The organism is Amycolatopsis sp. NPDC045836 (genome assembly GCF_056431745.1).
In genome coordinates this window covers 111890-169285 of record NZ_JBWKKF010000007.1, presented here as the reverse complement: position 1 = coordinate 169285, position 57396 = coordinate 111890, and the positions used below count along the sequence as shown (strand labels likewise).

General features: G+C 72.7%; 49 protein-coding genes (2 of these 49 only partly in view). 23 read left to right on the top strand and 26 right to left on the bottom strand.

What is annotated here, in order from left to right; genetic code table 11:
- The 4 genes in view from AC07EG_RS15105 to AC07EG_RS15090 are tightly spaced (at most 37 nt apart) and all read left to right on the top strand, a layout consistent with a single transcriptional unit that may run on beyond the window.
- A protein-coding gene (locus tag AC07EG_RS15105; protein ID WP_478253679.1) for a 3-oxoacyl-[acyl-carrier-protein] synthase III C-terminal domain-containing protein crosses the window boundary here: on the top strand, positions 1–368 show its 3' portion. The gene continues 559 nt to the left of window position 1, outside the view; 368 of the gene's 927 nt are visible here — the last part of the coding sequence; its start codon lies beyond the left edge, outside the window; the stop codon is at positions 366–368.
- Positions 369–385: 17 nt separating this feature from the next.
- Positions 386–1681, top strand: a complete 1296-nt coding sequence (locus AC07EG_RS15100; RefSeq protein ID WP_478253678.1) for a type III PLP-dependent enzyme — start codon at positions 386–388, stop codon at positions 1679–1681.
- Between the two features lie 2 nt (positions 1682–1683).
- Positions 1684–2505, top strand: coding sequence for a hypothetical protein (locus AC07EG_RS15095; RefSeq protein ID WP_478253677.1), 822 nt, complete (start codon positions 1684–1686; stop codon positions 2503–2505).
- A gap of 37 nt (positions 2506–2542) precedes the next feature.
- Entirely contained in the window at positions 2543–3187 is a 645-nt protein-coding gene (locus AC07EG_RS15090; protein ID WP_478253676.1) for a response regulator transcription factor, read from the top strand.
- 10 nt (positions 3188–3197) lie between these two features.
- On the opposite strand, the gene AC07EG_RS15085 is transcribed toward AC07EG_RS15090, so the two are convergent.
- Positions 3198–4460, bottom strand: coding sequence for a sensor histidine kinase (locus AC07EG_RS15085; RefSeq protein ID WP_478253675.1), 1263 nt, complete (start codon positions 4458–4460; stop codon positions 3198–3200).
- A gap of 143 nt (positions 4461–4603) precedes the next feature.
- On the opposite strand from AC07EG_RS15085, the gene AC07EG_RS15080 reads away from it, so the two are divergent.
- The 11 genes from AC07EG_RS15080 (at position 4604) to AC07EG_RS15030 (ending at position 24806) form a co-directional block, all read left to right on the top strand.
- Positions 4604–5395, top strand: a complete 792-nt coding sequence (locus AC07EG_RS15080) for an ABC transporter ATP-binding protein (RefSeq protein WP_478253674.1) — start codon at positions 4604–4606, stop codon at positions 5393–5395.
- A 1-nt stretch (position 5396) separates the two neighbouring features.
- Complete coding sequence (locus AC07EG_RS15075; protein WP_478253673.1) at positions 5397–7970, top strand: FtsX-like permease family protein; 2574 nt, start codon at positions 5397–5399, stop codon at positions 7968–7970.
- Positions 7971–8034: 64 nt separating this feature from the next.
- On the top strand, positions 8035–9726 hold the full coding sequence (locus AC07EG_RS15070) for a phytoene desaturase family protein (protein ID WP_478253672.1): 1692 nt from the start codon (positions 8035–8037) through the stop codon (positions 9724–9726).
- 28 nt (positions 9727–9754) lie between these two features.
- Positions 9755–10021 (top strand): acyl carrier protein, encoded by a 267-nt coding sequence (locus tag AC07EG_RS15065; RefSeq protein WP_478253671.1) that lies wholly within the window; start codon positions 9755–9757, stop codon positions 10019–10021.
- Positions 10022–10025: 4 nt separating this feature from the next.
- Positions 10026–10694, top strand: coding sequence for a DUF2786 domain-containing protein (locus AC07EG_RS15060; protein ID WP_478253670.1), 669 nt, complete (start codon positions 10026–10028; stop codon positions 10692–10694).
- Positions 10691–11914 (top strand): acyl-CoA dehydrogenase family protein, encoded by a 1224-nt coding sequence (locus AC07EG_RS15055; RefSeq protein WP_478253669.1) that lies wholly within the window; start codon positions 10691–10693, stop codon positions 11912–11914. Before AC07EG_RS15060 ends, AC07EG_RS15055 begins: the two co-directional genes overlap by 4 nt.
- Positions 11905–12867: a pyridoxal-phosphate dependent enzyme gene (locus tag AC07EG_RS15050; protein ID WP_478253668.1), complete on the top strand. Its 963-nt coding sequence runs from the start codon at positions 11905–11907 to the stop codon at positions 12865–12867. The genes AC07EG_RS15055 and AC07EG_RS15050 overlap by 10 nt, the downstream gene beginning before the upstream one ends.
- Positions 12864–22802, top strand: coding sequence for an amino acid adenylation domain-containing protein (locus tag AC07EG_RS15045; RefSeq protein ID WP_478253667.1), 9939 nt, complete (start codon positions 12864–12866; stop codon positions 22800–22802). Before AC07EG_RS15050 ends, AC07EG_RS15045 begins: the two co-directional genes overlap by 4 nt.
- Positions 22799–23620: an ABC transporter permease gene (locus tag AC07EG_RS15040; protein WP_478253666.1), complete on the top strand. Its 822-nt coding sequence runs from the start codon at positions 22799–22801 to the stop codon at positions 23618–23620. The genes AC07EG_RS15045 and AC07EG_RS15040 overlap by 4 nt, the downstream gene beginning before the upstream one ends.
- A gap of 32 nt (positions 23621–23652) precedes the next feature.
- Positions 23653–23856: an MbtH family protein gene (locus AC07EG_RS15035; protein WP_478253665.1), complete on the top strand. Its 204-nt coding sequence runs from the start codon at positions 23653–23655 to the stop codon at positions 23854–23856.
- The gene (locus tag AC07EG_RS15030; RefSeq protein WP_478253664.1) at positions 23856–24806 is read left to right on the top strand and encodes an ATP-binding cassette domain-containing protein; all 951 of its coding nucleotides are present in this window, start codon (positions 23856–23858) and stop codon (positions 24804–24806) included. Before AC07EG_RS15035 ends, AC07EG_RS15030 begins: the two co-directional genes overlap by 1 nt.
- Here the strand turns inward: AC07EG_RS15030 and AC07EG_RS15025 are convergent.
- From AC07EG_RS15025 to AC07EG_RS14985, 9 genes are all read right to left on the bottom strand, one after another.
- A complete protein-coding gene (locus AC07EG_RS15025; protein ID WP_478253663.1) occupies positions 24730–26118 on the bottom strand; it encodes an MMPL family transporter in 1389 nt (462 codons plus the stop codon). The two genes, AC07EG_RS15030 and AC07EG_RS15025, sit on opposite strands and share 77 nt — an antisense overlap.
- 116 nt (positions 26119–26234) lie before the next feature.
- Positions 26235–27236, bottom strand: coding sequence for a 2,3-diaminopropionate biosynthesis protein SbnA (gene sbnA, locus AC07EG_RS15020; RefSeq protein WP_478253662.1), 1002 nt, complete (start codon positions 27234–27236; stop codon positions 26235–26237).
- A complete protein-coding gene (sbnB, locus tag AC07EG_RS15015; protein WP_478253661.1) occupies positions 27233–28270 on the bottom strand; it encodes a 2,3-diaminopropionate biosynthesis protein SbnB in 1038 nt (345 codons plus the stop codon). The genes sbnA and sbnB overlap by 4 nt, the downstream gene beginning before the upstream one ends.
- Before the next feature lie 104 nt (positions 28271–28374).
- Positions 28375–29739 (bottom strand): preATP grasp domain-containing protein, encoded by a 1365-nt coding sequence (locus AC07EG_RS15010; RefSeq protein WP_478253660.1) that lies wholly within the window; start codon positions 29737–29739, stop codon positions 28375–28377.
- Positions 29740–29769: 30 nt separating this feature from the next.
- Entirely contained in the window at positions 29770–30501 is a 732-nt protein-coding gene (fabG, locus tag AC07EG_RS15005; protein WP_478253659.1) for a 3-oxoacyl-ACP reductase FabG, read from the bottom strand.
- Positions 30498–31598, bottom strand: a complete 1101-nt coding sequence (locus AC07EG_RS15000; protein ID WP_478253658.1) for a beta-ketoacyl synthase N-terminal-like domain-containing protein — start codon at positions 31596–31598, stop codon at positions 30498–30500. Before AC07EG_RS15000 ends, fabG begins: the two co-directional genes overlap by 4 nt.
- Positions 31595–32842: a beta-ketoacyl-[acyl-carrier-protein] synthase family protein gene (locus tag AC07EG_RS14995; RefSeq protein WP_478253657.1), complete on the bottom strand. Its 1248-nt coding sequence runs from the start codon at positions 32840–32842 to the stop codon at positions 31595–31597. The genes AC07EG_RS15000 and AC07EG_RS14995 overlap by 4 nt, the downstream gene beginning before the upstream one ends.
- Positions 32843–32848: 6 nt before the next feature.
- A complete protein-coding gene (locus AC07EG_RS14990; RefSeq protein WP_478253656.1) occupies positions 32849–33100 on the bottom strand; it encodes an acyl carrier protein in 252 nt (83 codons plus the stop codon).
- Between the two features lie 280 nt (positions 33101–33380).
- Positions 33381–34139: an AfsR/SARP family transcriptional regulator gene (locus AC07EG_RS14985; protein WP_478253655.1), complete on the bottom strand. Its 759-nt coding sequence runs from the start codon at positions 34137–34139 to the stop codon at positions 33381–33383.
- Positions 34140–34849: 710 nt separating this feature from the next.
- Between AC07EG_RS14985 and AC07EG_RS14980 the strand changes: the two genes are divergently transcribed.
- On the top strand, positions 34850–35737 hold the full coding sequence (locus AC07EG_RS14980) for a TIGR03086 family metal-binding protein (RefSeq protein WP_478253654.1): 888 nt from the start codon (positions 34850–34852) through the stop codon (positions 35735–35737).
- A 159-nt stretch (positions 35738–35896) separates the two neighbouring features.
- Here the strand turns inward: AC07EG_RS14980 and AC07EG_RS14975 are convergent, their stop codons facing one another.
- On the bottom strand, positions 35897–36685 hold the full coding sequence (locus AC07EG_RS14975) for a hypothetical protein (RefSeq protein WP_478253653.1): 789 nt from the start codon (positions 36683–36685) through the stop codon (positions 35897–35899).
- Positions 36686–37674: 989 nt separating this feature from the next.
- On the opposite strand from AC07EG_RS14975, the gene AC07EG_RS14970 reads away from it, so the two are divergent.
- Positions 37675–38082, top strand: a complete 408-nt coding sequence (locus AC07EG_RS14970; protein ID WP_478253652.1) for a DUF6292 family protein — start codon at positions 37675–37677, stop codon at positions 38080–38082.
- 46 nt (positions 38083–38128) lie between these two features.
- Here AC07EG_RS14970 and AC07EG_RS14965 read toward each other — a convergent pair whose 3' ends face one another.
- From AC07EG_RS14965 to AC07EG_RS14950, 4 genes are read right to left on the bottom strand one after another with little or no spacing between them, the layout of a single operon-like run.
- Positions 38129–39232, bottom strand: a complete 1104-nt coding sequence (locus AC07EG_RS14965; protein WP_478253651.1) for an amidohydrolase family protein — start codon at positions 39230–39232, stop codon at positions 38129–38131.
- Between the two features lie 24 nt (positions 39233–39256).
- Positions 39257–39499, bottom strand: a complete 243-nt coding sequence (locus tag AC07EG_RS14960) for a DUF2630 family protein (RefSeq protein WP_478253650.1) — start codon at positions 39497–39499, stop codon at positions 39257–39259.
- 8 nt (positions 39500–39507) lie between these two features.
- Complete coding sequence (locus AC07EG_RS14955; RefSeq protein ID WP_478253649.1) at positions 39508–40344, bottom strand: manganese catalase; 837 nt, start codon at positions 40342–40344, stop codon at positions 39508–39510.
- 27 nt (positions 40345–40371) lie between these two features.
- Positions 40372–40773, bottom strand: coding sequence for an OsmC family protein (locus AC07EG_RS14950; protein WP_478253648.1), 402 nt, complete (start codon positions 40771–40773; stop codon positions 40372–40374).
- 104 nt (positions 40774–40877) lie between these two features.
- Between AC07EG_RS14950 and AC07EG_RS14945 the strand changes: the two genes are divergently transcribed.
- Complete coding sequence (locus AC07EG_RS14945; protein WP_478253647.1) at positions 40878–41090, top strand: hypothetical protein; 213 nt, start codon at positions 40878–40880, stop codon at positions 41088–41090.
- Between the two features lie 123 nt (positions 41091–41213).
- Complete coding sequence (locus AC07EG_RS14940; protein WP_478253646.1) at positions 41214–42125, top strand: phosphotransferase; 912 nt, start codon at positions 41214–41216, stop codon at positions 42123–42125.
- Here the strand turns inward: AC07EG_RS14940 and AC07EG_RS14935 are convergent, their stop codons facing one another.
- Complete coding sequence (locus AC07EG_RS14935; protein WP_478253645.1) at positions 42126–42272, bottom strand: hypothetical protein; 147 nt, start codon at positions 42270–42272, stop codon at positions 42126–42128.
- 173 nt (positions 42273–42445) lie between these two features.
- On the opposite strand from AC07EG_RS14935, the gene AC07EG_RS14930 reads away from it, so the two are divergent.
- Complete coding sequence (locus AC07EG_RS14930) at positions 42446–42661, top strand: hypothetical protein (protein ID WP_478253644.1); 216 nt, start codon at positions 42446–42448, stop codon at positions 42659–42661.
- Here AC07EG_RS14930 and AC07EG_RS14925 read toward each other — a convergent pair.
- The 7 genes from AC07EG_RS14925 to AC07EG_RS14895 all read right to left on the bottom strand — a co-directional run bounded on the left by AC07EG_RS14925 (position 42594) and on the right by AC07EG_RS14895 (position 52455).
- The gene (locus AC07EG_RS14925; protein WP_478253643.1) at positions 42594–44030 is read right to left on the bottom strand and encodes a polysaccharide lyase 6 family protein; all 1437 of its coding nucleotides are present in this window, start codon (positions 44028–44030) and stop codon (positions 42594–42596) included. The two genes, AC07EG_RS14930 and AC07EG_RS14925, sit on opposite strands and share 68 nt — an antisense overlap.
- 60 nt (positions 44031–44090) lie before the next feature.
- On the bottom strand, positions 44091–45848 hold the full coding sequence (locus AC07EG_RS14920; protein ID WP_478253642.1) for a serine/threonine-protein kinase: 1758 nt from the start codon (positions 45846–45848) through the stop codon (positions 44091–44093).
- A gap of 49 nt (positions 45849–45897) precedes the next feature.
- A complete protein-coding gene (locus AC07EG_RS14915; RefSeq protein WP_478253641.1) occupies positions 45898–46659 on the bottom strand; it encodes an FHA domain-containing protein in 762 nt (253 codons plus the stop codon).
- Positions 46660–47192: 533 nt separating this feature from the next.
- Positions 47193–48482 carry a lanthionine synthetase C family protein gene (locus AC07EG_RS14910; RefSeq protein WP_478253640.1) on the bottom strand — a complete coding sequence of 430 codons (1290 nt, stop codon included), beginning with the start codon at positions 48480–48482 and terminating at the stop codon, positions 47193–47195.
- Positions 48479–51463, bottom strand: coding sequence for a lantibiotic dehydratase (locus AC07EG_RS14905; protein ID WP_478253639.1), 2985 nt, complete (start codon positions 51461–51463; stop codon positions 48479–48481). Before AC07EG_RS14905 ends, AC07EG_RS14910 begins: the two co-directional genes overlap by 4 nt.
- Entirely contained in the window at positions 51457–51633 is a 177-nt protein-coding gene (locus AC07EG_RS14900) for a hypothetical protein (RefSeq protein ID WP_478253638.1), read from the bottom strand. The genes AC07EG_RS14905 and AC07EG_RS14900 overlap by 7 nt, the downstream gene beginning before the upstream one ends.
- A gap of 105 nt (positions 51634–51738) precedes the next feature.
- Positions 51739–52455, bottom strand: a complete 717-nt coding sequence (locus tag AC07EG_RS14895; protein ID WP_478253637.1) for a DUF2306 domain-containing protein — start codon at positions 52453–52455, stop codon at positions 51739–51741.
- Between the two features lie 146 nt (positions 52456–52601).
- Between AC07EG_RS14895 and AC07EG_RS14890 the strand changes: the two genes are divergently transcribed.
- Entirely contained in the window at positions 52602–53537 is a 936-nt protein-coding gene (locus AC07EG_RS14890; RefSeq protein WP_478253636.1) for a GntR family transcriptional regulator, read from the top strand.
- Here AC07EG_RS14890 and AC07EG_RS14885 read toward each other — a convergent pair whose 3' ends face one another.
- Complete coding sequence (locus tag AC07EG_RS14885; RefSeq protein WP_478253635.1) at positions 53538–54467, bottom strand: SMP-30/gluconolactonase/LRE family protein; 930 nt, start codon at positions 54465–54467, stop codon at positions 53538–53540.
- A 128-nt stretch (positions 54468–54595) separates the two neighbouring features.
- A complete protein-coding gene (locus tag AC07EG_RS14880) occupies positions 54596–55318 on the bottom strand; it encodes an Asp23/Gls24 family envelope stress response protein (protein ID WP_478253634.1) in 723 nt (240 codons plus the stop codon).
- A 326-nt stretch (positions 55319–55644) separates the two neighbouring features.
- Here AC07EG_RS14880 and AC07EG_RS14875 point away from each other — a divergent pair, with 326 nt between their 5' ends.
- Positions 55645–56457 (top strand): S1 family peptidase, encoded by an 813-nt coding sequence (locus AC07EG_RS14875; RefSeq protein ID WP_478253633.1) that lies wholly within the window; start codon positions 55645–55647, stop codon positions 56455–56457.
- Between the two features lies 1 nt (position 56458).
- Here the strand turns inward: AC07EG_RS14875 and AC07EG_RS14870 are convergent, their stop codons facing one another.
- Positions 56459–56923, bottom strand: coding sequence for a MarR family winged helix-turn-helix transcriptional regulator (locus AC07EG_RS14870; protein WP_478253632.1), 465 nt, complete (start codon positions 56921–56923; stop codon positions 56459–56461).
- A gap of 114 nt (positions 56924–57037) precedes the next feature.
- On the opposite strand from AC07EG_RS14870, the gene AC07EG_RS14865 reads away from it, so the two are divergent.
- Positions 57038–57396, top strand: partial view of a family 78 glycoside hydrolase catalytic domain gene (locus tag AC07EG_RS14865; RefSeq protein WP_478253631.1) — the 5' end (the start) only. 2395 nt of this gene lie beyond the right edge of the window; 359 of the gene's 2754 nt are visible here — the first part of the coding sequence; it begins with the start codon at positions 57038–57040; the stop codon falls past the right edge of the window.

Genomic DNA, 57396 nt, shown 5'->3' with positions numbered 1-57396 from the left:
GGCCGGGTGGCAAGGTGATCCTGTCCGACGAGGAGGCCGCGGAATTCCGGCAGCTCTACCCGGACGCGCTGGCCGAGGTCACCCGCGCGGCGGTGGACGCGGCCGGGCTGCGCCTGGCCGACCTCGACCTGGTGCTGCCGCACAACGTCAACCGGGTGTCCTGGATCCGCGCGGGCGGGGCGCTGGGCGTGCCGAAGGAGAAGATCTTCCTCGGCAACGTCGGGGTCACCGGCCACTGCTTCTGCGCCGACCCGTTCCTCAACCACGTCACGGCGACCGGGCTGGGCCTGCTCGCCCCCGGCGCCCACTACCTGATGGTCTCGGTCGGCCTCGGCTCGACCTTTTCCGCCATGGTCTGCCGGCACTAGTCACAAGGAGCCCGAGAATGACTGCAGAGTTCGAGGTCGGCGGGATCGGCATCACCGAACTCGCCGAGCGCTACGGCACCCCGGTGTTCGTCTACGACGGCGGGGAACTGGGCGCGCGGCTGGACGGGCTGCGGGCGCGGCTGCACCCGGAACTGGAGATCTTCTTCTCCCTGAAGTCGAATCCGAACGTGTCGATCTGCGCGCTGCTGCACGCCCACGGCGCGCGGGCCGAGGTTTCGTCGATGGCGGAACTGCTCACCGCCCGCCGGGCCGGGGTGGCACCGGAGGACATCATCTTCCTCGGCCCCGGCAAGAGCCGCGCCGAACTGGCCGCCTGCCTGGCCGAGGGCATCTACACGATCGTCTGCGAATCCTTCGGTGAGTTGTCCTGGTTGGACGAAATGGCCGCGGAACTGGGCGTCGTGGTACCGGTGGCGCTGCGGGTGAACCCGAGCTTCGCGGTCAAGGGTTCCGGGCTGACCATGGGCGGCAAGCCCCGGCAGTTCGGCATCGACGAGGAGCAGCTGTTCGCCGCGGACGGCCTGGTGGCGCGCCACCGGCACGTCCGGCTGATGGGGGTGCAGGTCTACATGGGCACCCGCATCCTCAGCGAGGAACCGATCGTGGAGAACACCCGGCGGATCTTCGGGCTCGCCGAACGGCTGTCCGCGCGGCTGGGCTTCCCGCTGGAGATGGTGGACATCGGCGGCGGGCTCGGCATCGCCTACTTCGACGGCGAACGGGACCTGGACCTGGACCTGCTGGCGGACGGGCTGAACCCGGTGCTCGCCGACTTCGCCGGGCGGCACCCGGCCACCCGGCTGGTGATGGAACTGGGCCGCTTCCTCACCGCGGTCTCCGGCACCTACGTGGTGCGGGTCCGGTACGTGAAGACTTCGCTGGGGCAGAACTTCGCCGTCACCGACGGCGGCACGAACCACCACATGGCCGCGGTGGGCATCGGCTCCTACGTCAAGCGGGACTTCCCGATGGGCCTGCTGAACCGGTTCGGCGAACCCGCCGACGAGAGCTGGCACGTCACCGGCCCGCTGTGCACGCCGAACGACGTGCTGGGCCGCAAGGTCGCGCTGCCCGCGGTGCGCCCCGGCGACCTGCTCGGGGTGTTCCGCTCCGGTGCCTACGGCCCGACCGCCTCCCCGGTGCTGTTCCTCGGCCACGGCTACCCCGCCGAGGTGCTGGTGCACAATGGACTGTCCTATTTGATCAGTGAGCGGGACCGGCCGGAGGACCTGCTGCGCCGCCAGCGGCTGCACCACGTGGCCGGGCTGGCCACCGCCGGGCTGGAGGCGTAGCGGTGTACCGGACCGCGGCCCCCGGCCGGCCGAACCCGGTGCGCCTGCGGCTGAGCCGCGTGCGGCACCGGGAGTTCCCGGCGGGGGAGCACCGGATCGACGTGCCGGAGCTGTTCCGGTACTTCGCCGACCTGACCCGGGACCACGACCTCGGGCACCGGCCCGAGGACGTGGCACGGGCGCGTGGCAACACCTTCCAGTCGATGGCCGCGGCGGTGCTCACCGATTCGCTGCCCGCCGGGGAGCCGATCGACCTGGCGATCGTCGCGCACGCCACCCCCGACTTCGACCCCCGGCAGTCCGCCGCGGTCGGCCTGACCGCCGTGCTGCCCGGTGGCCCGCTGGTGTTCGCGTTGTCCGGGCAGGGCCGGTCGGTGGCGTTCACCGCGCTGCGGGTCGCCGGGGCCCACGCGCGGCGGCACGGCAGCCGCCGGGTGCTGGTGCTGGTGGTGGACCAGGCCGGGATGCCGTACCGGACCGAGCGGCCGGTGCGCGACGCCGCGGTGGCGTTGCTGCTGGAAGCGGGGTCCGACGGGATTTCGGTCGGCACCGTGCCAGGGGTGCCGCCCGATGAGGTGCCCGGTGCGCTGCCCGCCCTGCTGGGCCCGGTCCCGGTACCCGCCACGGTGATCACCGGGCGGGGTGCCTGCTCGGCGGGCTTTCCCGGGGCGCACCGGGCCCTGCCCGGGTTTCCGGCCACCGGCCTGTGGGCCGCGCTGGCCGCTGCCGCTCCGGGTGGGGCGGGGCCGGTGCTGCTGGTCGACCACGACCCCGTGTACCGGGACCTGAACGTGTGCGTGGTGCCGGGGTCCCCGCCCCTATGATGGGTGCCGTCCTGGCGGTTGACCGGAAGAGGCACCCGTGCGCGTTGTGATCGGTGAGGACCAGTTCCTGCTGCGGGACGGTCTGGTGCGGTTGCTCGAAGCACACGGGTTCGAAGTCGCCGCCGCCGTCGGCAGCGGGCCGGAACTGCTGAGCGCCATGCTCGACGAGCGCCCGGACGTGGCCGTGGTCGACATCCGCCTGCCCCCGTCGTTCACCGACGAGGGCCTGCGCGCGGCCATCGAAGCCCGGCGGCGGGTCCGCGGGCTGCCGGTGCTCGTGCTCTCGCAGTACGTGGAACGCCTGTACGCCAACGAGTTGCTCGCCGACGGCGTCGGCTCGATCGGCTACCTGCTCAAGGACAGGGTGTTCGACGGCGACCAGTTCATCGACGCCGTCCGCCAGGTCGCCGGCGGTGGCACGGTGATGGACCCCGAGGTGATCTCGCGGCTGCTCACGCACAACACCCGCGACGCCGGGCTGGACTCGCTCACCGCGCGGGAACGGGATGTGCTCAAGCTGATGGCCGAGGGCCGGTCGAACAGCAGCATCGCGAACGCCCTGTTCGTTTCGGAAAAGGCCGTGTCGAAGCACATCAACAACATCCTCGCCAAACTCCACCTCCCCCTTTCCGAAGACGACAACCGGCGGGTGCTGGCGGTTCTGGCTTATCTGAAGCACTGACCTCGCACGGTCAGGAATTGGTGAGCAGGGTGCAGGGGATTTCGACGGCCACCATGGTCGGGCCGCCGAGGGGGCTCAGGACGGTGATGAAACCGTCCAGGGGGGCCAGGCGGCGTTCGATGCCGCGCAGGCCGGTGCCCAGCTCCGGGTCCGCGCCACCCCGGCCGTGGTCGCTGATGTTGATCAGCAGCCTGCCGTTCTCGTGGCGCACGTCGATGGCCCCGGTTTCGGCGCCGGAGTGCTTCATCGCGTTGTTCAGCACTTCCGAGACCGTGAAGTAGGCGGCGGACTCCACCGCCGGCGCCGGGCGCCCCGGCAGGTCGATGGTGGTTTCCAGGTGCAGCGCGTTCTCCATGGCCAGCGTCCGGATGGCGTCGGCGATGCCGCGGTCGACCAGCACCGGCGGCTGGATGCCGCGCACCAGGTCCCGCAGTTCCTGCAACGCCTTGGCCGAACTGGTCTTCGCCTCGGCCAGCAGCGATTTCGCCGCCTCCGGGTGCTCGTCGACGATGCGGCTGGCCGCGTCCAGCGTCATGCCCATCGCCACCAGCCGCGCCTGCGCGCCGTCGTGCAGGTTCCGCTCGATCCGCCGCAGCTCGCCGGCCTGGCTGTCGACGGCGTCGTCCCGGGTTTCGGTGAGGTGCTGCACGCGGTGCGTCAGGCGGGTGTTCTCGGTGGGCGACAGCAGCAGCCCGGCCAGGCGGCCGTGCAGCCGCAGCAGGCGGGGCGCCAGCCACAGCGCCAGCGGGAAGTGCAGCACGCCGAGCCCGGCGGCGAGCCAGGCGGTGGGCTGGTCGGCCACCGGCACCACCACGTACCAGTTGCCCAGCCAGGTGTCGTCCGGTGACGCCGCCACGAACGGCATGGCGATGCCGCGCAGCCCGTGCAGCATCAACGCCAGGGGGGTGAAGGTGAGCAGCAGCCCGGCGTTCGCGTCCACCAGCAGCCACAGCGCGTCCCGCCAGTTCGCCCGGTCGCCCAGCAGCCGGTGGCAGCGCTGCACCGGCGTGCCCCCGGTGGCGTCGGCCAGGTAGGGCACCGGGATGCGCACCCCGGACCAGCTCAGCGCCAGCCGCCGCTGCACGTTCGCCAGCCGCTGCGTGGCCAGCACCAGCGGCGGCAGCAGCACCAGCCCGAGGCCGACGCCGATCAGCGAGCCGGCGCACACCACCAGCACGAACAACACCAGCTCGAGCAACGCCAGCCCGGCCAGCGCGGTGCCGCGCAGGGTGGCCGTCCAGCCGGCGGCCACCGGGGAATCACCGCTCGTCATGGCTTCATTATGGGCCGGGGAACCGGCCGGGTCGGTAGTGCTAAGTCCCGTGGAAAGCGGCTCCCTATCACCATCGGAAACGCTCCCGCACCTGCGTAGCGTGCTTTCCCGAGACCGGTGAGCATCCCAGGGGAGTGGCGAAAATGCGGCAGCACCAAGGCGTACCGGACGCGGTCCGGCTCGTGTCCGTGCGGAAGGTCCACGGCAAGGAACGCGGGGTCGTCGCGCTGAACGGGGTGACCGTCGGCTTCGGCCGCGGCACGTTCACCGCCGTGATGGGACCGTCGGGTTCGGGCAAGAGCACCCTGCTGCACTGCGCGGCCGGGCTGGACCGCCCCACCTCCGGCGCGGTCTTCCTCGGCGAGCAGGAACTCAGCGGGCTCACCGAGTACCGGCTGACCACCCTGCGGCGCGACCGGATCGGCTTCGTCTTCCAGGCGTTCAACCTGCTGCCCTCGCTGACCGTGTGGCAGAACGTCACCCTGCCGCTGCGGCTGGCCGGGCGCCGGGCCGACCGGGCCGAGGTGGAACGGGTGATCGCCAGGGTGGGCCTCGGCGACCGGCAGCGGCACCGCCCCGGTGAGCTGTCCGGCGGCCAGCAGCAGCGGGTGGCCATCGCCAGGGCGCTGGTCACCCAGCCCGAGGTCGTCTTCGCCGACGAGCCGACCGGCGCGCTGGACACGCGGGCCGCCCGCGAGGTGCTCGGCCTGCTGCGCGAGGCGAAGAACCTGGCCGGGCAGACGATCGTGATGGTCACCCACGACCCGGTCGCCGCCGCCTACGCCGACCGCGTGCTGTTCCTCGCCGACGGCGAAGTGGTCGGCGAACTGCTCGAACCGACCGCGGACGAGGTGGCCCGGCGGATGACCCACCTGGGTGCCTGGGCCGAGGAACGGCCCCAGGACGGGCCCCGGCTGACGGGAATGGTGCACTGAGATGTTCCGGCTCGCGCTGAGCACGCTGCGCTTCCGCAAGGGCGGGTTCGCCGCCACCTTCGTCGCGCTGTTCCTCGGCACCGCCGTGGTGATGGCCTGCGGCGGGCTGATGGAAACCGGGATCAGCACGGTGATCCCGCCGCAGCGGCTGGCGGCCGCGCCGATCGTGGTCGCCGGGGACCAGACCCACCACCTGCCCGCGGTCTACGCGGGCACCGAGGACGAGTACCACGAGACGGCGGTGCTGGCCGAACGGGTGCGGCTGGACGCCGGGCTCGCGGCGGCGATCGAGAGCGTCCCGGGGGTGGCGGGGGTCGTCGCCGACGTGTCGTTCCCGGCCACCGTGCCCGGCGACGACGCCCCGCCGCTCGTGCCGGGGACCCAGCGCGGGCACGCGTGGCGGTCCGCCGAACTCGCGCCCTACGGCCTGCGGGACGGCCGTGCCCCGGAACGGGCGGGTGAGGTCGTGCTCGACGCGGCCATCGCCGGCCGGACCGGCCACCAGCCGGGCAGCGTGCTGCCCCTCGCGGTGCCCGGTGGCGTGCAGGACTTCGAAGTCGTCGGGATCGCCTCGGCCGAGACCCCCCTCGCGGTCGAGTCGATCTTCTTCGCCGACCAGGACGCCCAGCGGTTCGCCGCGGCGCCCGGTCAGGTCGACGCCTTCGGGGTGCTGCCCGCCCCGGGCACCGATCCCGCTGCCCTGCGCGGCCTGATCGACGCCCAGCTCCAGGGCCGCGGCGCGGTCGCGCTGACCGGTGATGCCCGCGGGCTCGCCGAGTTCGCGCAGGCCGAAGCCGACGGGGAACTGCTGATCATCCTGTCCGCGGTGTTCGGCGGGCTGGCGATCCAGGTGGTCATGTTCGTCGTGGCCAGCACGCTCGCCCTGTCGGTCCAGCAGCGCCGCCGCGAGGTCGCCCTGCTCCGGGCGGTCGGCACCACCCCGCGGCAGCTGAGCCGGATGATCACCGGGGAGGCGATGGTGGTCGGCGTGCTGGCCACCGGGCTGGCCTGCGTGCCCGGCGCCTTCCTCGGCAGCTGGCTGTTCGACCGGCTGATCGGCTTCGGCGTGTTCCAGCCGGTGCTGGAGTTCCACCAGAGCTGGCTGCCCGCCGCGGCGGCGATCCTGGTCGGCCTCGGCTCCGCCTGGGGCGCGGCCTTCGTCGCGGCCCGGTTCGCGGCGAAGACCCGGCCGGTGGAGGCGATGCGGGAAACCACCGGCCCGGTGCGCTGGCTGACCGCCTTCCGGCTCTGGTGCGGGATCTCCAGCCTGGCCTGCGGCCTGGTGCTGGCCTACCTGACCATCACCGTGATGGACGGTCCGCTGGCGGCCAGCACGGCCGGCCCGGCGGTGACGCTGGTGGCGACCGCGGTGGCGTTGTTCTCACCCGGCCTGACCAGGGCGCTGGTCGCGGTGCTGCACCTGCCGGTGCGCGCGGTGTCCGGGCTGGCCGGTTACCTGGCCACGCTGAACGCGCGGGCGCGGTGGCTGCCGATGTCCGGCGCGGTCACCCCGATCATGCTGGCCACCGGGCTGGCGGTGTTCATGCTCTACTTCCAGACCACCCAGACCGAGGCGGCCAGGCGGGAGCACGACCGGGCGCTGGTCGCCGACGCCGTGCTCACCTCCGCCACCGGCGAGATCTCCGACGACCTGGTCGCGCAGGTGCAGCGCACCCCCGGTGTCGGCACCGCGTCGGCGTTCGTCACCAGCAAGGGCTACAACGAAAGCCCCGCGGACACCTGGCAGGACCAGGACGGCGTCGAGCTGAACGGCGTCTCCGCCGAGGCCGCCGCGCAGACCCGGCGGGGTGAGGTCGTCGCCGGGCGGCTCGAAGACCTCCGCGGTGACACCATCGCGCTGCCCGCGGACCGCGCGGAACGGCTCGGGGTCGGCGTCGGCGAGGTCATCACCATGCGGCTGGGCGACGGTGCCTTCGTTTCGCTGGAGGTGGTGGCGATCCTGCGGGCGAACCCGGACTTCTCCACGGCCTTGCTGCCCGCGGCCACCCTCGCCCCGCACACCACCGACGGCGTGGTCAGCCAGGTGCTGGTGACCGCGGCCCCCGGCACCGGGACCGGCCAGCTCGGTGCCGCGCTGACCGCCTTCGCCGCGGGCCAGCCGGGGCTCGAGGTGGCCGACCGCAGCGCGCTCACCGAGGCGTACCTGGCCGAGGAGCAGGCGAACGCCTGGGTCAACTACCTCATCGTCGGCCTGCTGCTGGTCTACGCGGCCATCTCGGTGGTGAACACGCTGGTGATGGCGACCGCGCACCGGCGCCGCGAGTTCGGCCTGCAGCGGCTCACCGGGGCCACCCGCGGGCAGGTGCTGCGGATGATCACCGTGGAGGCGCTGCTGGTCGCCGGGATCGGCAGCCTGCTGGGCACCCTGGTCGCCGGTTCGATGCTGGTGCCGTTCAGCGCGGCGGTGTCCGGCAGCTGGTTCCCCGCCGGTCCACTGTGGATCTACCCGGCGGTGCTGGCGCTGGCGGTGCTGCTGACCGTGGTGGCCACCCTGGTGCCCGCCTGGCTCAGCCTGCGCGGCCCGAACTCCGCCGGCGTGCTCGCCGCGGAGTAGCCCGGGGCGCTGCTGTCAGTGCGCGGTCAGTCCGAGGTCACCGGACCGGCCTAGCGTTCCCCTCGTGACCAACTCGAGCGAGACCGCCGCCGACTTCGACGCCGTGGTGATCGGGTCCGGGATCGGCGGCCTGGTCTGCGCCGGGTACCTGGCCGCCGCCGGGCGGCGGGTGCTGGTGCTGGAGCAGCACGACGTCGCCGGCGGCAACAGCCACGTGTTCCGCCGTCGCCGGGCCTACGAGTTCGACGTCGGCGTGCACTACCTCGGCGACTGCGGCCCCGGCGGCCTGCTCCCGTCGATCCTGGCCGGGCTGGGACTGGCCGGGCGCGTGCGGTTCCACCCGATGGACCCCGACGGGTTCGACCGGATCGTGCTGCCGAGCGTCAGCCTGGCCGTGCCGACCGGCTGGCCGCGGTACCTCGACCGGCTGCGCCGGGCGCTGCCCGCCGAAGCCGGCGGCCTCACCCGCTACGCCGAGATCTGCGCGTCGATCGCGGAGACCTGCCGCACCAGCGCGCGGACGGCGGGCGGCGGCCGGGTGCCCGCGGTGATGCTGCGGTGGAGCAGGCGCACGCTGACCCAGCTGTTCGACCACTGTGGACTGTCGGCGCGGGCGCGCACCGTGCTCGCCGCCCAGTCCGGCAACTACGGCTCGGCGCCGGCGAACACGCTCGTCGTCGCGCACACGATGATGATCGACGACTACCTCCGCGGTGCCTACTACCCCGAGGGCGGCGGGCAGACGGTGGCCGCCGCGCTGGTCGAAGTGCTCGAATCCCACGGCGGCACGCTGCTCACCAAGACCAGGGTGCGCCGGGTGCTGGTCGAGCACGGCCGCGCGACCGGGGTGGAGCTGACCGACGGCACCACCCACCGCGCGCCGATCGTGGTGTCCAATGCGGACTACCGGCGGACCGTGCTGGAACTGTGCGGTGGCGCGGAAAACCTGCCGGGTGCGGTGGTGGACCGGGCCGAGGGCGCGCGGATGCGGCTGCCCACGGCGGTTTGCTACGTCGCGCTGGACCGGGAGCTGCCGGAGCAGCCGAACTCGAACATCTGGTACTGGCCGAACGAGGACGTCGAGGCAGCTTACGCCCGCGTCGAAGCCGGTGACCTGGACGAGCTGCCGTTCGCCTTCCTCTCCTTCGCCTCCATCAAGGATCCGGTGCCCGGCTCGTGCTGCCCGCCGGGGCACACCAACTTCCAGGTCATGACCGCCTGCCCGCCGGGGTACGGGCACTGGGGGCTGGCGGGGGGACCGTCCCGCGGTGGCAGGTACCGCCGGGAAGCGGCTTACCTGGCGGCCAAGAACCGGCTCACCGAACAGGTGCTGGACCTCGCGGAGGCGGCCATCGGCCCGTTCCGGGCGCACGTGGTGCACCTGGAGACCTCGACGCCGGTGACGCAGGAGCGCTACACCCTGTCCACCGGTGGCAGCGCCTACGGGCTGCAGAGCTGGGGCCGGACCGGGCAGCGCCCGGACGTGCGGTCCGGCATCGAGGGCCTGTACCTGGCGGGGCAGAACATCCAGCACGGCGGCGGCATCGTCGGAGTCGCCACCAGCGGCGCGGCGTGCGCCTCGGCCATCCTCGGCCGGGCGGTGCTGCCGGAGGTCTGCCGGGGTGCGGTGTTCGGGAACCCGGACCTGCTGCCCGTGCGGGCGGCGGACTGGGATCCGCTGCGGGTTTCCCGTGGTCTCCACCGCCGGAACGCCCGTGGGCTGGCGAAGCTGGCGCCCGCGGGACCACAGAGTTGAGTGAATCGCCGAAAGGAAAGTGATCGTCATGACGGAAGCCGTCACGGGTGTGCACGAGCAGGTGGTGGCCGGGGTGATCGCCGCCCTGGAAGCGGTGCTCGAGGAGGAGGTGCCCGACCTGGCCGAGGACACCCGCCTGGCCGACGTCGGCCTCGACTCCACCGGGGTGCTGGAACTGCTGATGCAGCTGGAAGAAACCCTCGGCGTCGAGTTCGACACCGACAACCTGGAGATGAGCCACTTCGAATCGGTCCGCTCGCTGGCGGGTTTCGTCAGCGCGGAAATGGCCGGCTGAACCCGTGACGGCGATCGCGGGGGTGGACACCGGACTGTGGCGGCGGTGCCACGACTCCGCCAGGGCACGAGGCACCGCCCCCGCCCTCGCCACCCTGCTCAGCGCCCTGCCCGCCGGCGCTTCGGTGTTCGGGCCGGGCGGATGCGCGGTGCTGCCCGCCGACCCGGCAGCGGGAACGGGAGCCCCACCCGGTGGGCCGGTGGAGCGGGCGGGCGAACCGCCGGCGGCTCGCCCGCCCGGCGGCCAGGTGGCGGGCCTGCCCGGCGCTTCGGTGGTGCGGGTCGCGGACCTGCCCGGCGGCCCGGTCCTCCTCGTCCGGGGCGAACCCGGTCCCGCCGAACCGGTGCTGCTGACGGGCGCCATCTGGTTGCGGCTGGGCCTGTCCCAGTACCTGCTGGACCGCTGCCTCGACCACCTCGGCGAGCGCTACACCGGTGAGGAGACCCTCCTCCGCCAGCAGCTGGTCCAGGGCGCGATCGCCGAGGTGGTGACCGTGTTGCTCGAGGTGCGCGCCGAACTGGCGACCGCCCGGTCCCCCCACCGCGACCTGCACGCCAGGATCACCGAGGCCGACCGCGGTTCGCTGCGCCTGCTGGGGGCGAGCGGGTTCCTCGCGGGCGGCCCGGGTGAGGTCGCCGACATCTCCGAACTGCTCGGCGGTGCCTGCCGATGACCGTGCTCGACGATCGGCTGCTGGCCCTGCGTGCGCAAGCCCGGGCCTGGAGCGAGGACTTCCGCGAACACGGACTCGCGCTCGACCGCGATCCCGACGCCGTCGGCCGGATCACCGACCTGCCGGGCGTGCGCTGCCTGGCCGAAATGATCATCCCGCCGGAACACGGCGGACGCGGCGTGCTCGCCGGGGGGCACCGCTTCCACGGCATGTCCGCCCTCGAACGAGCGGTGGTGCTGGAGGAGTTCGCCGGTGGGGACGCCGGGCTGATGCTCGCCGCGCCGGGGGCGTCGATGTCCGGGGTGCTGGTCGACATGCTCGGCGACGAACAGCAGAAAGCCTGGTTCTACGGCACCCTGCTCGACCGTCCCACGTGGACCTTCTTCGCGCTGACCGAACCGGCCCGCGGGTCGGACGCCAACGCACTGGACACCGCGCTCGAACCCGCACAGGACGGCTTCGTGCTGTCCGGGCGCAAGAAGTACGTCGGCAACGCCGCCAGGGCCCGGCTCGGGGTGGTGTTCGCCCGCACCCGCCGGGGGCCGCTCGGGGTGACCGCGGCCCTCCTCGACACCGCTGGCACCACCGGCACCACCGGCACCACCGCGGCCGGGTTCCACGCCGAACCGCTGCCCATGCTCGGCCTGCGCGGAGCCCGGTTCTGCGCCATCGACCTGGACGCGGTCGAAATCCCCGCCTGCCGCGTGCTCGGCCGCCACCTTTCGCCGACCCGGCGCGGGATGTGGGCCTGCGCGCGGACGTTCAACCGGCTCCGGCCCGGCGTCGCCGCGATCGCGGTGGGCATCGCCCGTGCCGCGCACGACTACGTGCGGACCCACCGGCGGTCCCTCGGGCTCGCCGAGCGGGACCGGCTGGACCGCCTCGGCCGCCGGATCGACGGCGTCCGGCAGCTGGTGCACCTGTCGGCCGTCGAGGTCGACGCCAATCCCGGCAACGGTTACCTCGCCTCGGCCGCGAAGGCGGACGCCGCCCGCCTCGCCGAGGAAACCACCCTGGCCGCCGCCGAGTTCTTCGGCCCCCGCGCCCGCTGGGAGCACCCGGTGCTGGACAAGCTGACCAGGGACGCCAGGGGCGTGGAGTTCATGGAGGGCACCGGCAACATCCAGCGGCTCAACCTGTTCCACGGCGTGCGCACCGGGAAGCTCGGCCGCGACGACCCCTTTCCCGCCTTCTCGACCGGAGGTTCCCCGTGCGGGTGATCACCAAGCCGGAGCAGTTCGACGTCTCCGACCTCTACCTCGACCTCCACCGGTTCGCCGGGCGGGCGCTGTTCCTCAAGTGCGAGGGGTTCAACTTCGCCGGTTCCGGCAAGCTGAAACCGGCCGTGGAGATGGTCGAAGCCGCCGAACGGGCCGGTGCGCTGCGCCCCGGCTCGACCATGGTGGAGACCTCCTCCGGCGGCATCGGGGTGGCGCTGAGCATGATCGCGGCGAGCCGGGGCTACCGGTTCGCCTGCGTCACCGACTCGCGGTGCACGCTGACCGCGCGCCAGCTCATGCAGAACCTGGGCGCCGAGGTGCACGTGGTCACCGACCCGCACCCGGAGGAGGGCCTGCCGGGTGCCCGGCGGCGGCTGGTCCGCAGGCTGTGCGCGGAAAACGCCGGGTACGTCTGGCTGGACCGGTACGCGAACCCGGAGAACTGGCGGGTGCACCACCGGTCCACCGGGCCGGAGATCCTGCGCACCTTCCCCGGGCTGGACGTGCTGTTCGTCGGCACGGGCACCACCGGCACGGTCACCGGCTGCGCCCGGTACCTGCGCCGGGCCCGGCCGTCCGCCCGGATCGTTGCGGTGGAAACCGCTCCCGGCCCCGGCAGGCTGCCCGGCCACGGGGACCACCGCCGGCTCGACGAAACCCTGGTCGACGCCGTGGTTCGGGTGGACGAGGCGGCCGCGGTGCGGGCCTGCCGACGGCTGGTGCGCCACGGTTTCCTGCTCGGCGGGCCCACCGGCACCGTGCTGGCCGGTGCGCTGGAGTGGCTTTCCGCCAACGGGGACGGGGAGCTGACCGCCGTGGCGATCTCCCCGGACCTCGGCGACCGCTACCTCGACACCGTCTACCAGGACCAGTGGGTGGCCGACAGCTACGGGCCCGGTGCACTGCTCGACGCCCCCCTGACCACCGAGACCTTCTCCGAGGTGCCCCGATGACCGCCGTCGACGCGACGCTGCCCCTGTCCACCGCGCAGACCGACGTCTGGTTCGACGAGCAGCTCTCCGGTGGTGGCCTCGCCTACGCGATGGCCGACTACCTCGACATCCGCGGTCCGCTGGACACCGCGGTGTTCGAGGCCGCCCTGCACCGGCTGGCCGAGGAGGCCGAATGCTTCCGGGCGCGGTTCTTCGAGGTGGCCGGCGAGCCGCGGCAGGTGATCGAGCCGCTGCCGGAACTGCCGGTGCGGTACCCGGACCTGTCCGGCGAGGCCGATCCGGTGGCGGCGGCCGTCGCCTGGATGCACGAGGACCTGCGCGAACCGTTCGCGCTGACCGACTTCCCGCTGTTCCGCGGCGCGCTGCTCAAGGTGGGCCCGCGGCGGCACTTCTGGTACCTGACCACGCACCACCTGGTCGGCGACGGCTACAGCGCGGCGATCTGCCACCGCCGCCTCGGTGAGCTGTACAACGCCATCCTCGCCGGGGAGTCCGTCGAGGACGGGCGGCTGCCGTCCTTCCGGCACCTGCTCGACGCCGACCTCGCCTACCAGGATTCGGTGCACCGCCTGCGGGACAAGGAGTTCTGGAGCGGCCACTTCGAGTCCACCCCGGACCTGGTCAGCCTCTCCGGTGCCGAACCGGCGCCCGCGCGGGGCTTCCTGCGCCGCAGCCTGGTGCTGCCCGCCCGGTCCGCCGAAGCGATCCGGGCGGCGGTGGCCGCGGCCAAGGTGACCCTGCCGACCTTCGTCATCGCCGCGATGGCCGCCTACACCCAGCGGGTTTCCGGCATCAACGACCTGCTGCTCACCGTGCCGGTGGCGGCACGGGCGGGGGTGCGGTCGCGGGCCACCCCCGGCATGGTGGCGAACTACCTGCCGCTGCGCATGGTGGTCCAGCCGTCGATGACCCCGGGTGAACTGCTGGCGCGGGCGTCCCGTGAACTGGCCAGGACGCTGAAGCACCAGCGCTACCACGTGAACCAGATCCGCCGCGACATCGGTGTGCGCAGCGACGAGCGCAGGCCGTTCGGCGGGCCGTTCGTGAACGTGCTCCCGCCCGACCCCGGATTGCGCCTCGGCGAGTGCGGAACCCGGCTGAACAACCTGTCCACCGGCATCACCAACGACCTGTCGGTGACCGTGCTGGACGCCGTTGACGGCGGCATCGAGATGCACCTCAACGGCAACCCGGACCTGTATGACGCCGAGGGCGTGCAGGCCCACCTGGACCGCTTCGCGGCGTTCCTGGAACGGTTCGCCCTGGCCGACCCGGACGGTCACCTCGGCCGGGTGGACGTGCTCACCGCCGGGGAAGCCGCTGCCGTGCTCGCCCTGGGCGCGGGTGCTCCCGGCCCGGTCGACGCCGATCTGCTGGCGCGGGTGCGTGCCGCCGATCCGGACGCGGTCGCGGTGGTGGACGACGCCGGTTCGGTGACGTACTCGACGTTGCTGCGGCGGGCGAGCGCGTTGTCGGGACGCCTGCCGGACGGCCTGGTGGCGGTGCTGGCCGATCCCGGCATCGGTTTCGTCTCGGCGGTGCTGGGGGTGCTGGGGGCCGGGGGCGCGTATGTGCCGCTGGACCCGTCGATGCCGGTGGCGCGGCTGGCGGGCCTGCTGGCGGACAGCGGTGCCGAAGCCCTCGTGGTGGGTCCGGGGCACGGTGAGCTGGCGGCGGAGATCGCCGGGGGACTGCCGCTGGTGGAACTGGACGACACCGAAGTGCCGCCGGATCATGTGTCCACTGAGGACGAAGCGCTGGCGTACGTGATCTTCACCTCGGGGTCCACCGGGAAGCCCAAGGGGGCGATGGTGCACCGCCGCGGTCTGGTGAACCACCTGCTGGCCAAGGTGGAGGACCTGGACCTGCGGGCCTCGGACCTGGTGGTGCAGAACGCGCCGCTGACCTTCGACGTGTCGGTGTGGCAGATGCTGGCACCGCTGCTGGTGGGGGCCGGGGTGCGGGTGGTGGACCGGGCGACGGCCGCCGACCCGGACGCGTTGTTCGGGCTGGTGCCCGGCGAAGGCGTGACCGTGCTGGAGGTGGTGCCGTCGCTGCTGCGGGCGGCGCTGGACGCCTGGGACACCGCGGGCGCCGAGGTCGCGCTGCCGGGGTTGCGGTGGCTGGTGGTCACCGGGGAGGCGCTGCCGCCGGACCTGTGTGCCCGCTGGTTCCAGCGCTTCCCGGACATCCCGCTGGTCAACGCCTACGGGCCGACCGAGTGCTCGGACGACGTCACGCACGCCGTCCTGCGCGCCGGGGTCGCCGGTGTCCGGGTGCCGATCGGGCGCCCGGTGCGCAACTGCCGCCTGTACGTGCTGGGTGACGAACTGCGCCCGGTGCCGGTCGGGGCGATGGGGGAGCTGTACGTCGGCGGGCTGGTGGTCGGCCGGGGTTACCTGAACGCACCCGAGCGGACGGCCTCGGTGTTCGTCGCCGACCCGTTCGGCGAGCCGGGCGAGCGGATGTACCGGACGGGCGACCGGGTGGTGGCCCGGCCGGACGGCGCACTGGAGTTCGTCGAACGGCGGGACTTCCAGGTCAAGATCCGCGGCCACCGCGTGGAACTCGGCGAGATCGAGAGCACCCTGCGGTCGTTGCCGGAGCTCGCGGACGCCGTCGTCCGGGTGCTCACCGATCCCGCCGGGACCACCCGCCTCGCCGCGTACCTGACCGGCACCGGACCCGTCGACGCGGGTGCCGTGCGCAGCGCGCTGCAGCAGCTCCTGCCGGACTACATGGTGCCCTCGGCGGTGTTCGTGCTGGACCGGCTGCCGCTGACCGAACACGGCAAGGTCGACCGGGAGGCGCTGCCCGAACCCGACTTCGGCACCGAACTGGCCGGCCGGGCCCCGCGTGACGCCGCCGAGCAGATCCTCTGCGACGTGCTGGCCGAGGTGCTGACCGTGCCGCGCGTGTACATCGACGACAACTTCTTCGCCCTCGGCGGCGACAGCATCAGCGCCATCCAGGTGGTCAGCCGCGCCCGCAAGGCCGGTCTGGTGATCACCCCGCGCGACATCCTGGAGAACCGCACCCCGGCGGCCATCGCGGTCGGCGCCACGCTGTCCGGCGACACCGAGGAGGTCGTGCTGCCGGACGGCCCGCTGGTCGAACTCCCCCCGGCGGAACTGGACGAGCTGACCGCCGACGGCACCACGACCGAGGAAGTGCTGCCGCTCTCCCCGTTGCAGCAGGGACTGCTGTTCCACGCCGAGTACGACCCGGACGGCGTGGACGTCTACACCGTGCAGGCCGTGGCGAACCTGGAGGGCCCGCTCGACGTGGCGGCCGTGCGCGACGCCTGTGCCGCGCTGCTGCGCCGACACGCCACCCTGCGGGCGTACTTCCGCCACCGCCGGTCCGGCGAGGCCGTGCAGGTGATCGCCGCCGAAGTCCCGTTGCCGTGGACCGAACTCGACCTGAGCCACCTCCCGGCCGGTGCGCGGGAGGCGGAACTGCGGCGGCTGCTGGCCGAGGACCGCGCCACCCGGTTCGACCTCACCCGGCCGCCACTGGTGCGGTTCACCCTGGTCAAACTGGCCGCGGCGGAGTTCCGCTTCCTCTGGACCGCGCACCACATCGCCACCGACGGCTGGTCGGTGCCGATCCTCATCCGCGAGCTGTCCGCCCTGTACGCCGACGGCCCCGCCACCGCTTTGCCCGCGGTGCCGCCGTTCCGCGACTACCTGGCCTGGCTGGCCGGGCAGGACCAGGCGGCGGCCAAGCGGGCCTGGCGCGAGCTGCTGGCCGGGCTGGCGGAACCGACCCGGGTCGCGCCCGCCGCCGAGCCGGTGCGCTCGCTGCCCGCGTCGGCCGAGCTGGAACTGTCCGAAGCGGACACCGCCCGGCTGTCGGCCTGGGCCCGCGGCCAGGAATTCACCCTGAACACCATCGTCCAGGCGTGCTGGGCGATCCTGGTCGGGCGGCTCGCCGGGCAGCGCGACGTGGTGTTCGGTTCGGTCACCTCGGGCCGCCCGGCGGAACTGCCCGGGGTCGAGACGATGGTCGGCATGTTCGTCAACACCGTGCCGGTGCGGGCGCGGCTGGACCCGGCCCGGCCGGTCGGCGAACTGCTGGCCGAGCTCCGGCGGCAGCAGGCGGTCATGCTGTCCGCGCAGCACACCGGGCTGGCCGAGGTGCAGAACGAGGTGCCGGGCCTGGCCGGGCTGGGCGAGCTGTTCGACACCGCGGTGGTGTTCGAGAACGTGCCCGCCGACGACCAGGGCCCGCAGGTGACGCTCGGCGAGGACGTGCGGGTGGTGGACGCGGTCACCCTGGACTCGCGGCACTACCCGCTCAGCCTGGTGGTGGAACCCGGGCGGCGGCTGCTCTTCCGCTTCGACCACGCCGCGGAACTGTTCGCCCCGGCGGAGATCGAGCGGCTGACCCGGCGGTTCTCGGCGCTGCTGGACGCGGTCACCGACGATCCCGCCCGGCCACTGGGCCGGATCGACCTGGTGACGCCCGAGGAACACGAGGTGCTGCTGGCCCGGGGTACCGGGACCGCCGGTGAGGTGGGCGAGGCGTTGCTGACCCGCCTGCGCCGGGTCGCCGAGGTCTACCCGGACGCGGTCGCGGTGGTGGACGACGGTGGCTCGGTGACGTATCCGGCGTTGCTGCGGCGGGCGAACGCCCTGGCGCGGCGGCTGCCAGCCGGGCTCGTCGCGGTGCTGGCCGAGCCGGGCATCGGTTTTGCCTCCGCCATCCTGGGGGCCTGGAGCGCCGGTGGTGCCTACCTGCCGCTGGACCCGTCGATGCCCGAGGCGCGGCTGGCCGGACTGCTGGCCGACAGCGGCGCGGAAGCCCTCGTGGTGGGCCCGGGTCACGCCGAACTCGCCGCCCGGATCACCGGGAACGCGTCGCTGGTGGCGTTGGACGACGCCGAGGAAACGGCTTCCCGTCCGGTGTCCACCAGGGACGGCGACCTGGCGTACGTGATCTTCACCTCGGGGTCCACCGGGAAGCCCAAGGGGGCGATGGTGCACCAGCGGGGCATGGTGAACCACCTGCTGGCCAAGGTGGAGGACCTGGACCTGCGCGACACGGACGTGGTGGTGCAGAACGCGCCGCTGACCTTCGACGTGTCGGTGTGGCAGATGCTGGCACCGCTGCTGGTGGGGGCCGGGGTGCGCGTGGTCGGCCGGGCCACCGCGGCCGATCCCGGTGCGTTGTTCGGGCTGGTGCCCGGCGAAGGCGTGACCGTGCTGGAGGTGGTGCCGTCGCTGCTGCGGGTGGCCCTGGACGCCTGGGACATCGCGGGCGCGCAGGTCGCGCTGCCGGGCTTGCGCTGGCTGGTGGTCACCGGGGAGGCGCTGCCCCCGCAGCTGTGCACCCGGTGGTTCGCGCGGTTCCCGGACATCCCGCTGGTCAACGCGTTCGGGCCGACCGAGTGCTCGGACGACGTGACGCACGCCGTCTTGCGCGCCACCGACGACTTCTCCGGCATCCGGGTGCCGATCGGCCGCCCGGTGCGGAACTCCCGGCTGTACGTGCTCAGCGACGAACTGCGGCCGGTGCCCGCCGGGGTGCCGGGGGAGCTGTACGTCGGCGGGCTGGTGGTCGGCCGGGGTTACCTGAACGCGCCCGAGCGGACCGCTTCGGTGTTCGTCGCCGATCCCTTCGGGGAGCCGGGGACGCGGATGTACCGCACCGGGGACCGGGTGGTGGCGCGGCCGGACGGTGCGCTGGAGTTCGTCGAACGGCGGGACTTCCAGGTCAAGATCCGCGGCCAGCGCATCGAACTCGGTGAGGTCGAAGCCGTGCTCGGGGCGCACCCCGCGGTCGCCGAACCGGTGGTCGTGGTGCGTGAAGAACGGCTGGTGGCCTACGTGGTGCCCGCCGAACCGGTGGAACCCGCGGTGCTGCGGGCCCACCTCGCCGACCGGCTGCCCGCCGCCATGGTGCCGCACGAGCTGGTGCTGCTGGACGGCTTCCCGCTCACCGCGCACGGCAAGGTCGACCGCAAGGCGCTGCCCGCGCCCGAGCAGGCGGACCGGCAGCCCAGCCGGGGACCGCGGACCCCGGTGGAGGAGCTGCTGTGCGGCATCTACGCCGAAGTGCTCGGCGTCGAGACCGTCGGCATCGACGAAGACTTCTTCGCGCTCGGCGGGCATTCGCTGCTGGCGACCGCCGTGGTCAGCCGGGTGCGGTCGGCGCTGGACGCCGAACTGCCGGTGCGGGACCTGTTCGAGGCCCGAACCGTGGCCGGGCTCGCCGACCGGCTGGCGGGCGCCGGGCAGGCCCGCGCCACCTTCCGCCTGCTCGACCGGCCCGAGCGGCCGCCGCTGTCCTTCGCGCAGTTGCGCATGTGGTTCCTGAACCGGCTCGAGGGCGGCGGTGGCTCCTACCACATCCCGCTCGCGGTGCGCCTGTCCGGCGACCTCGATCCGGCGGCGCTGGCGTCGGCGGTCGACGACGTGGTGGCCCGGCACGAGGTGCTGCGCACGGTGTTCCCGGACCAGGACGGCGTTCCGTACCAGCGAATCCTGGAATCCGGGGAGCGGTTGGCGGCCACGCCGCTGGCCGAGGCGGAGCTGACCGCGGCACTGGCCGCCGAAGCGGCCCGGAGCTTCGACCTCGCCACCGACCGTCCATTCCGGGCACGGCTGTTCCGGCTCGGTGGCGGGGAGCACGTGCTGCTGCTGGTGCTGCACCACATCGCCGGGGACGCCTGGTCGGTGGACGTGCTGGCCCGCGACCTCGCCACCGCCTACCAGGCCCGGCTCGCCCGCCGCGCCCCCGGCTGGGCGGCGCTGCCCGCCCAGTACGCGGACTACGCGGTGTGGCAACGGGAACTGCTCGCCGACGGCGGCAGCGGCCTGCTGGAGTTCTGGCGGAACGCGCTGGCCGGCCTCCCGGACGAACTGGCGTTGCCCGCCGACCGCCCGCGTTCGGCCGCCACCACCTTCTCCGGCGGCACGGTCGAGTTCACCGTGCCGCCGGAGGTCCACCGCGGGCTGGCGGAACTGGCCCGGCGGACCGGGGCGAGCGTGTTCATGGTGCTCCAGGCCGCGGTCGCCACCCTGCTGGCGAAACTGGGGGCGGGCACCGACATCCCGCTGGGCAGCCTGGTCGCCGGGCGGACCGACGACGCGGTGCACGACCTCGTCGGCTTCTTCGTCAACACGCTGGTGCTGCGCACCGACACCAGCGGCGACCCGCGGTTCGAGGACCTGCTCGCCAGGGTCCGCGACACCGGCCTGGCCGCCTACGCCCACCAGGACCTGCCGTTCGAGCACCTGCTCGACACGCTGCGCCCGGCCCGTTCGCTGTCGCGGCAGCCGCTGTTCCAGGTGATGCTGGCCCACTACGAGGTGCCGGACGCCGGGTTCGAGCTGGGTGGCCTGCGGGTGCGCCCGGAACCGCTGCCCGCCACGCACGCCAAGTTCAAGTTCGACCTGACCGTCCAGCTCGGTGAACGCCGGGGTGGTGGCGGGCTGGACGGCACGCTCGAATACAGCGCCGACCTGTTCAGCGGCGAGGCGGCCGGACGGCTCGCCGAGCGGCTCAACCGCGTGCTGGCCGCCGTGGCCGCCGATCCCGCCCGCCCGCTGAGCCGGATCGAAGTGCTCACCAGCGCCGAACGCGGCCGCATCCTGAACCACTGGGGCGGGCCCGTCCTCCGGCCGGAAGCCGACCTGCCCCGGCTGCTCACCGGCCGCGGCACCGCGACGGCGTTGACCGGCGGCGGGACCACGCTGACCTACACCGAGCTGCGGACCAGGGTCCGGGCGCTGGCCAGGGGGCTGATCGCCGCCGGGGCCGGTCCGGAGAAGGTCGTCACGGTCGCGCTGGACTCCCCGGTGGACCGGCTGGCCGGGGTGCTGGCGGTGCTCACCGCCGGGGCGGCGTACCACCTGCCCGGCCCGGACACCGCCGGGATCCGGCCGTTCCTGGTGCTCGACCGGGAACTGGCGGCCACCGGACCGGTGCCCCGGGTCCGGACGCGGGCTGGGCAGCCGGCTTCGGTGACCGGCCGGAACGGCGTGGTGCTCTCGCGCGGCGCGCTCGCCGACGTGCTGACCGGACTGCGGTTCCGTGCCAAGGACCGGGTCGCGCTGCCCGACGCGGAGCACGCGATCCCGGTGGCGCTGGCGGCTTTCCGGGCGGGCGCCACGGTGGTGCTCGGCGAACCCGCCACCCCGCCGACCGTGCTGCTCACCACGCCGAGCGCGCTGAAGCCCCCGGCGGAACTCGCGGGTGCGCGGGTGCTCTCCACCGGGGAGTCCCTCAGCGGTGCACTGGCCGACGGCCTGCGTGAGCGCGGCGCGAGCGTGGTGAACCACTACGGCCGCCGCGAAACCGGGTACTTCTCGATCGCCGGTGAACCGGTGCCCGGTGACGCGGCACCGGCGCTGGGCACCCCGGTGACCGGGGTCCGGGCCTACGTCCTGGACACCGCGCTGCGCCCGGTCGCCCCCGGCGTCCGCGGTGAGCTGTACCTCGGTGGTGCCCGACTGGCCCGTGGTTACCTCGGCCGGACCGCGCTGACCGCCGGACGGTTCGTCGCCGACCCGTTCGGGCCACCGGGGGCCCGGATGTTCCGCACCGGCGACGTGGTGCGCTGGCGGCCCGACGGCACCCTGGACTTCCTGGAGCAGGCCCGCGTGCGCGGGTTCGCCGTGCGGCCCGCCGAAATCGAGTCCGCGCTGGCCAGGCACCCGTCGGTGACCGCGGCCGCGGTGGTGGTCCGGGACGACCGGCTGCTCGCCTACCTGGTCTCGGCCGGGGTGGACGTGGCGGACCTGCGCGACGGGCTGACGCGCACCCTGCCGGACTACGCCGTGCCGTCGGCCTTCCAGGTGCTGGACGCGCTGCCGCTGACCCAGGAGGGACGGCTCGACGTCGATGCGCTGCCCGAGCCGGCCCCACCGGCTCGCACGGGTCCGGGCACCCCCGCCGAGGAGGTGCTGCGGGTGGCGTTCGCCGAGACCCTGGGACTGGCCACCGTGGACGTCACCGCCGACTTCTTCGCGCTCGGCGGGGACAGCCTCCGTTCGGTGCGCCTGGTCGCACTGGCCCGCAAGGGCGGCGTGCCGATCACCGTGGCCGACGTGCTGACCCACGGCACCGTCGAACGCCTCGCCGCCACGGCGGGCCGCGCCGGGGCCGACGGCGTGCTGGTCGACCCGTTCGCCCCGGTGCTGCCCATCCGGCCGGGTGGTGACCGCCCGCCGCTGTTCTGCGTGCACGCCGGGCTGGGGCTGAGCCTGCCGTACCTCGGCCTGGCCCGGTACTTCGACCGCCCGGTCTACGGGCTCCAGTCGCCGAACGTCGGCGAGGACCGGGAGTTCCCGGACCGCGTCGAGCAGGTGGCGGCCGAGTACCTGGCCCGGATCACCGAGATCCAGCCGGAGGGCCCGTACCACCTGCTCGGCTGGTCCTTCGGCGGGCTGCTGGTGCACGAGATCGCCGTGCAGCTCGAAGCCGCGGGCCACCGCGTCGCCCTGCTGTCCATCTTGGACAGCTACCCGGTGGGCGGCACGGCCGGAGCGGTGCCGTCCGAACGGGAACTGCTGGCCAGCTTCCTCGGCCACGTCGGCTTCGACGCCACGGAGTTCGCCGGGCGCGAGCTGACCGCCGAGGACGTGCTCGAAGTGCTGCGCCGCGGGGATTCGCGGCTGGCCGAGATCGGCGAGGAACGCATGCGGCGGGTGCTGGCGGTGATGAACAACAACGCCCGGCTGGCCCACCACCACCGGCCGTCGAAGTTCACCGGCGGCATCCAGCTCGTCATCGCCGCCGACGGCCTCGACGACGAAGAAATCGCCGAACGCGCCCGCCGCTGGGCGCCGTTCACCGGCGGCCCGGTGGAGGCCCACCGGGTCGACGCCGGGCACGAACACCTGATGCACGAAGGACCGCAGGGCCGGATCGGTGCCCTGGTGGCCGCCCGGCTCGACCGGGCAGAACCCGCCGAGGGGGAGCTGTGACAGTTGCGACACCGTCCACCGCCGAAACCAAGACCCCGCCGTTCACCGCGGCCGTCGAAACGCTCGCGCTGGCCAAGCGCCGGCTGACCCACCTGCGCCAGGCACCCGGCAGGCTGCTCGCGGTCACGCTGAACTCGCTGATCACCATGCTGGCCATCGGCTACGTGTTCAAGGACGCGGTGCTGGTGCCCGGCGGCGGCAGCTACCCGGAGTTCCTGCTGCCCGCCGCGCTGATGCAGGTCGGCCTGGCCAGCATCGCGCCCACCGCGATCGCGGTGGCGATGGACCTCAGGGGCGGGCTGACCGACCGGTTCCGCTCGCTGCCGATCACCCGGCCCACCGTGCTGGTCGGGCACACCCTCGGCGACCTGGTGGTGGGCCTGGTCGCGCTGGTCGTGGTGGCCGGGGCCGGGGTGCTGGTCGGCGGCCGGGTGCACACCGGGGTGCTGCCGCTGCTGGCCGGGCTCGGCCTGCTGGTGGTCTTCGTCTACGTGATGATCTGGGTCGGCGTGCTGCTCGGGCTGACCCTGCGCAACCCCGAGTCGATCGACGGCATCGGCGCGGTGGTGACGCTGGGGCTTTCCTTCCTCTCCAACGCCTTCATGTCCATCGACCGGCTGCCGCCCTGGCTGCGGCCGATCGCCGAGTGGAACCCGGTCAGCTCGGTCACCAACGCGGTGCGCGAACTCTGGGGCAATCCGGTGGCCGTCGGCACCGGGTTCCCGTCCCGGCACCCGGAGGTGGTGATCACCGTCTCGCTGGCGGTGGTCTTCGTGCTGGCCACCCTGTTCAGCTTCCGCCGCTACCGGGTCGCCTGAAGAACCCCCTACCGAGAAATGGGAGTGCGGACGTGACGAATCCCTTCGACGACCAGGACGGGACCTTCCTGACGCTGGTCAACGCCGAGGAGCAGTACAGCATCTGGCCGGTGTTCGCCGAGGTGCCCGCGGGCTGGACCGTGGCGCACGGCGAGTGCACGCGGGAGCAGGCACTGGCCTACGTGGCCGCGAACTGGACCGACCTGCGCCCGAAGAGCCTGCGGGACGCGGGCTGATGCGCGCCGGGGCGGAACTCGCGATCGAGGCCGAGGGCCTGCGCAAGAGCTACGGGCAGCACCAGGCGCTGTGCGGGGTCGACCTGTCCGTGCGGGCGGGCACCGTGCTCGGCCTGCTCGGCCCGAACGGCGCGGGCAAGACCACCACCGTGCGGGTGCTGGCCACCCTGCTGCGGCCGGACGGCGGCCGGGCCAGGGTGGCCGGGTACGACGTGCTCGCCGAGGCCAAGCAGGTGCAGCGGCGGATCGGGCTGGCCGGGCAGTACGCCGCGGTGGACGAACTGCTCACCGGGCGGCAGAACCTGGTGCTGCTGGGCACCCTGCTGCACCTGGGCCGCCGGGGGGCCAGGGCGCGGGCGGCGGAACTGCTGGAGCGGTTCGGCCTCGGCGCCGCGGCCGACCGGCCGGTGCAGACCTACTCCGGTGGCCTGCGGCGGCGCCTGGACCTGGCGACCTGCCTGCTGGCCCGGCCGCCGGTGCTCTTCCTCGACGAGCCGACCACCGGGCTGGACCCGGCCAGCAGGCTGACCCTGTGGACCATCGTCCGCGAGCTGGTCGACGAGGGCGTCACCGTGCTGCTGACCACGCAGTACCTGGAGGAGGCCGACTTCCTCGCCGACCACATCGTGGTGATCGACACCGGCAAGGTGATCGCCGAGGGCACCGCCGACGAGCTCAAGCGGAAGGTGGGCCAGGAACGGCTGGAGGTCTCGGTGACCGGTGGCCTGGCCGAGGCGGTCACCGCGCTGTCCCGGATCACCGCGGTCCCGCCGGTGGTGGACGAGCGCAAGCGGAGCGTCGCGATCGAACTGCACGACAACGCCACCGGGATCGCCGCCGCGGCCACCGCGCTGCGCGAGGCCGGGGTGGAGTTCAGCGATTTCGCGCTGCGCCGCCCGACCCTGGACGAGGTCTTCCTCGACCTGACCGGGAGCGCGCCCGCGGAGTGATCCGCCGCCACCAGCTCAGCTGCCCGCCCAGCGACAGCAGTGCGGGCAGCACCAGGATCCGGACCAGCACCGCGTCCACCAGCAGGGCGGCCGCGGTGCTCCAGCCGAACGCCCGGAACTGCCCGGTGCCCGCCAGCCCGAAGGCCACGCACGCCCCGCACGCGACCACCACCGCCCCGCCGACCGCGCTCGCGCCGCGGCGGACGCCACCGGTGGTCGCGTGCCGTGCGGACACCCCGGTCAGCGCCTCGCTGCGGAAGCGGTGCAGCAGGTAGACGTGGATGTCGGTGGACGGCCCGGACAGCACCACCAGCAGCACCACCGGCGCCCAGTCGGGCACCTGGGCCACCTGGGTGGCCAGCAGGCCCAGCGCCACCAGCGCGGAGAGCACGCCGAGCAGCACGCTGGCCAGCGCCACCAGGATCGGCCGGAACGCGATCAGCAGCACCACCACGGTCAGCGCCAGCATCAGCACCAGCGCCAGCACGGCGTCCCCGCGCAGGTAGGGCGGTTTCTCGTGGCCCGCGGTCCGGGTCAGGCAGTGCAGCAGCCCGGTCAGCGCCAGCAGCGTGAGCACCGGGGCCACCAGCCGCGGTGAACCCGACCGGATCCGCCGCAGCGGGGCGGGCCACCACCCGCGGGAGCGGCGGCGGGGCGCCGACACCGGCAGCAGGGCGAGCAACGACGGCAGCAGGGTGAGCGCGGCGGTGGTGGACACGGCCACCACCACGATCGCGCCGAACGCCACCGGCGCCAGCGTGGCGTCGCCGACCAGCCACAGCCCGGTCATCGAAACCAGCACGGCGATCCCGGAGACCAGTGCGGTGCGGCCCGCGGTCGCGGCCACCACCTGCGCGGTGTCCGGGACGTCCCGCCCGTCGGCCGCCGCTTCCTGGTGCCGCCGCACGGAGAACAGCACGTGGTCGGCCGAGACCACCACCCCCAGCAGCACCACCACGTCACAGGCGAGGTGGGAGGTCGGCAGGGCGGGGGAGAGGGCGGCGACCAGGCCGAGCGCGGTGCCGAGCACCGAACCGAGGAACAACGCGGCGGCCAGCACCAGCATCGCCGACCGGAGTACCACGGTCAGCAGCACCAGCACCACCGGCGCGCCGAGCGCGAGCACCCTGGCCGGATCGGTGGCCACCACGGCGGGCAGGGCGGTGCCGGGCCCGACGGTGAGCCCGGAACCCGCGCCGGCGAGCGCGGTGACCGCCAGGAAGCCCAGCCAGGCCGTCAGCACCCCGCCCGCCCGGCCGGCGCACCACCGGGCCAGCCAGGCGGTGAGCGGGATCTGCTCGGGGATTTCCAAGACCGCTCCCTCGTCCGGTGCCGCGGCGGATGGGCGGCAGGGGAACCCGACGGTGCTCAGAATGTCGTACCGTGACCGCCCGCACACGGGCCGTGGCACCCCGGTTCGGGGTGGTGTTAGCCCCCGAATCCACTGCCGTTGACCGGAAACAGGAGCGATCCCTTCGGCTCCAGCACGTCTTCGCCGTAGAGGTCGGCGGCCCACTGGTCGTGGTAGACCGTGTCGAGGTACCGGTCGCCGAGATCGGGGGCGATCGCCACGGCGGTGGTGCCGGGGCCGGGGCGGTGCTCGGCGAACCAGTTCAGCGCTCCGCTGACCACGGTGCCGGTGGAGCCGCCGAAGACAAAACCCAGGCGCGCCAGGCGCCGGCAGGTGCGCACCGTGTCGGCTTCGGCCACGTGCACCACTTCGTCCACAAAGGACACGTCGAGCAGCGGCGGGCGGACACCGGTGCCGAGGCCGGGGATCATCCGCGGCCCCGGCGGGGTGCCGAAGGTGACCGAGCCGACCGAATCGACCGCCACCAGCCGCGTGCCCGGCTGGTGCTCGGCCAGGTACCGCGCGCAGCCCATCAGCGTGCCGGTGGTGCCGGCCCCGATGAACACCACGTCCGCGGCGGGGAAGCAGCGCGCGATCTCCGGCCCGGTGGTCCGGTAGTGCGCCCGCCAGTTGCCCGGATTGGCGTACTGGTTGAGCCAGACGTAACCCTCGTGGCCGGCGCAGAGCTGTTCCACCCTGGCGATCCGGGCGCCGAGCAGCCCGCGCTCCGGATGCGGTTCGGTGACCACCTGCACGGAAGCGCCGAGGGTCTGCATCAGCTGGCGGGCCCCGAGCGTGCACCGCGAGTCGGTGACGCAGACGAACCCGTAGCCGCGGGCGGCGGCCACCAGGCTCAGCGCCACGCCGAGGTTTCCGGAGCTGCTCTCCACCAGGGTCGAGCCCGGCCCCAGCTCACCCCGGCGCTCGGCGGCGGCCACCATCTCGGCGGCCGCCTTGAGCTTGATCGATCCGGCGAAGTTGAACCCCTCGCACTTGAGGAACAGGGGCCGGCCGGCGAATCCGGTGAGGTCGACGAAGAGGTCGCCGACGTTGAACTCCTCCGGCGTGCTGATGATCACCGCTGGCCGTACCGGTCGAGTTCGAAGAAGAAGTCGGCGATCGTGCGCAGCTCCCCCGAGGCGCGCAGCGCGTCCAGCACGTGCCTGCCCACGGCGAGGTCGAGCACGCCGAGGCCGAACGGGGAGAACACCAGCGGCCGGTCCGCGGGCGGGGTGAACCGCCCGGTCAGCACGTCGTACAGGGTGCCGGAGAGGAACTCGCGCCCGCCGGTGGCCTGCTCGGCCAGGTGCACCGAGGTGTTCGCCTTCAGGCAGTGGTCCACGTCGTCGACCACGTTGACCGAACCGAGCACCACCTCGGTGGACAGGTCCCGCAGCGAAACGTGCAGCACCAGCGGGTTGTGGTCGAACAGCGCGGGGTCGTGGACGTGCGGTTCCCCGGCGACGGTGGCGAAGACCACCAGATCGCTCGCTCGGATCAGCTCCCCGGCGGTGCCGTGCGTGGTGACCCGGTCCTGGCCGGAAGCGGCCAGGTGGTCGCGGAAACCGGCGGCGTGCTCGGCGCTGAGGTCGAACACCCCGGCGGCGTCGAACGCCCAGCCCGTGCCCGCCAGGAAGGTGTGCACGTACCGGGCGATCAGGCCGGTGCCGACGAAACCGATCCGCGCCGGGCGGCCCCGGTCGCGGCTGAGCCGGTCCGCGGCGAGCGCGGCGGAAGCGGCGGTCCTGGTGGCGCTGATGATGGAGCTCTCCAGGCAGGCCAGCGGATAACCGGTCGCCGGATCGTTGAGCACCAGCACCGCCGACGCGCGGGGCAGGCCCGAGGCGACGTTGCCGGGGAAACTGGAGATCCACTTCATGCCGTCCACCCCGCGCTCGCCGCCGAGCGAGGCGGGCAGGGCGATGATCCGGTCGGACGGGCGGTCGGGGAACCGGAGGAAGTACGACGGCGGGTTCACCGTGTGGCCCTCGCCGTGCAGCCGGTAGGCCGACTCCACCAGTTCCACCAGCAGCTTCTCCTGGCCCGCGAGCACTTCGTGGACCTGGGCCCCCGACACCACCGCGAACTCCGGCACCGAGTCGATCTTGTTCATCTGAGTAACTCCTGTGTCTTCCGCCCCGCCTCCGGCGGGGCGGCGAGGTCGCTTCTGAGCCGGTCACCGGAGCGACCTCGCAGTGGCTACGTGCGGAAATCGGGTCAGGGGGTCTGCAGGGTGGCCAGCCGGGTGGTGATCCGGGTGTCCAGCTCGTCGAGTTCGGCTTCCGAAGCGGCGATGAGCAAGCCGTAGAGGCGCCCGGCGAACGGTTCCCCGCCGGCCGCGGCGTTCACCGTGGCGAAGTTGTTCACCAGCAGGCCGCTGCCGCCACCGTCGAAGACCAGGTCGCCGAGCGCGGCCCGCAGCCGGTCGAACGGCAGCGGCGCGGCCAGCTTCAGCGGGTAGTGCCTGGCCATGGCGAACTGGCCGTCGCCGACGAACCGCTCCTGCAACCCCACCTGGTAGGTGGACATGTTGTTGCGGGCGTTGATCTCCAGCACCGGGAACAACCGGCCGTCCGGTTCCACCAGCGCGTCGACCCCGACCACGCCGTAGTACCCGTCCTGGGCCAGCCGCGTGCCGAGCAGGCAGGCGGCGTCCTCGATGACCCGCAGCTGCCGCTCGTCCAGCCGCGCCGGCATCCGGTGTCCCTTGTGGACACCGTTCTCGGTGATCGCCTCCTTGACGAAGTCGAACCGGGTCCGCCCGTCCCGGCCGACGGTGAACTGGTAGTTCAGGTCGGCCTTCTTCGCCACCCACCGCTCGATGACGAAGGCGATCCGGTCCCGCCCGGCCCGCCGGGCGGTGGTCTCGATCATCCGGTGCAGCCGGTCCAGCCGCCGCTGCCCGGTGACCACGGAGATGCCCTTGCCGGACACGCCGAACGCCTCCTTGACCACCAGCTGCTGCCCGGTCTCGAGCACCGGGGCCGCCTCGGCCACCGCGGCGGCGAGCTGGTCGAGCGTGTCGCAGGCCCAGCCACCCGGCTGCCGGAGCCCGAGTTCGTCGGCGACGCGGCGGCTGTAGACCTTGCTGTTGACGGCCTTGCACAACGCGGCCGGGGGAGCGGCGAGCGGCACGCCCGTGCGCGCGGCCAGCTCCTCCTCCACAGCGGACACACCGTGGGCGAGCAGGTGCGCGCCACCGGTGGCCAGCTCGGCCAGTTCGGCCACCAGCCCCGGATCGGCCAGCGCGTCCTCGGTGACGTTGCGGCCCGGCCGCGACCCCGCCGGGACGTGCACCTCCGGCAGGTCGAGGCCGAGGTCGGCCAGGTAGCGGTGGTACGCCGGGTCCGGGGCGTTCTTCAGCACCACGTGATCGCCCTTGCCGCCGAGCAGCAGCGCGAACTCGTCCATGCTGTTGACCACCGCGGTGCCACCGGCGGCGGACACCCTCGGCAGGCCCTGTTCGCCGGCCGCCCAGCGCTCCTCCACCTCGAAGTTGCCGAGGAAGACGAGCGGTGGTTCGGCGGTACCGAGCACGGCGGTCTTGAGCCGGGGGATGAAGCCGGGGATTCCAGTGTCCATTTCGGCCTTTCGCGACGGGGCGGCGGGCCGTCAGACGACCAGGCCGCCGTTGATCTCGAACACGCTTCCGGTGATGTAGGCGGCTTGCCCGGAAACCAGGAAGGACACCAGGCCGGCGACCTCCTCGGCCTGCCCGAACCGGCGCAGCGGAATGGTCTTCAGCAGCTTTTCCCTGGCCGGTACGGACATCTGCCCGATCATGTCGGTGTCGATCAGCCCCGGTGCCACCGCGTTGACCCGCACGCCGAACCGGCCGACCTCCTTGGCCAGCGCCCTGGTGAAGCCGATGACCCCGCTCTTGGACGCCGAGTAGTTGGTCTGCGCCGGGTTCCCGTGCACCCCGGAAACCGAGGACAGGGTGACCACGCTGCCCGCCCGCTGCTTGATCATCCGGAACACCGCCGGGCGGCACACGTGGTACACCCCGTCCAGGTTGGTCCGCAGCACCTGCGACCAGTCCTGCTCCGGCATCAGCGCCAGCGAACCGTCCCTGGTGATGCCCGCGGAGGTGACCACCGCGTCCGGCGGCCCGAGTTCGCCGGCGGTCCGGTCGATCCAGGCGGTCACGGCGGTGTGCTCGGTGACGTCGACGCGGGTGGCCACCGCGTGGCCGCCGAGCTCACGCACCTCCTTGACCAGCGTTTCGGCCGCGGTCTCGTCGCCGCGGTAGCAGAACGCCACGTCGAAACCGTCCTGCGCCAGCCGCCGCACCACGGCGCGGCCGATCCCGCGGGACCCGCCGCTGACCAGTGCGACGGTCACCGGTTGCCCTCCCCGAGCCGGAACAACGCGCACGCCACCGAACCGTCGTCGTCGGCGGCGGTCACCACGGCGTGGTCCCGTCCTCCGCGATCGACGCCCTCGGCCACGCTCAGCACGGCGGCGAGCTGGAACAACGCCGTCGCCGACGAGGTGTCGCCGATCAGCCCGGTCGACGGCACGCGGTCCACCGCTTCGTCGCCGAAGACCTCCCGCAGGACCGCCGATTCGACCGCGTTCCCGTTGGTGTCGGGGAAATCGCCGCCGGTGGCGGCCCACACCCGGTCGGCGCCGACGCCGGCGCGGTGGAGCACCGCCCGCACCGCCGTGGTGAGCGTGCCGGGCAGGTAGCCGTCCAGGCACACCCGGGAGTCCGAACCGGCCGGGGTGGCCAGCACCCGCCGCCCGGCAGGCACCCGGTCGGCCGGCTCGACCAGGAACATCGCGCAGCCCTCACCCATCGCCACGGCCGGGCCGCCACGCCGGTGGTGCTCCAGCCACGACCGGGCGGCCGAGTACTCCTCGGCGGCCCCGCAGAGCACCTGCGTGGCGCGGCCGGTGCGGAGCAGGCGCCGGGCGTAGTCCAGTGCCTGCAACCCGGTGGTCCGCCCGGCTGCGATGGTGGCGTTCGGGCCCTTGAGCCCGTGCCAGATGGCGGCCTGCCCGGCGGCGCAGTTCATCACGCAGCCCGGCACGGCGGCGGGTTCGACGTGATCGGGCTTGTCCCCGGTCAGCGACGCGCCGGTCAGGTTCATCATGCTCTGCGCGCTGCCGGTGGTGGTGCCGAGCACGAAGGCGATGTCGTCGCGGTCCGCGCCGGGCGGCACGCCGAGATCGGCCAGCAGGTGCCGCGCCGCGGCCACGGTCAGCCCGCTCACCCGGTTCATCGCCCGGGTCCCCTTGGGGCCGAGGAACTCCCGCGGTTCGAACCCGGGCACGGTGCCCGCCGCGGTTTCGGGTACCCGCGACCACCGCGCGGGATCGGGCGGGGCGGTGGCGACCCGCCGGGCCCGCACGCCCTCGGCGAAGGAGTCGCGGTCGAAGCCGAACGGGGAGATCGCCGTCCACGCCGAGATGACCGGTGCGGTGCTCGTGCTCATGCCGCCACCGCCGCCGGGTCGTGGCGGCCGAAGAGCACCACCGAGTTGTTGCCGCCGAAGGCCCAGCCGTTGTTCTGCACGATCCGCAGGTCGGCCTCCACCGAGGTGTTGGGCACGCAGTCGATGGCGCACTCCGGATCGGTTTCCACGTGGTTGATGGTGGGCGGGATGAACCGCTCGGTGATCGCCACCGAGCAGCCGATCGCGGCGAGCGCGCTGGCCGCGCCCATCGAGTGCCCGAGCATCGACTTCATCGACACCACCCGGGGCGGGTGGTCGCCGAACAGGTCGCGGATGGCGGCGGTCTCGGTGGCGTCGTTCGCCCTGGTCCCGGTGCCGTGCGCGGAGATCAGGTCCACCTCGCCGGGCTTGACCCCGGCGTTGGCCAGCGCGAGTTCCATGCACCGGGCGATGCCGCCCTGGTGCGGGGCGACCGGGTGGTGCGCGTCGCAGGACAGGCCGTACCCGAGCACCTCGGCGTAGATCCGGGCACCGCGGGCGGTCGCCGACTCCAGGCTCTCCAGCAGCAGGATGCCGGCGCCCTCACCGGTGAGGATGCCCATCCGGTCGCGGTCGAACGGGCGGCAGCAGTCCGGGGCGATGCTGCGCAGCCGGTAGAAGGAGGTGAAGGTCTTGCGGCACACCGCGTCCGCGCCACCGCAGAGGGCGTAGTCGGCGTCCCCGGAGCGGATCGCGTCGAACGAGTTGCCGATGGCGTAGTTGCCCGCCGAGCACGCGGTGACGATCGACGCGGTCTCCACATTGGACAGTTCGAGTTCGCGGGCGATCGAGGTGGCCAGCCTGCCCGCCGAGATCCGGCGCGCCAGGCGCGGGCTCATCGACTCCGGGCCGCCCTCGAGCTCCATGGTGACCAGCTGGTCCAGCTCGTGGGATTCGCCGTCCGTGCTGCCCACCGAGATCAGGCAGCGGGCCTCGGCCAGCGCCTCCTGGGCCAGCCCGGAGTCGGCCAGCGCCAGCCGGGCCGCGGCGGTGGAGAACCGGCTGGCCCGGCCGAGCTCCTCGACGTCGAGCTGCCGGATCCAGCGCTCCGGCTGGAAATCGGTGACCTCGCACCCGTTGGTGTGCTCGAAGCCGGTGGTGTCGAACACGCTGATCGGCCGGACGTTGCTGCGCCCGGCCCGCAGGGCGGCGGCGAACTCGGTGACGCCGGTGCCGATGCTGGAGACCACCCCGAGCCCGGTGACCACCACCCGGCGGCCGGGATCGGCTGGCTGGGAGGACATGGCGGCCTACCAGCCAGCGGATTCGGCGACGACCGCGTACACGTTGCGCAGGTCGCTCATCCGCGAGAACTGCGCCTGGTCGATGGTGACGCCGAAGGAGCGCTCCAGCGCGGCGAGCACGTCCATCAGCGCCAGCGAGTCGGCCTCGTGCTCGTCGACGAACGAGCTGGTTTCGGTCAGCTCGCCGGGTTCGAGTTCCAGGTGCTCGCAGACGATCGCCCGGATCTGGTCCATACGTTCGGAGACTGCCGTCGTCATCAGGGCTCCCGGTGAGAAAGTGTTCGCTGGCAAGGAAAATGCGATTGACGCAGGTCGGAAGCTATGCGGCGCCGGTGACAGGCGCCTGACCGGCCGCTGACAGGCGGGCGCCGTCGGTGAGTTGTCAGCATCCGGTCAACCACATCGGTCACGCTGGGCGCATGAGCCAGGACGTGCCGAAGCCGCCGCGTGCCCCGGAGCCCGCGGACGAAAACGGTGCTGCGTGCCCGGGAGCGGGGCAGGCAGCACCGTCAGGGGTACCGTCGGAGGTGCCGGGGGATCAGTCGAGCACGCGGTCCTGCACCAGGATGGCCTGGTAGAGCTGGCGCATGGTGCGGCCGGGTTCCAGGCCCAGCTCGTTGCCCAGCCAGCCGCGGGTGCGGTGGAACACCGACACCGCCTCGCTCTGCCTGCCGGTGCGGTAGAGCGCGAGCATCAGGTGTTCGCTGAGCCGTTCCCGGCCCGGGTTCTCGGTGACCAGCTGCTTGAGTTCGTGCACCACCCCGCGTTCGTCGCCGACCGCCAGGCGGGCCCCGATCAGGTCCTCCTGCACGGTGAGCCGCCGTTCGTCGAGGTGCGCGGCGGCCGAGCGGCACCGGGCGCCGTCGAGCACGTCGAGCAGGGCGCCGCCGCGCCAGAGCAGCAGGGCTTCGCGGAGCAGTTCGATCGCCTCGTGCGGGGTGGAGTCCACCAGCCCGGCTCCCCGCCGGGACAGGACCAGGAACCGGTGGGTGTCCACCGACTCCGGTGGCACGTCCAGCAGGTAGCCGCTGCTGACCGTGCGGACCAGTTCCTCCCCGGGCCGGCCGGTGACCGATTCGAGCAGTTTGCGCAACCGGGCGATGTTCGCCTGCAGCGCGTTCCGGGAGTTGGCGATCGAGGCGTCGGCCCACAGCTCGTCGGAGAGCTGCTCCAGGGAGAGCGCTTTCCCGGGGGACAGCGCCAGCAGGGCCAGCACCGTGCGGACCTTCCGCGAACCAACTCCGTATCTTCGCCCGCCGTGCGTCAGCGACAGCGAGCCGAGCAGGTCGATTTCCATTCGGTTGTTCCCCCATCGTCAGCGGGGGCGGCAGTGCGCCCGCCAACCACCCGCCAGCTTGAAAATTAGACAAGATGGTGGCAGGCGGAATTAAACCGAGGTACCTCCATTCGGACCAAATGGGCGCCTACCTGCGGGTAGGCGGGATTGGTTCCGTTGCTTGGCGTGCCATGTCCTGGAATGGCTCAGTTTTGAGATGAATGGGTGGTAGTAGTGCCCCCGATGGAGGTGGTGCTAGACCTACCATGGTCGATTCGCCGTCTTTATGGCCTGGTCAACCGGTTTAGGTTGCGGTGGGCCGGGGCGGGGAAAACCCGAACAATCGCGGTGCTGCCGGTCAATGGTGTTGGCGGAGCGGGCGGGTGTGGTCTGGTGGAGGGGCCGTTCGCGCGACGTGTAAAAGTGCGGGAGGAACACTTTGCGTATGTCTTTTGTCGAAGCAGTGCGGCCGATCCCGGTCGCCGGGGGATCCGCGCCGCTCAGTGGGACGAATCGGCGGCGGCCGATGGTGCACCGAGACCCGCGCACCGAATGTTTCGCTCGCCGAGTTGGTCAGCGCGATTACCCGGGCGGACCCCGGCAGTGCTCGGTGACCACCCGCCGCCGGAGCGGGAAAAAAGGTGACCACCGCCGGGCGGTGTCCGATCGGGGAAGCTGGTTCCGACGTCTCGGTGGTGGCGTCTCCGGCCACCACGGGAGGAAGGAAGCGGATGAAGTACGTGATCTTGGTGTACGGCTCCCAGCGGGACCACGACGCGATGGCCGGTGAGGGGGCGGCGATCGGTGCCTTCCTGGCCGGGTTCAACGAGGAACTGCGGCGGTCCGGCGAGTTCGTCGAGGCGCAGGGGCTCACCCGGCCCGCGGTGGCCAGGCGGGTCGAGCTGAAGGCGGGGGTGCCGGTGGTGACCGACGGGCCGTTCGCCGAAACGCAGGAGGTGCTGGCCGGTTACTGGGTGGTCGACTGCGCTTCGCTGGACCGGGCCACGGAGATCGCCGTGCGGCTGGGCGGCGGGCCCGGCCCGGATTCGGTGCTCGACGTCCGCGCCATCGACGGTTTGCCCGAAATCGACCTGACCCCGGCCTGCGACAGGATGGCGGAGCTGATCCGGAGCACCCGCGACGACCAGCTGAGCGGGCCGACACCCTGCGACGAGTACGACGTGGCCGCGCTCGTCGAGCACGTCGACCAGGTGGTCCGGGGGTTCGCCGCCCTGCCCGGCGGGACCGGGGAGGAGCCGTCCGCCTGCTTCGAAGACGGCTGGCGGCACGTGCTCGCCCGGCAGCTCACCGCGCTGGGCCGGGCGTGGAGCGACCCGGCGGCCTGGCGCGGGACGACCGGGCTGGCGGGGCTGGACCTGCCCGACCGCGCCTGGGGCCGGATCGTGCTGACCGAACTGGTGGTGCACGGCTGGGACCTGGCCGTGGCCACCGGCGTGCCGTTCGACCTGCCCGGCCCGACGCTGCGTGCCTGCCTCGAGCACGTGATCGAGTTCGTGCCCAGCGCCCCGGTACCGGCCCTGTGGGGACCCGCGATCGACGTGCCCGAGACCGCCCCGATGCTCGACCGCATCCTGGGCGCCACCGGCCGGAAGCCGTGAGCACCGGGCCAGCCGGGCCCGCAGCGCGGTCGTTCCGGCCTCGGAAAAACCGTTGCCGAGGAGGAACGCCTGGCCAGTGCGATGATCGTCGAGGTCGGCGAAGCCTCCGAACCGACCGCCACCGAACCGAGCGCCCTCCTCGGCCACCGGCTGCGCCCCTTACTCGTTCAGGGGTACCACGTCCAGGTGCTTTCCGGCCGCGCCCGCCCGGGCCTTCCGCACTGTGGAGGTGGCACACCGCCGAACCGGGAGGGGAACAACCATGCGGGTCGTACTGAGCGTGCTGGTGGCCGGACTGCTGATCGCCACGGCACCAGCCGCGTCAGCCGCGACCGGCGAGGCGGAGCGCCAGAGCCACGGCACGGACGTGCGGTACTCCGTCGACCCGGAGCCCCAGCACTGCCTACCCGGCCGGGCACGGCAACAACCCCAGTTGTGGGGCGAGCAGCGCGATGCCCGCCCCACGGCCGGGATCACTGGTTGAACGAAGGCCGACCCCGGTTCCCGGACGAGGTCGCCGGTGGCGGAGCCGGTGGTGGTGCCGCCGGAAAGGGTGGCGCTGCCGCGTGCTCCGCCCTGCGCCAGGAGGCCGGCCCCGTTGTTCGGCCTGTCGATCCGCACGCCGGTGAGCGAAGCGCCGGGTACCGCGCCGCCGCCGCAGCGGTACAGCGCGTTGTCCGCCGGCACGGTCTGCCCCGAGGACGGCAGCGGGTCGTGGTCGGTGGCCAGCGTGATGCCCGGGGAGTTCGCCGTGTCGTGCACCAGGTTGCGTTCCGCCCGGTTGCCGTAGCCGCCGAAGATGGCGATCCCGTTGGCGCGCCGCGGCAACTGGACGGTGTTGTTGACGAAGTGGTTGTCGTGCGCGATGTCCACCGCCGGGTCCTTGACGTACTTGTTGGCCCACACCGCGAGCGCGTCGTCACCGGTGGGCCGGGACGAGGAGCCCACCACCTTCGAGGTGCACGGTGAACGGGGCCACGGGCGGTGGTGCCTGCGGTGCAGCGACGGCTTGGGCGGCCCCGATTTCGACGACCTCGTGGTCCGGGTGGAGCTGCTGACTTTCGGAACCCTTCTTGCCGCAAGGTACTTTGCAGCGGAGGAATCGCCAGCGCGCCGACGACACCTGAGCGCGAAGTCGTCGGCGCGGCTGGTCAGGGCGGTGGCAACGGGTCGACCACGAACTCCTGGTCAGCCTGCCCCGTGCAGGCCCCGTGCCGTGCTTCGGGCGGTCAGGCGGAGCCCGGCTTTCGCTGCAGTCGTTCCTCGGCAACCTGGGTACCGCCTGCGTGCTGCTGGGCCGTTACGCGGAAGGGGCCAGACCAGTGAAGCGGCCGAACTGCACCGGCACCTGAACGACGAATACGGCGCGGCGAACTCACTGGGCACCCACGCGGTCGCCTGCCGCCGGTTCCGCCGGTTCCGGCAAGCCGCCGACCACGGCCGTGAAGCCCTGCTGCTGTGCCGCCGACTGGGGTTGCGGTCCCTGGAGGTCGGCACGCTCGGGGAGCTGGCGGTCACCCACGCCGGGAACGGGACGAGCGGGCGGCCAGGACGGACTCGGCCGCCGCCTCGGCCCTGATCGACGTACTGGGCGGCCCCGGCTCGACCGGTGGCCTGCTCAACGACCTCGGTGCCGCACCGCGGCTGCTCGGCGAACCGGGGGCGGCGCTGGCGCGGCACCTCGCCGCCCTCGAAGCCGCCCTCGAAGCCGCCGGCGATCCGTACCAGCTGGCCAGGGCGGACTGGGGAGCGGCGCTCACGCTGGGCACCGGCGAGCGCGCCGACGAGCACCGCGAACAGGCGCGCGGTCCTGTTCGACCGCCTCGGCGTGCCCGCCGGAGCACGGGCCTGAGGGTTGACGTACCCCCATCTGGGGTACCCGGAGTTCATCGTCAAGCAGGTGGCGACCCTCCATCCCGGTGAGAGGCAGCCATGCCATGGACATCGAATTCGACCCCGCCGCGGCACGCGGGCTGTCCCGGTACGTGCTCGAAGTGGCTGTCGGGCTCGGCCTGGGCAGCGGCAGCTTCTTCGTGCAGCTGGATTCGCCCGCCCACGCCTACTTGGCCATCGAGGCGCGGCTGAGCCAGTACCCGGACCGCGACCTCGCCCTGCTCTGGCACGAGGAACACGGCTGGGCGCTGGCCGTGGAGACCGCCTCGGAAGACCTGGTCGTGCTGCGCTACCTGGGCGGCGACGTGCTGCCGGGACCCGCCGCGGTCGCGCGGTTCGCCTGCCTGCCGCCCGGCGCACGCCTGGCGCCCCCGCCGGAACCACCGGTGCTGCGGCGGGCCGGTGACCCCGACGACCTGATCCGCCGGCTCGCCGGCCTGGTCACGGCCTAGCACCCGGGCGACCACCTCGCGGACCGGCGTCGGCGGGGCCAACCCGTCACAGCTCCGGCAGTGGCGGGCCCGGTGTGCGGGCGAGCACCGCGGCAGTGGCGACCAGGTCCCAGCCGGCGGCGTACTGGTTGCCGGTTTCGTGGTGCGGGGCGTGGTGTTCGTAGCGGTCGAGCAGCTCCCGCACGGAGTCGAACACGTCCCGGTGCGGGTGGTCCGGCCGGACCCCGCAGCAGAGCCTGGCGGCGTCGAGCATCTGACCGGGGGTTTCGCCGCGTTTGGTGGCTTCCACGGCGGCCGCGAGGTAGACGTAGACGCGTTCCAGGAGCGGGTCCGGCGGCGGTACGCGGCCCGGGGCCGGGCCCAGGTCGGCCGGTTCGGCGCGGTCGACCAGCCGCCGGGCCTGGGCCCCGAGGATGCCCGTGACCTGCGCCGGGTCCAGGCCGACGTACTGCGCGCACCGGGCGGTGGCGTGCGCACCCCAGGTCGGCGTCGAGTAGGGCACGTCGCTGCCGAAGAGGACCTGGCCGGGTGGCACCGTGCCGAGGGCCGTGACCAGGTCGGTGGGGCTCCACCACGACGTGTCGAAGAACAGGTTGGCGATCGAGCGCCCGGACAGCCACGCGAGGTCGGTGAGCCCGGCGTGGGCCAGGATGACCCGCGCCCCGGGGAAGCGGCCGAGAACGGCGAGCAGCTTCTCCCCGAAGGCGTCGAGCTCCGGGCCCGCGTGCACCACCACCGGCAGGCGGAGGTCGTCCGCCAGGCCGAACACGCCGGTGAGCTGGTCGTCGTCGAGGTCGAACTTGTCACTGGCCGGGTGGAGCTTGATGCCCGCCGCGCCCGCGGCCACGCAGCGGCGCGCTTCACCGGCCGGATCGTCGCCCGGCGCGACGCGGCAGAACGCGACCAGCCGCGAGCCCGCCCGCGACGCGGCTTCCAGCACCGCGTCGTTGGCCTGGCGGTAACCGCCCGGCTCGGTCAGCGGGAACACCGCCGCGTCGGCGTCCACTGAGGACAGTGCCGCGCGCAGCTGCCCGACCGTGGCCGAGAAACCGCTGGGGTCGTGCGTGCCCACGTGGGTGTGCACGTCGAACAGCGGTCCCCCGGCGCCGAGCGCCAGCCACCACGGCCGCACCAGGTCATCGGCGTACATCCGGCCGGTCACCTCCGGTGCTGGTCATTGCCGGTAGTTCTCCACGGTGTACGCGTCACGCAGCCCGGCCGCGTCCGGGTCCTGGCCCGCTTCCCGCCGCGCCTGCCGTTGCCGCAGCAGGTCCCAGTAGCGGTCGAGCTGCACCTCGATGGCGCGGAGCCGTTTCCGCTCCTCGTCGGTCGCCTCGCGGCCGATGTGGTCGCGTTCGATCCGGTGCTCTTCGTCGATGAGCCGGGTGATCCGGTCGGTGAGGTCGTCGTCGGACATGTTTCCTCCTACCGGATTTCCGTGGCGCCACCCGCGGCCGGGGGAGCGTAGGTGCCGTACAGGGCCGGGTCCGGCGCCGGGGCGCTGCCGGGACCGCCTTCCGGTGCCGGTTTCATCAGGTATTCGAGGCCCTCCGCGCCGAAGCTCCAGCCGCCCTTGGCGCCGTCCGGGCCGTCCGAGAGGTGCCAGACCGTGTTGTTGTGCTCCTGGTTCTCCTCGTCGAACAACGCGGTCGGAGCCAGTGAGCTTTCCAGGCCGTCGTCTTTCAGTTCCTCGATCGCGGCGAGCCATTGCTTCTGGTGCACGGTGTCGCGGGCGAGGTTGAACTTCAGCATTTCCTTCACGCCGGGGTCGTCGGTCATGTTGTACAACCGCGCGGTCTGCAACCGCCCCTGCGCCTCGGCCGCCACGTTGGCCCGGAAGTCGGCCAGCAGGTTGCCGCTGGCCACGACGTAGGAACCGATCCACGGGACTCCCTGGGCGTTGTTCGGCAGGGCTCCGCCACCGGCGACGATGGCTTGCTGCGGGTCCATGCCGCCGATCACCGCGGCCATCACCGGATCCTTGACCGCTTCGGCGGTCACCGTCGCCGGCGCCCCCTCGAGCAGGCGGGCCACCATGGTCGCGAGCATCTCCACGTGCCCGATCTCCTCGGTGGCGGTGTCCATGATCAGGTCCTTGTACTTGCCCTCCATGCGGCAGTTCCACCCCTGGAACAGGTACTGCATGGTCACCGTCATCTCACCGTAAGCACCACCGATGAGCTCCTGCAGCTTGCGCGCGTACACCGGATCGGGCTTCTCCGGCTTGGCCTCGAACTGCAGCGATTTCGTATGCCGGAACACCTGGACAACCTCCTGGGTAGGAACGGATCAACCGCCGACGTGCTCGACCGAGTCGTCGACGTCGACCGGGATTTCGCCGACCATCGGGCACACCCGCACGGCTTCGGCGGTGATCTGGTCGCGCAGCTTCTCGTCGGAGACACCGGGCAGCATCATCGAGACGGTGGCGTGCAGGCCGTACCGCCGCTCGCCGTCGTGGGTCAGGGTGACCCTGGCGGTGACCGCGCTTTCGGCCATCTCCGCGTCGGCGGAGGTGGCCACCAGCGCCAGTGACTGGTGCAGGCAGGTGGCCAGCGCGGCGGCGTACAACCGTTCCGGGTTGAGCCGGTCCGGTTCGGTGCCGACGCGGTAACCCATGTCGTCCCGTCCGTCCACGCGCACCGCGCCGCGGCTGGACGTCGCCTCGGCGGTCTGGATTCGCTCGGTCATGGCATCCCCGTTCGTTTCGCTCACCTCGGCTTCCCCGCTGATCCGGCGGCAAACAGTTCGGAGGAGTGGGGTTGGGGCGGCCGGTGCCGGGTAGCCGGGTGCGCATGGACGGAGCACAGCGACGCGACGAAGACACCGACCTGCAGGAGGACGCGGCCAGCCGGACCGCCATGTCGGAGGACGACACCGGCCCCCCGCGCGAGCCCGAAGCGCAACCGGGCCGGGCGGCGGTCTCGAACCGGCCGGAGAAGGCCCAGCCCACCGGCAACGTCGGATTGAGCGACTACCCGCCAACCGGCCCCGGTTCCGGCGACTGACCACCCGATAGGGGGCGGGCGAACCAGCCCGGCGCGCGGTTTGCCCCCGCTGCCTCGAGCTGTGGCCGCCGCCGTCGAGGCCGGCCGCCACCGGAGCCGGGTGCCTGTGGCACAGTGCTCTGCATGGGCACGGAGGACTGGCTGGCGGCGTGGTGCCTGGACCACCTGGGCAGCCCGCCCGCGGCCGTGTTGTTCCGGCACCGGTCGATGTCGGCGGTGTTCGGCCTCCGGCTGGCCACGGGCACCGAGGTGGTGGTCAAGGCCCGCCCCGACGACGGCCGGGCGGTGTCGTGCGTCGAGGCTCAGGCGGGGCTGGCCGAGCGCGGATTCCCTTGCGCCCGCCCGCTCACGAAGGTGACCGGGGTGGGTTCGCTGGCCGTGCACGCCGAGGAGTTCCGCCCCGGCGGCACGATGCTGCCCGGCGATTCCCCGGCGGTGGCCGTGCGTTACGCGGAGGTCTTCGCCCGGTCGGTGACCGCACTGGCCGGCCTCGCCGTGCCGCCACCGCTGCCGAATCCGCGCTGGGTGCGGTGGGACCACGACGATCCCGGGCTCTGGCCGTCGATCGAATCGCTCGACGAACGGGACCAGGGCCTGGTGCCCGCACACGTGGTGGAGACGGCCGAACGCGCCCGCCGCCGCTTGCTGGCGGCCGACCTGCCCCGCGTGCTGGGCCACGCCGACTTCGAAGCGCAGAACCTCCGGTGGGCAGGCGGGCGGATCCAGGCGGTGCACGACTGGGACAGCCTGGCCTGGCAACCGGAAGCCGCACTGGCCGGCGCCGCGAGCGCGGTGTTCCCCAAGCTGGGACCGGCCCTGCTGCCGCCGATCGAGAGCACCGAAGCGTTCCTGACCGCCTACCAGGCCACGCGGGGCCGCCGGTTCACCGAGGAGGAGCAGCAGATCGCGTGGGCGGCGAGCCTGTGGCCGGTGGCCCACGACGTCCGCTGCGAATCGTTGCACGGCTACACCGCGGTGTCCGGCGGAGCGCTCTGGACCCAGGCGGCCGAACGCCTGCGCCGAGCGGGCGCCTGATCACGAACGGCGGAGGTCTTCACCCAGACACGCGCGGGTGCTGAGGACGGGGGTGTCGACGAGGTAGCCGAACAGTTCGTCCGGCGGCGAGCCGGGCAGGGCCGCCGCCGTGTTGCTCGCCGTGTTCAGGTCCCGGGTGCTGAGCATCGGCGGCACGGTCTACTCCGTGCAGTACTTCCAGAACTCGCTGCACCTGAGCCCGGCCTGGACCGGGTTGCTGCTCGCACCGGTGTTCGCCGCGCGGGTCACCGCGGGAATGCTGGGCGGCAAGCTGCTGAGCCGGTTCCCCACCGGACACGTGATCGCCGCCGGTTGCGCCCGTGCTCGGCCTCCTCTACCAGACCGAACTCGGCGACGCGCTGGCCGGCGGCCGGGTCGCCGAGGAGGCCGTCGCCGCCGCGGGCGCCGCGGTGCTGCTCGGCGCCGCGGCGCTCGCGCTCGGCCCGATCGTGGCGGCGCTCGTCCTGATCAGGAAACCGGAAGCCGCCGGAACGCGTTCGGCCCGACGTCGGCCGGGCCGAGCGGTCCGCGGGTGACCGCGGCGGACGAGTGCTCGTCGGCGCCGGTGTCGGCCACGCCCACGCGCGCTTGGCCGTCCATGTCGTCGGTGGGGGAGGGGTGGCCGGGCGCACCGGCGTCCACCGCGGGGCTCCCCGCGGTCAGCCGGTACAGCAGGCCGTCGTGGACCAGCCGCGGATCGGCTTCCCGGATGGCCTCCCCGGGTTCGGCGACGCCGACGGTGGCGGTGCCGGTGGGCCAGGCGAGGTTCCCGGCGTAGGTCAGGTTCACCGGTTCCTTGAGTTCGTTGAACAGCTTGCCCCGGCTGCCGGCGACCACGTTGTTCGCCACCACCGAATCGACCGGGGCGTACTGGTAGTTCGCGCCGATCTCGATGTTGGACACGTTGTTCACGAAGGTGTTGTGCACCACCGTTGCCCGGTACACGCGCCAATGGGCCTTGAGCGCGCCCGAGGTGTCCACGTCGCCGCCGTCGAGCTGCAGCGCGGCGTCATAACCCGTGCCCGTCAGACCTTCGAAATAATTGTTGTAGATCTTGTGGTCCTGGCCGTAGAGCCGGATCCCGCCGGTTCCCGGCTTGCCGCCGCCGAGGAAGAAGTTGCCGTAGAAGGCGCCGCGATTGCCGTGGCGGTGCGAAAGGGTGCCCTGCGAGGTGAGGAAGGTGTTGTAGCGAACGGTGTTTTCGTTGCTCTTGACGGAAACGATCTCCGGGTCGCCGTCGCAGTCCTCGAACAGGTTCGATTCGACCACGGTGTGCCCGCTCGACTGCGAAAGCCCGCTCAAGCCGACCCGGATCGCTTCCATTTCGTTCTCGGCCCGCGGGCCGGTGTCTCGGAAGTGGTTGTGATCGATGAGGTCGTGCTGGGACTGCTGGGTCGCCGAGCCCTCGATGGCGATGAAATTGCCCAGCTGGCGCTTTTCCTCGAACAGATTGTGGTCGATCCGGTTGTGGTGACTGCCCGCCCCCTGCACCAGCACCCAGTGGAGGAACGACGGCTCGGTGAGGCGGAAGTGGTTGCGCGTCAGCCGCACGTGGTGCGAGCTGGTCAGCTTGAGCGTGTCGCTGCCGGTCCACCGGAGCCCGTCGATGACCACGTGCGAGGAGTTCAGCACCTCCAGCTGCCCGCCGTCGACCACGGCCCGCCCGCGGTTGGCCGCCACGACGGTGATGGGCTTGCGCGCGGTGCCGTTCTTGCCGCTCAGCGCGCCGATGCGGTAGTCGCCGTCGGCCAGCACGATGCGGTCGCCCGCCCGGGCGCCGGTGAACGCGCTGGACAACTGCGCCGAGTCCGCCACGGTGACGGTGCGCCCCGGCCTGCCTTCGGCGACACCGGTAACGCTGGTCAGCAGCACGCACGCCAGGAGAACGGGGAGGGTCCGGTTCATGGCGGCAGCCTAGGAACGGTGCCGGGGAGGGGTCCCCGCCGAGCGTGGTCGCCCTCCCGGTCAGGCAGGCAGATTTCCGGCGGCCACCGTCGCCAGGCTCGTCGCCTGGGGGCAGTATTCGAGGCCCGGCCGGTCGCCGCGCACGGTGAGCACCAGCACGTCGAGGTGGGCCCGCGGCGGCTGGTCCCCCGGCCGGTGGGGCACGCTGACCGTGCAGCTGGTGTTCGTGTCCAGCTGGACGTACCCGGGGTGCCCGGCCAGATCGACCAGTTCCCCCTTGACCGCCTCCTGCGCCGGGTGCTGGTCGTAACGCAGGTTGAGACCGGGGCCGCCGAGCGTGTTGAACCACTTGCACGCCCAGTTCCCGAACACGTTCACCCTGGTGCTGGTGTCCACCGCGGTCAGGGTGGCGAGCGCCTTGTCGTCCAGCAGCGCGCAGGCGTCGACGTGGGCGAGGGAACCGGCCGGGAACGGGGTGGCGCGCCGGGGGATCGGCCCGTCGCGGAGCACCGCCAGCACGGTGTCCGTGGCGGCCCCGGCCACCGCGCACAACTCCAGCGGCGGGTTCACCAGCTTCGCCGTCACCCGGACGGCATAGGCGTCGTCCACCACCACGGTGCGGTCGCACTCGCTGTTCAGCTGAGCTCCCTCGAGCACCTCCAGCGGCTCGCCCCGCACGGTCCCCGACGCCCGGGTGATCAACTGGACCTCGACGTCCACCGGTGCTTTCGCGCCGACGTCGACCAGGGCGTCACAGCGGTTGAAGTTGCCGTAGGTGGGCACCAGCCGGGTGGGGCCGAACTGGCGCAACCGCTGCTCGTCGAGCAGGGCGCACGGGTCGGCGGTGCGCTCGTCGCCGACCAGGTCACCGGTGGCCGCCCGCGGTTGCTCCTCCGGCGCCACCTGCGGCCGGAAGAACACCGCGACGCCGAGTGCCACGACGAGCACGACCACCGCGGCGGGCAGCGCGGAGCGGCGCCAGTACGGCACCCGGTCCGGGCGCTCGGCCGCGGGCACCGGTGGTTCCCAGTCGCTGACCAGGTCTTCGAGGCGGGAGCGGACCTCGTCGGCGGTCGGCCGCTTGCCCGGCTGCGACCGCAGCATGTCCGCCAGCAGCGGGGCGAGCGGGCCCGCCCGGCGCATCGGCAGGGTTTCGCCGCGGCGAGCGCGTTTCAGCACCTCGTTCGCGTCGCCCCGGCCGAACGGTGGTGTGCCCTCGACCGCGGCGAACAGCGTGGCACCGAGCGAGAAGACGTCCGAGGCCCGGCTGGCCGGATAACCGTTCGCCACCTCGGGGGAGACGTACGCGGGGGTGCCGCTGACCCGGCCGTCGTCGGTGCGGGTCACCGCACGCCAGATGGAGATGCCGAAGTCGGTCAGCTTGGCGAGACCGTCCTCGGTGACCAGGATGTTGCCCGGCTTCACATCGCGGTGCACGATCTTCTCCGCGTGCACCGCGGCCAGCGCACCGGCGATCTGCAGGCCGATCCGCGCCACCCGCTCCGGCGGCAGCGGCCCGTGCGCGGCCAGCGTCTTGTCCAGGCTTTCCGCCGGCAGGTACTCCATCACCAGCCAGCAGCCGTCGGCGTCGACGGCGTCGAAGATCGAGATCGCGTTCGGGTGGTGCACCTGCGCGGCGTTCTCGGCTTCGCGGCGGAACTGCGCGCGGTCGGTGCCGTCCGCCGCCGCGTGCGACCGCTTGAGCGCCACCCGGCGTTTGAGCTTCTGGTCGTAGGCGCTCCAGACGACGCCGCCGGACCCCGAGCCGCAGGCGTCCTCCAGTTCGTACCGCCCGTCGACCACGTAGCCCGTGCGCACGAGAAGTAGTTTAGTGACCGCGTTCAGTCGCGTCACGGCGTCTCCGGTGTCAGTCCCAGGACAGGGTGTCGAGCAGGGCCAGGTCCGGGGGCACGAGCGTGGTGGTCAGCACCAGTTCACGCAGCAGGTTGTTGTTGAGCGTGTTGCCGACCGGCTCGCCGACCTCCTCCCGGAGCAGCCCGGGCACGCCGTTGGCGGACAACCGGGCCCGCACGTCGGCGACCACGTGCTCGACCCGCTTGACGCTCCAGTTCGAGTCCGGTTGCAGTTCGGCCAGCATCATCGCGGCCTGCTGGCGGGACACCGGCTGCGGATTGGCCTCGTGCAGCAGGTAGCGCTGGCCCAGCACGACCAGCACCAGGCGCTCGTCGGGGGTGAGCCGCCAGCGCGTCGGTGGCTGGGTGACCGAGTCGGGCCGCGGTGCGACCTGGGCTTCGTGGTCGTCGGCGACGTAGAGTTCGAGCAGGTGCTCGCGGTCGCGTGAGCCGGGGACGAACAGCGGCGTGTAACCGCGGGGCAGCGGCACGGATTCCTCGTCGCGGAACAACCACCGGGCCTTGGGCAGCCGGATCGGCAACCGCCCGGTGTTCGCCACCCACCAGTGGCCACCGCGGTGGGTGAGCAGGCCGTGCTGGCGGCTGACCCGCGGATCGGTCTCACCGACGCACAGGTCGACGTTCGGGCGGTTGCGCCCGAACCGGATCGACCGCCCCTCCGCGGGGTCGACGTGCAGCCGCCCGGTCAGCGTGCGGGCGACGATGGCCCCGGGGGCGGCGTGCGGCACACCGCGGGCCAGGCTTTCCTGGTTCATCGGGCTCCTTCGGCTCCCCGACAGTGTGCCGACCGCGCCGGGGACCAGTCCCCACGCCGGACAGTCGGGTTTCCCGAGCCCGCTTCGCCCCCGGCCCCGCGCAACCAGCCGTCGCCGGGGCAGAGCTCGGGGACGACCTCCAGTGAGGGCACGTTCGTGCTGCCAGGAGGTGGCTATGACCAGCCGTTCCGGTTCGACCACGAAAACCCCGCGGACTTCCCCGCCGACGGTCGCGAGCTGTACGTGCGGTACCACGCGTCGGCGAACACCGAGAGCTACGCTCCCTCGGAGGTCCTGACCGGGAAGCTGGTGAACATCCTGTCCGGGAAGGACGGCAGGCAGGCAGGCCGTGGCGATCGGCACGCGCACGCTCGCGGTGGCGGACCACCCCATCAATCCCAGGGGGTGGTGACGTGCTCGGGTCGGAGGCCGGTCAGGTGGTGACCGAGGCCGCCACCACCTACCAGGCCGTCGGCCAGCGCGGCGCCACGGGCTGGCCGGTGGGGGACCCGCGTGTCATCGCGGATCCCGGATCAGGCGAGCAGCAGCGGTGCGTCCCACCCGGTGACCGGGGGTTCGCCGGTGGCGTGGCAGTGGAGGGCGAGCGCGATGCCCGCCGCGCCCTCCAGGAAACCGGGGCGGTCGAGGGGGCGGACCGAACCGGGGTAGTCGTACCGGAAGCCGAACGGGGCCTCCGGGTCGTAGTCCTTCTCCAGCCGGACGGCGAGCTCGTCCGCGATGTCGGCGTAGTACCGGTCGCCGGTGTCGAACGCCATGCGCGAGGCGATCTGCAGCAGGCCCGCCCAGCCGTGGCACAGCCCGGAGTCGCGGATCGGGCTCGATCCGGCGAGCGCGATGCCGAAGGCACCGCGCAACGCGCCGTGCGCGGTCTCGTGCCACTCCTGGTCGTCCAGCACCTGGGCGGCGAGGAACAGCGCGCGCCCGATCCCGGCGGCGCCGTAGCACCACACCTCCCGGTACCGGCCGGGCGGCGAGGGCCCGTCGAGCGTGACCGAGTACGGCCAGAACGGCCCGGACCCGTCGTCGAGCCGCCAGGTCCGCAGCAGCGACAGGATGCGGTCCACGGCCTCGTCCTGCCGGGCCACCGCCACCCCGGCCCGCCGGGCGAGCGCGAGCAGCGCCAGCGGACCGGTGATGCCGTGTGCCATGCCGAAGTTGAGGTGGCCGCCCCGCTCCTCGGGCACCCCCGCGGTGTCGTGGTGGCTCCACCACGCCGGCACGCGCCGGCCGCCGACCTCGACGTCGTCCGCGACCGCGATGTCCACCAGCGTCGCCAGCACGTCGTCGAGGGCCGCCCGCAGCGCCGGGTCCCCGGTCGCCAGGCAGCGGGCCAGCAGGTGCCTGCCGACCCCGCTGATGCCCGAGGTGACGTCGTAACCCGACCACCCGCCGATCGCCAGGCCCCCGGCGATCCGCGCGCGGTCGCGTGCGGCCAGGGCGTGGCACTCCCGGCTGACCGCCGCGTCGAGCTGCGTGAGCACCGACTGGTAGGCGGCGGTCCCGTGGGCCGCCGCGTGCGCCGCGAACGCCACTGCCGAGATGCCGCCGAACAATCCGCCGCCCGAGGGCGGTGCCGTCGACGCGAGCGCCGCCCGCAGGTGTGCGTGGGCGAGCTCGCGCACACCCAGTTCGGCGAACAGCAGTGCCAGCGCCGGGTGGCCGTCGGACAGCGCGCCGGGGCTCCACAACGCGGCGTCCCCGGTGCCGGTGCGCAACGCGTTGCCGGGCGCGTCGGTGGTGGTCACCACCCGTTCGGGGTCGGCGAGCCGCTCGGCGAGTTCGGTCACCAGCCGCGTGGTCATCGGCGCTCCTGTCGTTCGCGGTCGCGCTGGACCTGCACGACCCCGCGGGCGATGGCGCAGGCGTCGCGTTCCGCGTCGATTCCGGTGCCGCTGAGGCGGTTGTGGTGCAGGTGGAGCACGGAGGCGATCGAGACCCTGTCTCCGGCCGCTTTTGCGTATTCCCGCAACCGTGGCGCACGCCGTGCCCAGCTGGCCAGCAGTTCGGGCTCGGCGGAATCGAGCAGGCGGACGGCTTCGCGCCGGTGCCGCTGGAACGCCCGGTGGTGCTCGTCCTTCGGGAAGGTGGCGAGCAGCCAGTCCTGCCACCCGTCACCGTGCAGGTGCCGGGCCAGGTCGAGGTGGTTGGCGGCGAGCAGCAGTTCCACCGGCAGGTCCAGCACCCCTTGGGCCAGCAGGGAAAGCTGCTCCAGCACGCTCTGCGAATCCGCGTGGAACGCGCGTTCGGCGGCTTCGATGGCGCCCGGCCCGCCGTACCGGGTGATCTCCGGCTGGTAGGTGCCCGTGGTCACCTCGGCGATCAGCCCGGCGTCGATCAGGCCGCCCGCCCAGTGGTGCACCAGGGGCAGCAGTTCGCCGTTGAGCCGCCCCGGTTCGCCGTGGAACCGCAGGCGCAGGTGGTGGGCCGGATCGGCGTAACGCAGGAAGAACCACCGGTCGCTGTGCGGCTGCGCCTGCGTCACCAGCGCGGGCAGGTGCCGGGTGAGCAGTTCGGTGTGCCTGCTCTTCTCGGCGTACACCTTGAGGTAGAGCCATTCCCCACCCGGCGGGTACGACCGGCTGAAGAACGCTCGCCGGGTGGGTTCCTCCCGCTTCGGCGGCGCCGGGCGCGTCGGCACCACCGGCACGACCACTTCGGCCGCGTGCCCACCGGCCCAACCCGAGCCGAACTCCCCGCCCGCGGGTTCTTCGCGCAGCACCAGGTCCGGGTGCTTCCGCAGATCGGCGCGCAGCAGGTCCAGCGCGGCGGGGGAGTCGAGGTCGAGCCGGATCCGCCGCTCGCCCTCGGTGGTGGCGTGCACGATGCGCGGCACGGACCGCTCGGCGCGCCAGCTTTCGAAGCGCCGCAACCACTCGCCACGATCGGCGGGCTCGCGCAACCGGGGGTCGGGCAGCCAGCGCGCCGGGCTGAGCACCGTGCGGCCGTACCGGACCCTGGGCAGGAAGGGCAGTTCGGCGGCGGCACCCCAGTGCCACAGCGGCCAGGGCGGGGTGTGGCTTTCGCCGATCTCGATCAGCAGGCGCACCGCGTTCGGCACGGCGAGCCGCGGGTTGAGCGAGTGGAAAACCTGGGGCACGACCTCCCGGCCGTCCGGCAGCGACACCACGGCGAACCGGTCGTGCTCGGCGGTGATGCCGAGGTCGTCGAGGCCCGGCTCGGCCGGGCGTTCGGCGTAGGCGCCGACCACCAACGCCCGGTCGCTCAGCCGGGGCACCTGCGTCACGTTGGCCATCCGGGGGTGCAGCGGCGGTGTGCGCAGTTGCGCCACCCCGGGACCGATCAGGTCCGCGGCCACCGCGGCGACCCTTTCCCGCAGCTGGGGGAGAAGCGGCAGGAACCGGCCGGACAGGGCACCGACCCGGGTGAAGTTGACGTCACCGCCGCCGACGAGCCGGAATTCCCCGCGGCACAGGGCGTCCTCGGAATCGGCGAGGAGCTGGGCGCAGATTTCCGCGTACGAACCCCGTTCGCCGGGATGCGCGAGCCGTTCGATGGTTTCTTCGTCCAGCAGCACTTCCCGCTCGCCCCGGGTCGCCAGGGCGAGCAGGACGGCGTCGCGTCCGGACTCACCGGGACGCTCGGGGCCGGGCGATCGCGGGCCCGGCGGCAGCAGGTAACCGGCAGGCGGCCCGAGGCCGCGGGCCGGATCGAGCAGTTCCTTGACACCGACCACGGTTCCCGTGCCGTAGCGGTCGATGAACTCCCGGCGGTAGGCCGCGAGGGGGTCGGCGGGAGCCAGGCGTGGTGGTGCCACCCGCCAGGCGACCTCGGCGGCCGAAACCAGTTCGTCCGCGACGGTGGTGGGCAGCACGAGGTCGGCGTCCATGCCGAGATCGACCTGCAGCAACTGGGCCTGGTCGTGGATACCGCGCATGGTGGCCGTCACGGTGCGCAGCGCGTCGTGGCCCTGGCCGACCGGAGCGGCGGCGTAGCGGCTCAGCTCGTCGCGGACCTTCGCCAGTTCCGGGTCGTGACCGCCGCGGGTGAGCACGTGCGCGATCGGATCGCCGGTGGTCGCGGGCGGGCGCAGGTCGGTGCACAGGAAGTCCAGCGACACCAGGCGGGTGATCAGCTCGGTGAGCACCTCCTCGCCCGCCCGCGGGAATTCCGCTTCGAGCCGCGCGAACAGTTCTCCGAAGGCGGTGGGGGAACGCGGCAGTGCGGTGCGCACCGGGTGCGTGTACCGGATGGTGCGTTCGCGGTCGTCCGGCCCCTGGACGCCGCTTTCCTCCGGCACCAGGGGGAGCACCAGCCGGTCGCCGCGTTCGAAGCACAGGTCGTTGCGAACCAGCCGGAGCCGGGGGAGCACGGCGGGCTCGGTTTCGCGGCCGCGGATCACCTCGGCCAGCCAGCTCAGGTCGACGCGGACGTGCTTGCGGTGCGCCGTGCCGAAGCGGACCTTCGGCTGCTCGCCGAACTCGGCCGCCGCCACCCCGGCCAGCAGGCCGAAGGGGGTGGGCCGCTGCGTCATCCTGGCCAGGTAGCGGTGGAGCGACTGGGTGGCGCGGCGCCGCCTGGCCGGATCGGTGAGCTCGCCGCTGGTGATCCGGTCCAGGGTGGCGGCCAGTGACGGGCTGGAAACCTCGATCGCCTCGCGGACGAACGGGTCGGCCCACGCTTCTTCGAGCGCTGGTTCACCGTCGCCGGGTGCTCGCGCCGAAAGCCGGACAACGGCGAAGTCGAGCGCCCGGAAGCGGATTGGCGGCAGGCCCGGGCGAACCGCTGGTTCGCCCGGGCCTGCACACGTCGATCGGCTCAGCACGATCCGGAGTGGGTGCAGGCGACCGACGTGCACGGGGAGGTGCAGGTGTTCAACGCGGCGGTGTCGTGCCCGGGGTGGTCCGCCAGGTGGACGGCCGCCCCGCCGAAGTGCTCGGCCCAGCCGGCCCCGACCGCTCCCTCGATCTTCAGGTCCAGATCGAATTCACCCATGGTGCTTCACTCCTTCACCTCGGCTTGGCGTCTGGTGGTGTGCATGACACCCGCCGGTCGCCGAGCCGTCAACGGAGTACAGCCACGGCTGAAACGTCACGCCGGTTACCCGGGCACCACCCGGGCCGGGCGCTTCTTCCGTTCGGTCAGCCACCACTCCGCGATCAGCAGCGGGACCACCCAGCCCGCCCAGGTGGTGATTCCGGCGATCGTCGTGGTGAAGAACCGCTCGTCGCCCGCGAACGTGGTTTCCAGTTGCGGGGCCAGCGAAATGCCGAAGACCACGCCCCAGAGCCGGTTGCTGATGATCGACATGGTCAGCGCGAAGCTGCGGACCATCCACCGCCGGTGGACCCCGAACCGGCGGGCGCGGGCCGCCCGGAACCCGGCGACCGTGCAGGTGAGCCACAGCACCGCGAGCAGCACGTTGCTCACCGACGCCACCGGCCCGAACGGGCTGACCAGTCCGATGGCGAAGGCCGAGACCCCGGCCGGGAGCACGCCGGCGAACACGTAGACCCGCCCCGCCCGGCGGTGCACCGCCGGGTACCGCTGCCGGAACCACGGCCAGATCTGCAGCACGCAGGTCACCATCGCCACGGAGGCGAACCCGACGTGCGCCACCAGCAGCGGGTAGAACCAGCCGAGCCCCGGTGGTGGCGGCACACGCGACCGGTCCGGGTCCAGGCCCAGGTAGGGCGGCAGGGAGAAGGCCAGGAAAGCCAGGACGACGAAGGCCAGCGGAACCACCCACGGCCGCCGCCACAGCGCCTCCTTCGCCGGCCGCCCGGTTCCCGGCGCCCGCTCCGTCATCGTCGTCATGCCACTCCTTGCCACTCGCGCGATACGTCGTACGCAGGGAACGGTAGGGAGGCGACGCCGGTGTCACCATGATTTTCGCCGGATATCCGGGAGGTCCCTGAACCCGTATCAGCATCGGCGGGCATCCGTACTAGTACGCTTCGGCTATGACGGACGAAGGTGCACCCTACGCGCGCATCGTGGCGGACATCCGAGCCCAGATCACCTCCGGCCGGCTCCGCGCGGGTGACCGGGTGCCGTCCACCCGCGCGCTCGTGCGTGACTGGGGAGTGGCGATGGCCACCGCCACCAAGGCGCTGGCCACCCTCCGTGACCAGGGCTGGGTGCGCACGGTGCCGGGTAGCGGGACCGTGGTCGCCGAACGCGCCCAGGCCCGGCACGCGCTCGGCGTCGAACGAGCCGGGAGCAGGCCGGGGGCCTCGGGGCTGAGCCGCGACCGGCTGGTGCGGGCCGCGATCGCGCTCGCGGACACCGAAGGCAGCGGCGCGCTGTCCATGCGCAGGCTCGCCGCGGAACTCGGCGTCGGGCCGATGTCGCTGTACCGGCACGTGCCGGACAAGGAAGAACTGCTCCGCCTGATGGCCGACGCCGCGCTCAGCCGGGAGAAGCTGCCCGAGCGCGGCCCGGCCGGGTGGCGCGCGAAGCTGGAGTTGTGTGCCCGGCTGCAGTGGCGTGCCTACCAGCGGCACCCGTGGCTGGCCACGGTGGCGCTCAACTCACTCGTGCACCCGCCGGTGCTGGTGGCCGGGCTCCACCAGCTGGACTGGGCCCTGCGTGCGGTGAGCGGCCTCGGCCTGGACCACCGCACGATGATGCACCTGGTCATCACGCTCAACGGCTACGTCGGCGGCCTCGCGGTGACCAGCGCCCTCGAGTTCGAGGCCGAACTGGACACCGGCATCACCGGTGCCCAGCGCTACGCCGCGGACCACGCGACGCTGGACGGGCTCCTCGGCTCGGGCCGGTTCCCCGTGCTGGCCCGGGTCGCCGGCGACCTGCCGAACTCGATGCCCCTGACCGAGCTGTTCGAGTTCGGCCTGCAACGCCAGCTCGACGGCATCGCCGCACTGGTCGCGCGCTGATCAGCTCTTCGGCACGGCGACCGCGTCGTACGGCGTGGCCGGGGTCGGCGGGGTGGTGAACCTGGCGTTGGGCAGGTACAGGCGGTTGCCGTGCGCGGCGACCGTGGTGGGCACGTCGAACCGCGGATCGGTGATCCGCTCCCGCAGCTCCGCCTCGCTGCCGTCCTTGGCGACGGTGAACACGGCGACGGCGTTGGACCTGTTCTGCACCACGTACAGCGTGCGCCCCCGGAGCAGCAGGCCGTCCCCGTTGACCAGCGACTCGCCACCGAGGTCGACCAGCTCGGTCACCCCGGTCCGCTTGTCCACCAGGTGCAGTTGCGCGGTGTTGCTCTGCACGACCAGCAGCGAGCGCCGGTCGGGGGTTTCGGCGATGCCGTTCGCGTTGATGGCGCCGGGCGTCACGACGAAGGCGCCGGTGAGCGGCAGGGTGGTGTGGGTGTCCGGCAGCTTGCCGTGCTTGCCGAGGGCGACCCGGTAGAGCACGGCCTTGCGGGAGTCGGTGAAGTACGCCGCTTCGTCGGTGAGCACGACGTCGTTGACGAAGGTGTCGGCGTCGGCGGCGAATTCATAGGTTTTGATCAGTTTCCCGGTTTTCGCGTCCACCACCCGCGCGTCCCCGCCGACCCCACCGGCGACGAACAGCCGGTGGTGCTTGTCGGCCTTCAGCCCGACCGACGGGGTGCCGGGGCCCTGGCTGAACACCTCGCCCTTCCCGGTGCGCAGGTCGACGCGGAACAGGTCACCGTCGGCGCGGGAGCCGAAGTAGGCGGTGGGGGCGTGCCCGATCGCGATGCCCTCGGGCAGGAATCCGTCGGGCAGCGGGAATTCGGTGGGGTAGGGGTGCGGGGGCGCGGCGGTGGCTGGCGCGGTGGTCACCAGTGAGACGCCGAGGAGCACGGCGGCGAGCGCGCCGGAGGTGCGGGACATGCTTCTCCCTAGGGGCTGCGAGCCTGCTGGCAGGAAGCAGTCTCCCGCTTCGGCGGGGTTGGCGAAAGCGCTGTTCGGCGGCTGTGGTCCCGGGTGCGGGAGCGGGACCACAGCCTTCGCCGGCCGGGTCAGCCGGCGTCCGGGAGGTGGATGTCGGTGATGCGGACGTCCACCACCTCGACGTCGAGACCGAGGAACTGCTCGAGGGCGTCGATCACGTCGACGCGCAACTGCCCGGCGAGCGCCTTGACCGCGTGACCGAACACGATCACCAGCGAGACCCGGACGGTGACGACGTCGCCGTTGACACCGACCGAAACGCTTTCGCTGAGGTCGTGCACCCCTTCGGCCTTGCGGGCCACCAGGTCCACCACCTTCGCGACGACCTCGTCGTCGACCGAGGTGGTGCCGCGCGTGGCCGCGGCGGCCCGAACCGGAACGACCGGCTCGACGAGCGCGGTGTCCTCTTCGTCCTCTTCGGTGATGGCCGCCTGGTTCTCGGCGTTCTCTCCGGTGATGGTGGCCTCGTTCTCGGGGCTCTCGTCCTCGTCGGCGAGGTCTTCGTCTTCGGTGTTGGCGGTCTGGTCGGCGGGGCTGTCCTCGGTGAGGTCCTCGTCTTCTTCGGTGTTCTCCGCGGTGTCTTCGTCGGTGGTTTCGGCTTTGTCTCGGGTGGTGTCGGTGTGGTCCTCGACGCGGGTGGTGTCGTCCTGATCCGGAGTGGCCGCGGCCACCTCGTCGGCGGTGCGGCCCGCGGTCTCGCCCACCGCGGTCTGCCCGCCCGCGATCGTTGTGGTACCAGGGCTTTCGGGCCTGGACGTGCGGCCGAAGATGCTGTTGACGACCTCGGACATGTTTCCCCTTTTCGGGTGCGACGGCTTCGGGCGGGCGCGAACCGGCTCCCACCGCGGGATTTCCCGTCTCCCAGCGGAGTTCGGTTCGTCCTGGCACCGCAGTGGTAGGGCCTCGGCGGCACCGCCGTCAAGACCTTCGCCGGAACTTCGGTGCCATGACACCGAACCGCAACCGAGGTGGGGGTGTAGCGGGTGCCACCAACCGGCGTCGGGCCGTCGCCACCGCGGATCCGGGTACTGACCGGGTGGCTGGCGGGCGGGGCGCACGGCGATGCTTGCCCCGAGCGATTCAAGATCCGCAGAACAGAAGGAAAAGCATGTCGAAGATGGATGCTGTGCGCCGCAAATTGGTTCGTGCCGCCGGTGCCGCGCTGGTGGGAACCGTGTGCGCGCTCGCGGTGCCCGGCAGCGCCGGTGCCGTGGTGAACGGGCAGAACTCCACCGAGCGCTACGAATTCATGGCCTCGATCCCGGAGGTGGTGCCGGAGCTGAACAACGCCAAGGGGGTGTGCGGGGCGGTGCTGGTCCACCCGCGGTGGGTGGTGACCGCGGCGCACTGCGTCGACCCGGAGAACAACCCGGCGAAGCCGGAGGGGACCGTGCGCATCGGCAGCCAGCGGCGGACCTCCGGCGGCACCGTGCGCGCGATCGACGGCTGGGTGCGGCACCCGGGTTACCGGCCGGGCGAGCCGAACCAGCACGACATCGCGCTGGTGCGCCTGAGCCGCCCGGTCTCCGAGCAGCCGATCCGCGTCGCCGAGCGGCCCGGCCGCCCCGGCACGCCGACCCGCGTGCTCGGCTTCGGCACCACGGTCGACACCGCCGACATCGACAAGGCGGTGTTCCCCGAACGGCTCCAGCAGCTCGGCACCCGCCGCGGGGCGCGGTCGGAGTGCTCGCCCGGCTACGCGGACTCGACCCGGCTGTGCACGGTCAGCCGCAAGCCCGGCGCGATGGCGTGCATGGGTGACTCCGGCGGGCCGCAGGTCCAGCGCGGGAAGGGTGGCCGGTGGGAGCTGATCGGCGTCACCTCCGGTCCCGGTGACAACGACGTGCCGTGCGCCAACGGGCCCGGCCTCTACACCAGCGTGCCCGCCTACGCCGACTGGATCCACCGCACCATCCACGGGCGCGGCTGAGTCAGGAGTTCCGCAGGCGGGTCAGCTCCGCGGTCGTGCTGGCCGACGCCCTGTCCAGGAACCGGTGCACGACGTCGAGTTCGGCCTCGGTGAACTCGGCGAGGTCGTCCGACGTCAGCGCGGACAGGCCGTCGTAGTAGGACCGCACCCTCGCCAGCCCCTCCGTGGTGGGTTCGATCAGCACCCGCCGCCGGTCACCGGGGTCCGCGACCCTCTTGATGCAGCCGGCGGCGTCGAGCCGGTCGATCATCCGGGAAACGGAGCCCGGTGTGAGCGCCACCGAGCCCGCCAGTTCGCTCGCCGTCGCCGGGCCGTGCCGGTTCAGCGCGTCCAAGCAGTGCAGGTCACTGACCGTGACCCCCATCCGGGTGGCGATCAGGGCGTTGAGCTGGGAGATCGCCCTGCCCCAAGCCGGCATCACCGCCAGCACCCGCTCCGCTGCCGTCGTTCGCCGCCCGTTGCTCATCCGCGTCCATTCCGTCCGTGGGCTTGCCTTCGCCGACCCTAGGCGAGTAGCTTGCGTCGCGCAAATGGTGCGTTGCGCAACTAGTGCGAGACGCAATGAACAAGGGAGCAAGCCATGACGATGGCACTGGGGGACCACCGGATCGGTGTGCACGGACTCACCGCGGACTACCTGACCGACCCCGTCGGCATCGATGAGCCGACCCCGGCACTGGCCTGGAAGATCACGGCGACCGGCTCCGGCGTGGTGCAGGCCGCGTACCGGATCCGGGCGGCGTCCCGGCGTGACCTGCTGGAGCAGGACCGGCCCGACCTGTGGGACACCGGCCGGGTGGGGTCCCGCCGGCAGGTCGACGTCCCCTACGCCGGTGAGTCGCTCGGGTCCCGCGACCAGGTGTTCTGGCAGGTCCGCAGTTGGGCCGGGGACGGCACCACTTCCCCGTGGAGCCCGGTGGCGCGGTGGGAACTGGGACT

Excerpts from the sequence above, each read along its gene's own strand:
- AC07EG_RS15100 (WP_478253678.1), top strand. The coding sequence starts at position 386 with ATGACTGCAGAGTTCGAGGTCGGCGGGATCGGCATCACCGAACTCGCC.
- AC07EG_RS15085 (WP_478253675.1), bottom strand. The coding sequence starts at position 4,460 with ATGACGAGCGGTGATTCCCCGGTGGCCGCCGGCTGGACGGCCACCCTG.
- AC07EG_RS15080 (WP_478253674.1), top strand. The coding sequence starts at position 4,604 with ATGCGGCAGCACCAAGGCGTACCGGACGCGGTCCGGCTCGTGTCCGTG.
- AC07EG_RS15075 (WP_478253673.1), top strand. The coding sequence starts at position 5,397 with ATGTTCCGGCTCGCGCTGAGCACGCTGCGCTTCCGCAAGGGCGGGTTC.
- AC07EG_RS15065 (WP_478253671.1), top strand. The coding sequence starts at position 9,755 with ATGACGGAAGCCGTCACGGGTGTGCACGAGCAGGTGGTGGCCGGGGTG.
- AC07EG_RS15055 (WP_478253669.1), top strand. The coding sequence starts at position 10,691 with ATGACCGTGCTCGACGATCGGCTGCTGGCCCTGCGTGCGCAAGCCCGG.
- AC07EG_RS15045 (WP_478253667.1), top strand. The coding sequence starts at position 12,864 with ATGACCGCCGTCGACGCGACGCTGCCCCTGTCCACCGCGCAGACCGAC.
- AC07EG_RS15030 (WP_478253664.1), top strand. The coding sequence starts at position 23,856 with ATGCGCGCCGGGGCGGAACTCGCGATCGAGGCCGAGGGCCTGCGCAAG.
- sbnB (WP_478253661.1), bottom strand. The coding sequence starts at position 28,270 with ATGAACAAGATCGACTCGGTGCCGGAGTTCGCGGTGGTGTCGGGGGCC.
- AC07EG_RS15010 (WP_478253660.1), bottom strand. The coding sequence starts at position 29,739 with ATGGACACTGGAATCCCCGGCTTCATCCCCCGGCTCAAGACCGCCGTG.
- AC07EG_RS15000 (WP_478253658.1), bottom strand. The coding sequence starts at position 31,598 with ATGAGCACGAGCACCGCACCGGTCATCTCGGCGTGGACGGCGATCTCC.
- AC07EG_RS14995 (WP_478253657.1), bottom strand. The coding sequence starts at position 32,842 with ATGTCCTCCCAGCCAGCCGATCCCGGCCGCCGGGTGGTGGTCACCGGG.
- AC07EG_RS14990 (WP_478253656.1), bottom strand. The coding sequence starts at position 33,100 with ATGACGACGGCAGTCTCCGAACGTATGGACCAGATCCGGGCGATCGTC.
- AC07EG_RS14985 (WP_478253655.1), bottom strand. The coding sequence starts at position 34,139 with ATGGAAATCGACCTGCTCGGCTCGCTGTCGCTGACGCACGGCGGGCGA.
- AC07EG_RS14980 (WP_478253654.1), top strand. The coding sequence starts at position 34,850 with ATGAAGTACGTGATCTTGGTGTACGGCTCCCAGCGGGACCACGACGCG.
- AC07EG_RS14970 (WP_478253652.1), top strand. The coding sequence starts at position 37,675 with ATGGACATCGAATTCGACCCCGCCGCGGCACGCGGGCTGTCCCGGTAC.
- AC07EG_RS14965 (WP_478253651.1), bottom strand. The coding sequence starts at position 39,232 with ATGTACGCCGATGACCTGGTGCGGCCGTGGTGGCTGGCGCTCGGCGCC.
- AC07EG_RS14960 (WP_478253650.1), bottom strand. The coding sequence starts at position 39,499 with ATGTCCGACGACGACCTCACCGACCGGATCACCCGGCTCATCGACGAA.
- AC07EG_RS14950 (WP_478253648.1), bottom strand. The coding sequence starts at position 40,773 with ATGACCGAGCGAATCCAGACCGCCGAGGCGACGTCCAGCCGCGGCGCG.
- AC07EG_RS14945 (WP_478253647.1), top strand. The coding sequence starts at position 40,878 with ATGGACGGAGCACAGCGACGCGACGAAGACACCGACCTGCAGGAGGAC.
- AC07EG_RS14940 (WP_478253646.1), top strand. The coding sequence starts at position 41,214 with ATGGGCACGGAGGACTGGCTGGCGGCGTGGTGCCTGGACCACCTGGGC.
- AC07EG_RS14935 (WP_478253645.1), bottom strand. The coding sequence starts at position 42,272 with ATGCTCAGCACCCGGGACCTGAACACGGCGAGCAACACGGCGGCGGCC.
- AC07EG_RS14925 (WP_478253643.1), bottom strand. The coding sequence starts at position 44,030 with ATGAACCGGACCCTCCCCGTTCTCCTGGCGTGCGTGCTGCTGACCAGC.
- AC07EG_RS14915 (WP_478253641.1), bottom strand. The coding sequence starts at position 46,659 with ATGAACCAGGAAAGCCTGGCCCGCGGTGTGCCGCACGCCGCCCCCGGG.
- AC07EG_RS14910 (WP_478253640.1), bottom strand. The coding sequence starts at position 48,482 with ATGACCACGCGGCTGGTGACCGAACTCGCCGAGCGGCTCGCCGACCCC.
- AC07EG_RS14900 (WP_478253638.1), bottom strand. The coding sequence starts at position 51,633 with ATGGGTGAATTCGATCTGGACCTGAAGATCGAGGGAGCGGTCGGGGCC.
- AC07EG_RS14895 (WP_478253637.1), bottom strand. The coding sequence starts at position 52,455 with ATGACGACGATGACGGAGCGGGCGCCGGGAACCGGGCGGCCGGCGAAG.
- AC07EG_RS14890 (WP_478253636.1), top strand. The coding sequence starts at position 52,602 with ATGACGGACGAAGGTGCACCCTACGCGCGCATCGTGGCGGACATCCGA.
- AC07EG_RS14885 (WP_478253635.1), bottom strand. The coding sequence starts at position 54,467 with ATGTCCCGCACCTCCGGCGCGCTCGCCGCCGTGCTCCTCGGCGTCTCA.
- AC07EG_RS14880 (WP_478253634.1), bottom strand. The coding sequence starts at position 55,318 with ATGTCCGAGGTCGTCAACAGCATCTTCGGCCGCACGTCCAGGCCCGAA.
- AC07EG_RS14875 (WP_478253633.1), top strand. The coding sequence starts at position 55,645 with ATGGATGCTGTGCGCCGCAAATTGGTTCGTGCCGCCGGTGCCGCGCTG.
- AC07EG_RS14870 (WP_478253632.1), bottom strand. The coding sequence starts at position 56,923 with ATGAGCAACGGGCGGCGAACGACGGCAGCGGAGCGGGTGCTGGCGGTG.